The sequence below is a fragment of the Streptomyces sp. NPDC047853 genome (genome assembly GCF_043204535.1).
Taxonomy (GTDB): domain Bacteria; phylum Actinomycetota; class Actinomycetes; order Streptomycetales; family Streptomycetaceae; genus Streptomyces.
Map to the genome: position 1 here is coordinate 596,452 of NZ_JBIDCI010000001.1, position 57,671 is coordinate 654,122.

The window sequence follows — 57,671 nt, forward strand, 5'->3', positions numbered from 1 at the left end:
GGCGGGGCTTGGCCTCGGTGGTTTCCGGTGCCTGCGTCGCCGTCTCGACGGTCTCGGCGGGTTCGGCCGTCTTGCGGGTGCGGCGGCGCGGCTTCGTCTCCGCTGCCTCGACCGTGCCCTCGGCGGTGTCGACGGCGGCTTCCGCCTTCGCGGCGGCCGTCTTGCGGGTGCGCCGGGGCTTGGCCTCGGCCGCTTCCGGCTCCTGCGCGCTCTGGGCCGGGATGCCGGCCGTGGCCCCCGCGGTCTCGGCGGGTTCGGCCGTCTTGCGGGTGCGGCGGCGCGGCTTCGCCTCGGCCGCCTCGACCGTGCCTTCGGCCGTGTCGACGGCGGTCTCCGCCTTGGCCGCGGCCGTCTTGCGGGTGCGGCGCGGCTTCGTCTCCGTCGGCTCGGCAACGGGCTCGGCCATTCCCTCCGCCGTGGCGAGCGTCGTCTCGGCGGGTTCGGCGGCCTTGCGGGTACGACGGCGCGGCTTCTCCGCGGGCGCCTCGGTCACCGGAGCCGCGACGATCACCGGCTCGTCGGCCACCGGCTCGACCACAGGGGTCGTCTCCGGCAGGGCGGCCGGCGCCTCGGCCGACTTACGGGTACGGCGGCGGCGCGAGCCCGACGGGGCGTCCGTGATCTCCGCGGTCTCGGAGGCCTCGACCGCGGTGCCCTCCGCCGACTGCGCGACGGGGACGTCGGTCGTGGCGGCCGACGCCGGCCGGCGGGACGACTCCCCGCCACGCGTACGGCGTCGGCGGCGCAGGGTGCGGGGACCCTGGGCGGCGTCCGTGGCCACGTCGGCGGCGGTGTCCGCACCGCCGGTCACGGCCTCGGGTGCGCTGGTCGTCGCGGAGGTGTCCGCGTCCACCGGCGCTCCACCGCGCATCCGGCGGCGACGACGCGGCGTCGTACCGGACGAAGGCTCGCGCTCGGCGGAACGGGACTCGTCCCGGCCCCCGCGACCACCCCGGTCACCGCGGCCACCACGGTCACTGCGCGAGCGGCCACCGCGGCCACCCGTCTCGCCGAGGTCCTCCACCTCCTCCGCGTCGAGCCCGGCGCGCGTGCGCTCCGAGCGCGGGAGGATGCCCTTGGTGCCCGCGGGGATGCCCAGGTCGGTGTAGAAGTGCGGGGAGGTGGAGTACGTCTCCGGCGGGTCGTTGAAGCCCAGGTCCAGCGCCTTGTTGATCAGCTGCCAGCGCGGGATGTCGTCCCAGTCGACCAGCGTGATCGCCGTACCCTTGGCGCCCGCGCGGCCGGTCCGGCCGATGCGGTGCAGGTACGTCTTCTCCTCCTCCGGCGACTGGTAGTTGATGACGTGCGTCACGCCCTCGACGTCGATGCCGCGGGCGGCGACGTCGGTGCAGACGAGGACGTCCACCTTGCCGTTGCGGAAGGCGCGCAGGGCCTGCTCGCGGGCGCCCTGGCCAAGGTCGCCGTGGACCGCGCCGGAGGCGAAGCCGCGCTGCTTGAGCTGGTCGGCCAGGTCGGCCGCCGTGCGCTTGGTGCGGCAGAAGACCATGACCAGTCCCCGGCCGTCGGCCTGCAGTATGCGCGCCACCATCTCGGGCTTGTCCATGTTGTGCGCGCGGTAGATGAACTGCTTCGTGTTCGCGACCGTCGCGCCCGCGTCGTCGGGCGAGGTGGCGCTGATGTGCGTGGGCTGCGACATGTACCGGCGGGCCAGTCCGATGACCGCGCCCGGCATGGTGGCCGAGAACAGCATGGTCTGACGCCTGACCGGCAGCATGTTGATGATCTTCTCGACGTCGGGCAGGAAGCCCAGGTCGAGCATCTCGTCGGCCTCGTCGAGGACCAGGCACTTGACGTGCTTCAGGCTGAGCTTCTTCTGGCCCGCCAGGTCCAGCAGGCGGCCCGGGGTGCCGACGATCACGTCGACGCCCTTCTTCAGGGCCTCCACCTGCGGCTCGTAGGCCCGGCCGCCGTAGATCGCCAGGACGCGCACGTTGCGGACCTTGCCGGCGGTCAGGAGGTCGTTGGTGACCTGCTGGCACAGCTCGCGCGTCGGGACGACGACGAGGGCCTGCGGGGCCTCGGTCAGGGCTTCGGGGGTGGCGCGGCCCGCCTCGACGTCGGCGGGGACGGTCACGCGCTCGAGGAGCGGGAGGCCGAAGCCCAGCGTCTTGCCGGTGCCGGTCTTGGCCTGGCCGATGACGTCCGTGCCCGACAGGGCCACGGGGAGCGTCATCTCCTGGATGGGGAAGGGGTTGACGATGCCGACGGCCTCGAGGGCTTCGGCGGTCTCGGGAAGGATTCCGAGGGAACGAAACGTCGTAGTCAGGGTGCTGCCTCTTCTGTGTACGTGGTGCGAGGCGAGCGCGCGGGTCGTGCCGGACCGTGTGTCGGGGACGTCGGCTGTCCTGCGGGAAAGCCGTAGGACACGGGACCTCTGTCGACGCTCCAGCGCTCGTACCACTGAGGGTCCCCCTCCGGATTCCGTACACAGCGTGGCGTACGGCAAGGGAGGGCTGTCGGGTCGGAGCCGATCGGGCCACCGACCGGGCATCCTCATGCGTGCGGCCCGACGACGATGTCACGTACCCGTACGTCACATACTCGGCAGGCGCATTACCACCATACCCCGGATTCGCGCACACGCGATGGCCGTTTTGGTCACGTAGTCGTCGTCACACCGACTGACCAGGTACGAGCGGGGGCGGATCGGGATCGGACGGAGGCCGACCGGGGGCCTTCCGGTGGACGGCGGGCGGGTTATTGTGCGCTGCATGACGAGCTCTGACAAGCCTGGCAACGCCGCAGCCGCCTCCGCCGGACACACCGAACCCACCGGTGCCACCGGAGTAGCCGCCCAGGACTGGGCGACGGCCGCCGCCGACCCCCAGTACCGTGCCGCGGTGGTGGACCTGCTCGGCGCCCTCGCCTACGGCGAGCTGGCGGCGTTCGAGCGGCTCGCCGAGGACGCCAAGCTGGCGCCCACGCTGGCGGACAAGGCGGAGCTGGCGAAGATGGCGTCGGCGGAGTTCCACCACTTCGAGCGCCTGCGCGGCCGGCTCGCCGAGATCGGTGAGGAGCCGACCGGGGCGATGGAGCCGTTCGTGGCCGCCTACGACGGTTTCCACAAGCAGACGGCCCCCTCCGACTGGCTGGAGGGACTCGTCAAGGCCTATGTCGGTGACTCCATCGCGAGCGACTTCTACCGCGAGGTCGCGGCCCGCCTCGACTCCGACACCCGTGAGCTGGTGCTGGCCGTGCTCGACGACACCGGGCACGCCGGTTTCGCCGTGGAGAAGGTGCGTGCGGCCATCGACGCGGACCCGCGGGTCGGCGGGCGGCTCGCGCTGTGGGCGCGGCGGCTGATGGGGGAGGCGCTCTCCCAGTCCCAGCGGGTGGTGGCCGACCGGGACGCGCTGTCCACGATGCTCGTGGGCGGGGTCGCGGACGGGTTCGACCTCGCCGAGGTCGGCCGGATGTTCTCCCGGATCACGGAGGCGCACACGAAGCGGATGGCGGCGCTGGGTCTGGCCGCCTGAGCCCGACCGCCGTCAGTGCCGCCGAGGTACGGGCTGGCGCCCGGGCCGCCGGTCGGGCATGCGGTCCGGTCGTCGCTCAGGGCGCCCGGTCCGCCCTCGGTCAGGCGGTCGCCGATCGGCGGCGGAGCCTGCCGGCGGGGCGCAGGAGCAGGGAGAGCGAGGCCGCGGAGATGACGGCCGAGCCCATGAGGACCGGTAGGAGACCACCGGCACCCAGTGCGGTGTGCGTCACGAACGCCCCGAAGAGGGCTCCGGCGATCCCGGTCGGCAGGACCAGGACGCGGGCCGGGAGACGGTGCGGCAGTCGGTGGGCGGCGGCCCATGCCAGGGCAAGGCCGAGAAGTGTGGCGCTGAGCGCTTCCAAGAGCATGTCGGGGTCCCTCCCACGTGGCCGGCCCGCCCGAAACGGTCACAGTCTGGTTACCCCTGACCTGCGGAATGCAACCCTCCCCCTGTGGGTGAACTGTGCTCCGTCCGACATGAGGGAGGGGCCCGGCGGTGAGTCACCGCCGGGCCCCTCCCTTACTGCGTCCGCCCGCTACAGCGCGCCGAAGCCCACCTTGCGCGGGGTCGTCTCGCCGATCTCGACATAGGCGAGACGGTCGGCCGGTACCAGGACCTTGCGGCCGTGTTCGTCCACGAGGCTCAGGAGCTGTGACGTGCCGGCGAGCGCCTCGGCCACCACGCGCTCGACCTCCTCGGCAGTCTGACCGCTCTCCAGAACGATCTCGCGGGGCGCGTGCTGCACGCCGATCTTGACCTCCACGGCTATGTCCCTCCGACGGTCAGTGAAGTGCGCGATCTTCCGCGCCGTACTCCGCACACATTAGCCCGGTGAGGGGACGTACACGCTGCGCCCGAGAACGCCAGGAGCGAACAGCCGGCGGGAACAGAACCGGCGTGAGCCGGCGCCGTCAGTGCTGCTCGCTGCCGTGCAGCGGGAAACCGGCGATGCCGCGCCAGGCCAGCGAGGTCAGCAGCTGCACCGACTGGTCGCGGGGCACACTGCGGTCGCTGTGCAGCCAGGAACGGGCCACCACCTGGGCGAGGCCGCCCAGCCCGGAGGCCAGCAGCATCGACTCGGCGCGCGAGAGACCGGTGTCCTCGGCGATGACGTCGCAGATCGCCTCGGCGCACTCGTTCGTGACCTTGTCGACGCGCTCGCGCACGGCGGGCTCGTTGGTCAGGTCCGACTCGAAGACCAGCCGGAAGGCGCCGCCGTCGTCCTCGACGTACGCGAAGTAGGCGTCCATCGTGGCCCGGACGCGCTGCTTGTTGTCGGTCGTCGAGGCGAGCGCGCTCCGTACGGACTGGATCAGGGACTCGCAGTGCTGGTCCAGCAGGGCGAGGTAGAGGTCGAGCTTGCCCGGGAAGTGCTGGTAGAGCACCGGCTTGCTGACCCCGGCGCGCTCGGCGATGTCGTCCATCGCGGCCGCGTGGTAGCCCTGGGCCACGAAGACTTCCTGTGCGGCGCCCAGCAGCTGGTTGCGTCGGGCTCGGCGGGGAAGGCGTGTGCCCCGCGGGCGTACCGCCTCTGTCTGCTCGATGGCTGTCACGCCGCCTCCCATAGTCGTCCACGTGCGGTGTGCGCCGCCTCGTCATCGTACTTTTCGGTAACCGTGCTGTGCGCGGTGCGAGCGCAGAATTTCACGGACCGGACGGTGGCGATAGCCGCACAACAGGTTTCAAAAGCGTCCAGGCCGGGCAGAGGGCGGCGCTCCTTTCCGCTGGGCAAGCCGCTTCGCCGCCACCTGGCGGCGTCGCGTCTCAGCGGTAGTCGTCCTCGTCGTGGGAGACCACCCGCGCCTGTTCAGCGAGGTCGGCCTCGTTGGCGCGGTCCGGTTCGATGCCGGTCAGCGGGTCGTCGCGCTCCGGGGCGACGTCCGTCCGCTGCTCGGCCGCGTCGGCGTCCGGCGCCTCGACGTCGATCTCCTTCGCGTCCTGCGTCTCGGTGTCGAAGGTCTCGGGGTCGGTGGGGTCGACGGTCATGCTGGGCTCCCTTCCTACGAACGTCCCTGGAGGTTCAGGGGGTCACACGCGGGTGCCCACTTCATGAGCCTAGGAGACACCCGTTCCGGACGCCATGCGTCGTACGGGGTCGCGGGCGGCGGGGTGAGGGTCGAGGGGCGAGGGCTGAAGGGTCGAGGGTCGAGGCCGAGGGGCGAAGGGGAGGGGGAGTGGCGGACGGGTCGGACACGCCGGTCCGACTTGTGACGGCGAACACATGAACCACTGCGTGATCGTCTCGTAACATTGCCGCATGCCTTCGACCGAGCCGCCGTCACTGTCGCCCGCGAACGTGCTGCCGAAGGTCGCGGCCGTCAAGGTCGCGGACGGCGAGCGCCTCCGGTCGGTCCAGCTGCCCGGCGTCACGCTGACGGTGCGTTCGAGACCACCGGCCCGCGAGGGGCTGCCGCCCGCGCTGTACGTGCACGGCCTCGGCGGTTCCTCGCAGAACTGGTCGGCGCTGATGCCGCTGCTGGACGGTGTCGTCGACAGCGAGGCCGTCGACCTCCCGGGCTTCGGCGACTCCCCGCCGCCCGACGACGGGGACTACTCGATCACCGGCCACGCGCGCGCGGTCGTCCGCCTCCTCGACGCGACCGGGCGCGGTCCCGTGCACCTCTTCGGCAACTCCCTCGGCGGCGCCGTCGTCACCCGCGTGGCCGCGGCCCGCCCAGACCTGGTGCGGACGCTGACCCTCGTGTCGCCCGCGCTGCCGGAGCTGCGTGTGCAGCGCAGCGCCGTGCCGACGGGGATGCTGGCGCTGCCCGGGGTGGTGGCGCTGTTCACCCGGCTCACCAGGGAATGGACCGCCGAGCAGCGGGTGCGCGGCGTCACGGCGCTCTGCTACGGGGACCCGGAGCGGGTGTCCCCGGAGGGCTTCCGCAACGCCGTGGAGGAGATGGAGCGGCGGCTGCGGCTGCCGTACTTCTGGGACGCGATGGCGCGTTCCGCGCGCGGGATCGTGAACGCGTACACCCTGGGCGGCCAGCACGGGCTGTGGCGACAGGCCGAGCGGGTTCTCGCGCCCACGCTCCTGGTCTACGGTGGACGCGACCAACTCGTCGGCCACCGCATGGCCCAGCGCGCCGCCCGAGCCTTCCGCGACTCCCGGCTGCTGACCCTGCCGGACGCGGGACACGTGGCGATGATGGAGTATCCGGAGGCCGTGGCCAGGGCGTTCCGCGAACTGCTCGCGGACACCGGGCAACCGGCCACCGGCGAGAGGACCGCCAGGGCCGTGGACGACGAGCCCGCCGACCAGAGCACAGGAGGCTGAGGCGCGACGTGGGACGCCACAGCCGCCGCGGGCCCGCACCCAAGGCCGACGACGCGGACACCACCGCAGCAGCGCGCGAGGGCCGGCCCGGCCTGCTGGGCCGCCGCCGCGCACCCGGCCCCCAGGCCGGGGATCAGTCACCACCGGCATCCGGGGCACCCGGTGTGCCGGCCCGTGGAGCACCGGGCGGGGCCGCCCGGGGCGAGGGCCGCGGTGGCCCTGGTGAGTATCCGGGGCCGGGGCGGTGGCTTCCGGAGGGCATGCCGGGACCGTCGGGGCGACAGTTTCCGGACGGCGCCCCGGGGCGTGGCCGTCCGATGGATTCGAGCGATACGCCGGCGCACGGGATGCCGAGGATGCCGGACGGTACTCCGGCGCACGGGACTCCGGCGCACGGGATTCCGAGGATGCCCGACGGGACTCCGGCGCACGGGATTCCGAGGATGCCCGACGGGACTCCGGCGCGGGGTGTACCGAGGTTCGATGACGGGACTCCGGGGCGTGGTGTGCCGAGGTTCGCCGACGGGACGCCCGGAGGAGGGCTTCCCCGGGTGCCGGACGGTACGCCGGCCCATGGGTTTCCGCGGGTGACGGACGGGACTCCGGCGCACGGTGTGCCGAGGTTCGGTGGTGGCGCCCCGGCGCACGGGGGGCCGAGAGCTGCCGACGGCACGCCCGCGCACGGCGTGCCGCGCGTGCGTGGTGGTCATCCCGAGCAGCGTGAATCCGGCGGCGGATGGGGTGAGCCGGACGTGCGCGGGCGAGCGGGCGCCGGTTACGCCACCCCGGCCGGCCCGCCGCCTCCGGGCGCTGCCGCACGCCCCGGGGCGCCCTTCCCGCGGCAGCGGCAGGGCCCGCCGGGAGGTCCGCGGCAGGAGTACCTGGATGCCTTCGGTGAGCGCGACGACGTCTTCGCGGCCCGGCCCCCGCGCCGTACGCCCGTCCCCGCGCAGCCCTTCGACCCGCGGCCCTCGGACCCGTACTCCACCGTCACCGACTGGAGCGCCGACGACGGGAGCGGCAGCGGAGACGGTGGTGCCGCCTCCGGCTCCGCCTCCGACGCCGACGACGCGGCGCCCACGGGCGACCCCGCGCCGGTCAAGGGCGGCAAGGGCAGGACCTTCACCGGCATCGCCGCGGCGGCGGTCACCACCGTGCTGGCGGTCGTCGTGGCCGGTCAGGTCGCCGACGGGGCGGACGGTGACGACGTGCGATCGCAGGCCTCCACCGACCAGGCCCGTGACGTGCACGACTCCGCCTCGCGGGCGGACGGGCGGCCGACGCCCTCCACTCCGGAGGCCACGGTGCTGCTGACGTACGCACAGAAGATGGGAAAGACGTATCCGCTCGGCGCCACGCTCAAGGGCTCGGGCCGGTTCGACGCGATCCCCGGCATCGCCAAGGGGCCCGGGAAGGGGGAGAAGTACACCTACCGCGTGGACGTCGAGCAGGGGCTCGGCCTGGACGGGGAACTCTTCGCCGAGGCCGTGCACAAGACGCTCAACGACGACCGGAGTTGGGCCCACGACGGCGCCCGCAGCTTCGAGCGGATCCACTCCGGGCAGCCCAACTTCGTGATCACCCTGGCCAGTCCCGGCACCACCGCCGACTGGTGCGCCAAGTCCGGCCTGGACACCACCCAGGACAACGTCTCCTGCGACTCCGCCGCCACCGAGCGCGTGATGATCAACGCCTACCGCTGGGCGCAGGGCGCGGAGCCCTTCGGTGACGCGATCCACGCGTACCGGCAGATGCTGATCAACCACGAGGTCGGCCACCGCATCGGCTTCAACCACGTCAGCTGCGACAAGGACGGCGAGCTGGCCCCCGTCATGCAGCAGCAGACCAAGTTCGTCGATCACGACGGGATCGACTGCCGGCCGAACGCCTGGGCGTACCCCAACAGCTGACGGGACCGGCACGGCCCGCTGCGGCCGATCCGCGGTTGATCGGCGATCGATGGGCGGTTGATCGGCGGTCGACCCGCGGATCACGTACGGCTGCAGAAGCCCGAGCGTCACGCACGGTGACTTCTTGATCCCTTAGCGCGACGGAACGCCGCTCGTGCGGGAAAGTTACGACCGTTCACCCCTTTTGGTGGCGCGATGGACAACCGTCCATCGCGCCACCGCCTTGTCCGCATACGTTCGTCCCGCTGCGAGCCGCCGAGCCAACGGCGGCTCCCCAGACGGGAGATCGGGGGTGCGCGCGTGCGCATCGGACTGCTGACGGAGGGTGGCTATCCGTTTGTGAGCGGTGAGGCCGGACTCTGGTGCGACCGGCTCGTGCACGGGCTCGAGCAGCACGAGTTCGACGTCTACGCGCTCAGCCGCAGTGAGCGGCAGGAGGACGCCGGGTGGGTGCCGCTGCCGCCGCACGTCAGCCGCGTACGCACCGCGTCGTTGTGGGAAGTCGAGGACGACGGACTCGGGTACGGACGGCGCGCGCGCCGGCGCTTCGCCGAGTGCTACGGCGAACTGGCCGCGACGCTCTGCACGACCACCCCCGGAGCGCCGTCCGGGGCTCCCGAAGAGGCGTCCGCCCTTGAGGCGGACCGTTTCGCCAACGCGTTGTACGGGCTGGCCGAACTGGCCCGCGACGAGGGCGGGCTGCCCGGCGCACTGCGTTCGGACACCGCCGTGCGCGCCCTGGAACAAGCCTGTCGTGCGCCCGGCGCCCACCGTTCCGCACGCGAGGCGCGCGTTCCCGATCTGCTCGCCGTCGCCGCGCGCCTCGAACGCGCACTGCGCCCCCTGTCGCTCGACTGGTACGAGGACGACGGCCTCGGCGCGGTCGACCTGTGTCACGCGGCCTCCGGCGGCACGGCCGCCCTGCCGGGCCTGCTCGCCCGGCACTTCGCCGACGTGCCCCTGCTGGTGACCGAGTACGGCGTGCGACTGCGGACGCACTACCTCACGGAACCCGATTCCCCGCCCGCGATACGGTCCCTCCTGGCCGCCTTCCACGGACGACTGGCCGCCGAGGCGTACCGGCGGGCGGCCGTGATCACGCCCGGCAACACGCACGCCCGTCGCTGGCAGGAGCGCTGCGGAGCCGACCGCGCCAAGCTCCGCACGGTCCATCCGGGCATGGACGCGGCCCCCTTCTCCGAGGTGGCTCGGTCGCCGGAGTGCGCCGACCCGCACACCTTGGTCTGGGTAGGCCGCGTCGAGCCCGCCAAGGACCTGGTCTCACTGCTGCACGCCTTCGCGGAGGTCCGCAGAGCCGAACCCGCGGCCCGCCTCAGGATCGTCGGCGCCCCCACCGGCCCCGAAGGCGAGGCCTACCTCGCCCACTGCAAGGGACTGGCCGCGCAGCTCTTCCCCGACGAGGCGGACGGTCCGCACGCCGTCGGCCGCAACCCGGTGACCTTCGAGGAGACCGGCGGGCCCGAACTGCCGTCCCGCGCCGAGGCGTACGCCTCCGGCGCGCTGGTCGTGCTCTCCAGCGTCGTCGAAGGATTCCCGGCCGGACTGGTCGAGGCCATGTTCTGCGGTCGTGCGACGGTCTCCACGGACGCCGGTGCGGTGGTCGAGGCCATCGGCGGCACCGGGCTCGTCGTGCCCCCGCGCAATCCGCGCGCGCTCGCCGAAGCGTGCGTGGCCCTGTTGCGCGACCCGGAGCGCCGGGAGCGTCTGGGCGCCGCGGCGCGCGCCCGCGCACTGGAACTCTTCACCGTCGAGCAGAACATCACGGCATTTCACGGCATTTACCTGGAGATCCTCTCGCGCACGCCGGTACGCCGCGTCGTCCTCGACGACACCGGCGAACCCCTGCCGTTCGCCGCCCCCGCCGAAGCCCACGTCCCCGGTCGCTGGAGCGACCCCACGTCCCGGGTCGTCGCCCGGGGCGGGCCCGGCTGGGCGACGGACGCACCCGTCCGGGCCACGGCCCCGGCCACCGCGACGGAGGGGGCGCGATGAGCGGCCTCGGCGAACTGGACCGCCCCGAGACCCCGGGCAGCCCGGGTGCCTGGGACGCCCGCTCACGGGAGTCCCTGACCGACGGAACGCCGCACACGGGCGGCGTTCCCGCGGGCGGGAGCGAGGGTGGGGGGCCGGGGGCCGTCACGTCCTCACCGGCGGGCGGATCCGCGCGCGACGGCAGGGGCGACACGGCGACCACCGGGCGCGGAGCCCCCGAGAGCGGCGCGGCGATCAGCGGCTGGGGGGCGGCGAACGCCGGCAGCGGGACGCACGTCGCCGGCGGGGCGCTCGCCGACGGTCAGGCGCTCACCGGTGCGGGAGGGGCGGTCGGGGCCGGCGCGGTGGCCGCCGGTGGCAGGCAGGCGCCGTCCGCTGCCCGCCGTGCCACCGCGGACCCCGTGAAGGCGCTGATGCACCGCCACCGCGACCTGTGCGAACGCGCCGTGGACCCGTTGGAGATCGCGGCCGGCCTGGAGGCGCACGGCGTCACCGACCGGACCGCCGCCCGCTTCCGCCACCGGGACGTCTTCTCCCTGGCGGAGGAGATGTACGCACGCGTCCCGCGTGACACCGACCCGGCCCCGCACCCCACGGACCCGCCCACCCCACGGGCGCGTGCCGCCTCGATCGTCCTCGCCCTGCTGCCCGGCGCACTGTGCGCCGCCGCGGTGACCGGGCTGCGCCTCACGCACGGGCGAACGCGCCTGACCGTGGCCGCCCTGGGCGTGCTCGCGGTGGCCCTGGCCGTGCGTGCGGCACTGCGCCGAGGCCCGCTGGCTGCCACCGCGCGCACCGGTGGCACGTGGACCTGCTGGCTCGTCGGCTACGCCCTCCTCGGCGACGGACTGCTCCAGGCCGCTCTCGCCGGTGGCCCGGACGGACTCCCCGACGGCACCGCCGACGGCCCCTGGCCCGTCACCGTCGCCCCCGTCATCGCCCTGACCCTCGCCTGCGCGCCCGCCGCCGTGAGTGCTCGTCTCCTTGCCGTGCGAGCCCGCCGCAGACTCACGGCCAGCCGCGGCCTCGCCGACTTCTCCGCCTCCGTGCGCCCCCTGTTGCTCGGCACGTTCGTCCTGTTCATGGCCGTCCTGACAGCCCTTGCCGCGCTGACCGGCATGGTCCTGGGCGAACCCGCCGCCTACCCCCAGGCGCTCACCCTGGGCGCCCTGCTCCTGCTGGCCCGCCTGCTGACCGTGCACGGTCACGCCTACGCCCCCTCGCTCGTCCTCACCGCCGCGGCCACCGCCGAGGCAACCGCCCTGGCCACGCTCTTCGCCGGCCGCCTCCCCGGCTGCGGCTTCCTGGCCGCCCCCGTGGAGGCCCTGGTCGACCTCTGGGGTCCGGCCGGTGTACCGACGATCGCCTGCGGCGCGGGCGCCCTGGTCCTCCTGGTGCACGCGACCCGTCGTCTGACCAGAGCCTCGGCGCACGCGTCGACGGAGCCGCCACGGTGAGCGAACCCAGCCGGACAGCCCCCACTCGTCCGCACCACCCCTCAGAAGGAGCCCCCAGATGACCACCTCCCGACCCGACGCCTCGGCACCGGGAGCCGCCCGATGAGAGTCCTGCTGATCGGAGCCAACGGCTACATCGGCCGCTTCGTCGCCGACCGTCTGCTCGCCGACCCGGCCGTACAGCTCACCGCTCTCGGCCGCGGCGACGACGCCGACGTCCGTTTCGACCTCGCCACCGGCAGCCCCGGCGCCCTGACCCGTTTCCTCGACGCGGTCCACCCCGGCGTCGTCGTCAACTGCGCCGGAGCCACCCGGGGCGGCGCCCGGGAACTCACCCGGCACAACACCGTCGCCGTCGCCACCGTCTGCGAGGCACTGCGCCGCAGCGGCTGCGGCGCCCGCCTGGTGCAGGTCGGCTGCAGTGCGGAGTACGGTCCCAGCCAGCCCGGCTCCTCCACCGCGGAGGACGCCGTGCCACGCCCCGGCGGCCCCTACGGCGTCAGTAAACTCGCCGCGACCGAACTGGTCCTCGGCTCCGGCCTCGACGCCGTCGTGCTCCGCGTCTTCTCACCCGCGGGCCCCGGCACCCCCGCGGGCTCCCCGCTGGGCCGGCTCGCCGAGGCCATGCGCCGCGCGATGCAGTCCGGCGACGGCGAACTCCGTCTCGGTGGCCTCGGCGCCCAGCGCGACTTCATCGACGTCCGCGACGTCGCCCGCGCCGTCCACGCCGCCTCGCTCTCCGCGGCACAGGGTGTGATCAACATCGGGTCGGGCCGTGCCGTGCGCCTGCGCGACGCCGCCGCCACCCTCGCCCGCGTGGCCGGATACGGCGGCTCCCTGCACGAACTCGACGGGCCGCCCGGAGCACTCCGCCCGACCATCGGGCACCCCCGCACCGAATCGGTCGGCCACCGCGTCGACGCCCTCGGCCACCACCGCGCCGACAGCCTCGGCCACCACCGCCCGGAAGCCCTGGCACACCGCGCAGAGGCCGAGCACGCCGCGCCCGTCACCTACCCCTACCCGGACGGCTGCGGCAGCTGGCAGCAGGCCGATGTGCGCACCGCCCGCGACCGGCTCGGCTGGCGACCGCGGATCGCCCTCGAGGAGTCCCTCGCCGACATCTGGATGGAGGCGGCATGTCGTATCTGACCAGGGCCCCGGCGGGCACCGCGAGCACCGGCCTCTCCACCGGCCTCGGTATCCCGGGCCTCGCCCATCCCCTGCTCGCCGCCGGCGAGTGGGCCGGCCTCACCTGCCCGGGGACGCCCCTGCACTGGGTCGTCCTCGACGTCGCCGACGGACCCGGCGCCCATCCCGACCCGCACTGCCTGGCGGCGGCCGGCCGTCTCCGCAACACCGGCATCCGCGTTCTGGGCCACCTTGACGCCGCCCACGGGACCCGAGGCTTCGGCGAACTGGTCTCCGACGCGCACCGGTACCTCGACTGGTACCGGGTCGACGGCTTCCTCCTCGACCGCTGCCCGTCCGACCGCGCCGACCTCCCCGAGGTCCGCCGCACCGTCAACACCCTGCGGGTGATCCGTGACGACGCCCACATCGTCCTCGGCCACGGCACCCACCCCTGTCCCGGCTACGCCGACACCGCCGACCAACTCGTCACCTTCTCCGGCGCCTGGAGCGACTACCGCTGGTCCCAGGCGGCCGAATGGAGCGCCGACCATCCGCCCGAGCGCTTCGTCCACTTCGTCCACGGAGTCCCGCGCGGGCACCTGGAGGAGGCTCTGCGCATCGCCCGCTGGCAGGGTGCGGCGACGGTCTACTTCACCGACCGCACGGACCGGGGCGGACAGGCCGACCCCTGGGAGGCCATGCCCGGTTACTGGGACGAAATCGTCTCGCGGATCGGGACAGGTGTCTCGGAATGAAAAAGGCCGTGGCAGTGTTGCGGAGAGAACAACCGTAATCACTGACCGACCAACGGAGTCCCCGTGTCGCTGCCACCCCTGGTCGAGCCGGCCCCCGAGCTCACCGTAGACGAGGTCCGCAGGTACTCCCGCCACCTGATCATCCCCGACGTGGGGATGGACGGGCAGAAGCGGCTGAAGAACGCCAAGGTGCTCGCCGTGGGCGCGGGCGGCCTCGGCTCGCCGACCCTGATGTACCTGGCGGCAGCCGGTGTCGGCACGCTGGGCATCGTGGAGTTCGACGAGGTCGACGAGTCGAACCTGCAGCGGCAGGTCATCCACAGCCAGGCCGACATCGGCCGGTCCAAGGCCGAGTCCGCCCGCGACACCATCAAGGGCATCAACCCGTACGTGGACGTGGTCCTTCACCAGGAGCGGCTCGAAGCCGACAACGTGATGGACATCTTCAGCCAGTACGACCTGATCGTCGACGGCACGGACAACTTCGCGACCCGCTACCTGGTCAACGACGCCTGCGTGCTGCTGAACAAGCCCTACGTCTGGGGCTCGATCTACCGCTTCGACGGCCAGGCCTCCGTCTTCTGGTCCGAGCACGGCCCCTGCTACCGGTGCCTCTACCCGGAGCCGCCGCCCCCCGGCATGGTCCCCTCCTGCGCCGAGGGCGGCGTCCTGGGCGTGCTGTGCGCGTCGATCGGCTCCATCCAGACCAACGAGGCCATCAAGCTCCTCGCCGGCATCGGCGAGCCGCTGGTCGGGCGCCTGATGATCTACGACGCCCTGGAGATGCAGTACCGCCAGGTCAAGGTCCGCAAGGACCCCGACTGCGCGGTCTGCGGCGAGAACCCGACCGTCACCGAGCTCATCGACTACGAGGCCTTCTGCGGCGTCGTGTCCGAAGAGGCCCAGGCGGCGGCCGCCGACTCCACGATCACTCCCAAGCAGCTCAAGGAGTGGATCGACGACGGTGAGAACATCGAGCTCATCGACGTCCGCGAGCCGAACGAGTTCGAGATCGTCTCCATCCCCGGCGCCCGGCTGATCCCGAAGAACGAGTTCCTGATGGGCTCGGCCCTGGAGAGCCTCCCGCAGGACAAGAAGATCGTCTTGAACTGCAAGACGGGTGTCCGCAGTGCGGAAGTCCTGGCGGTCCTCAAGTCCGCGGGCTTCTCCGACGCCGTCCACGTCGGCGGCGGCGTGATCGGCTGGGTCAACCAGATCGAGCCGGCGAAGCCCGTCTACTGACCGGATCCCGGTCCCGCTCTCGGAACGGCGGGGGTTTCGCGCACCTCGGGTGCCCGAAGCCCCCGCCGCCGTCATGAGCAGACCTTGCCGTCCTCCGGCACCGTGCCCTTCAGCAGATAGGCGTCCACCGCGGAGTCGACGCAGTCGCTCCCGCTTCCGTACGCGCCGTGTCCCTCGCCCTCCCAGGTGAGCATCACACCGACGTCCTCGCCCAGCTCGTCCGCCATCCTGCGGGCACCCTCGTAGGGCGTGGCCGGGTCGCCCGTGTTGCCGACCACCAGGACCGGAGCCGCACCGGACGCGCTCACCTCCGGGGTCTCGTGCTGCCCGGCCACCGGCCAGTCGTGGCACCAGCCGGCCGTGTCCCAGCCGAGGAAGGCTCCGAACACCGGCGAGACCTCCTCGAGCGCCGGCAACCGCTGCTTCGTCTGGGCCGGGGTCGGCCGCTGCCTGTCGTCCAGACACGATATGACCCGCTGTGAGTGGTTCGTGGTGCCGTAGCGGCCCGAGGGGTCGCGCTCGTTGTATCCGTCGGCGAGGGCCAGCAACTCCGACCCGTCGCCCTCCTCGGCCGCCGCCAGCGCGCTGGTCAGGGTCGGCCAGCCGTCCTTGCTGTAGAGCGGCAGCACGATGCCGGTGAGGGCCAGCGTCTGCGTCAGTTCCCGCCCCGACGACGACGTGGGCAGTGGTTCCGCGTCGAGCCGGTCCAGCAGGCCGGCGATCTTACGAGAGCCCTGCTGCGGGTCCTGGCCGGTGGACTTCAGGTAGTCATCGAGGGCTCGCTGGAAGCCCCTGGTCTGGTTCTCCGCGTGACCCATCGTGTCGGCGCCCGGGTCCACGACAGCGTCGAGTATCACGCGTCCCACGTTCTTCGGGAACAGGTGGGCGTAGACGCCGCCCAGCTCGGTGCCGTAGGAGATGCCGAAGTAATGCATCTTCTCGTCGCCCAGGACGTGCCGCATCAGGTCCATGTCGCGAGCGGTGTCGGTGGTCGAGACGTGGGCCATCAGCTTGCCGGCGGCCTTCTCGCAGCCCTTGCCGAAGTCGGCGGCATCCTTCAGGTACGCCTGTTCCTCGGCGGCGGTGTCCGGCGTGGAGTCGACCGACTCGGCGTCCTCGATCGCCTCGTCGGAGCGGCAGCGGATGCCCTCGCTGGCGGCCACCCCGCGTGGATCCCAGCTCACCAGGTCGTAGCGCTCGTGCAGGGAGGAGACGGTGTCCCCGTAGGACGGCATCGTGGAGACGCCCGAGGCGCCGGGGCCGCCGAAGTTGAAGAGCAGCGAGCCGATGCGCTCGTCGCCGGTGGCCTCGGCACGGATCAGCGCGAGGTCGATCGTGTCGCCGTCCGGATCGGCCCAGTCCAGCGGCGCCTTGAGCGTGGCGCACTGCCAGTCGCCCTCGGGCGCCGGTGCGTCCGCGCCGTCCTTGCAGCGGTCCCAGTCGAGGTTCTGCGAGGCCAGCGCATCGGGCACGCCGGACGGAGCCGCGGCCGGGCGCCGTCCGCCGCTCGTGCTCTCCTCGTCCTTGTCCTTGTCGGACGAGCCGCTGCCGCAGCCCGCCGTCAGCAGTGCGGCGGCGGCCGCCGCGGCCGTCCACCGAACGAGACGTGCCATGTGCTCTCCCCCCTCGCAGGCCGTCCGCGCCGTGCGGCGGATGGCTGTCATGCCATGGTAGGTGGACCGCGCCGCACCTGTCGGAGCCTGTGGATAACGCTCTGACCTGCAAATTCGTGAGGGTGTGGGTGGGGTGCGGGGTCAGGGGCAGACGGTGTCGGCCGCCGGCGCCCTGCCGTCCAGCAGATAGCCGTGCACGGCGTTCTGCACGCACTTGTCCTTGCTGTCGTAGGCCCCGTGGCCCTGGCCCTTGTAGGTCAGCTTCACGCCCACGCCCTTCCCCAGCGCGTCCACCATCTTCCCCGCTCCCTCGTAGGGCGTGGCCGGGTCGCCGGTGTTCCCGATCACCAGGATCGGTGCGGCTCCGGGGGCGCTGACGTCCGGGTGCTCGGCGGCGCCGGCCACCGCCCAGTCGGTGCAGCTGAGCATGGACCAGGCGAGGTAGTCGCCGAACAGCGGGGAGGCCGTGCGGAACTGGGGCAGCTTGCGCTCCACGTACGCCGGGTCGTACCGGGGCTTGTCGTCGGCGCAGTTGATGGCGACGTTGGCCGCGGTGATGTTGCTGTACCGGCCGTTCTCGTTGCGGCCGTTCAACGCGTCGGACAGCACCATGAGGACGCGGCCGTCACCGTCGTAGGCCTGTTGCAGGCCGTCCGTGAGGTACTCCCAGAAGTCCTTGGAGTACAGCGCCTGCGCGATGCCGCTGGTGGCGGCGGTCTGCGTGAGTTCGCGGGGGAAGATGCCCGGGATCGGCTTCCGGTCGAGATCCTTCAGCAGCCGGGCGATGCGGTCCTGGACGTCCTGGGCGTCGGACCCGACGGGGCATTCCTCGACCTGCGACGTGCAGTCCTCGGCGAAGTTCTCCAGCGCCAGCTGGAAGCCCTCGGCCTGTGCCAGCGAGCCCTGTTCCGGGGACTGCACCGGGTCGACGACCGCGTCGAAGACGGCACGCCCCACCTTCCCGGGGAACAGGTGGGCGTAGACGCCACCGAGTTCGGTGCCGTAGGAGATACCGAAGTAGTACAGCTCGTCGTCGCCGAGAACCTGGCGCATCAGGTCCATGTCGCGGGCGGCGTCGGTGGTGGCCACGTGCGGAAGGATGCTCTTGGAGTGCTTCTCGCAGGCCGCGTTGAACTTCTCCGTGTTGTCCAGCAACGCGGTGCGCTCGGCCGCGTCGTCGGGTGTCGCGTCCTGCTGGAAGTACGCGTCGAGCTGCTTGTCGTCCAGGCACTCCACGGGGTCGCTGCGTCCGACCCCGCGAGGGTCGAAGCTGACCAGGTCGTACCGGGTGCGCAGCGTCGCGTAGTCCTGGCCGAAGGCGGGCAGGGTGGTGACACCCGATCCGCCCGGGCCGCCGAAGTTGAAGACGAGCGAGCCGATCCGCCGGTCCGCCGCACCGCTGGTCCGGGCGCGGATCAGCGCCAGGCCGATGGTGTCCCCCTCGGGGTCGTCCCAGTCGAGCGGCGCCTTCATGGTGGCGCACTGCCACGCGTCGCCGTCCGGCAGGGGGGAGGGGGCGGTGCCGCCGCCCTCGGCCTCGGACGGCGCCGGGCAGTCCTTCCAGTCGAGCTTCTGCGCGGTCAGGTCCTCGTCGCCGCTCGCATCGCCCCCGGAGGCGTCGCTGCAGCCCGTCAGCAGGGCGGACAGCACTACGGCGGTGGCGGTCAGACCGGCGGCGCGCGACCGGGAGGCGTTCGGCATGCCTCCATCGTGCGGTCGGGTGCGCCCGCGTGCTCGGGGCAGGAGCCGTACGAGGTACCCGGGCCGCTCGGACGGCGTCCGCCACCAGGGCGTTACAGCGCCTCTTTCCGCGTCAGGTGGTTGAAGACCAGCCAGCCGGGCAGGACCGGCAGCCACAGCGTGAGCAGCCGGTAGAGGAGCACCGCGGGTGCGGCGACCTCCTTGGGCAGACCGACGGCGATCAGACCGACCGTCAGGGTCGCCTCCACCGCCCCCACGCCGCCGGGCGTCGGCGCCGCCGACCCCAGCGCGTTGCCGGCGAGGAAGACGACCGCGACGCTCGCCAGGCTGATCGACGTCGTTTCGTCCCCGAAGGCCCGGATCGAGGCGTCCAGGCACATCACGAAGCAGGCGGTGAGCAGCAGCATGCCGCCGATTCCGGTGATCAGCTTCTGCGGGCGCTGCAGCACGTCCAGCATGCGCGGCACGACGCCGGCGAAGAGCGACCGTACGCGCGTGACGACGAATTTCCGCAGGAACGGCACCGAGGTCACCACGAGCACGAGCACCGCGACGGTCAGCAGACCCGCGATCACCGTCCGGGACGGCGACAGCGACGGCGTCTTCTCGGTGCCGGTCAGATAGCCGAAGGCCAGCAGCATCAGGATGTGACAGCCGAGCCCGAACAGCTGGGACGCGCCGACACTCGCCACGGCGAGCCCCGGACGGACACCGGCGCGCTGGAGGAAACGGGTGTTCAGGGCGACGCCGCCGACCGCGGCCGGGGCGACGATCTTCACGAACGACCCGGCGACCTGGGCGGCGACCGTCCGCATGAACGGGACCCGCTCCGGTACGAAGCCCAGCAGTGCCATGGCCGCCGCCACGTAGCTCGCCGCCGAGAACAGTACGGCCGCGGCGACCCACCCCCACTCGGCGTTCGAGATCAGCGGACCGAACTCGATGTGGGTGAGCTGCGTCAGCAGGAAGTAGGCGCCGATGGCCCCGGCGATGAAGCTGATCAGGGTGCGTGGACGCACCCGTTCCAGACGGGCCGGCTCGACGGGGGCCTGCGGCCTGATCCGCAGCACCGCGTGCCGGATCAGGGTGAGCAGGTCCTCCTCGCGCGCCTCCTCCAGCGCCTCGTCCACGGCCCGCTTCTCCGCACGCTGCTCGGCGCGAGCGGCCTTCTTCTCGCTCTTCTCCGCCTTGTCCGTCCCCCCGGCCTTGTCGAGGTGGACCGGCGCGGGCGCCGTGTCGTCGCCTGCGGCGGCCTCCGCGCGGGCCAGCTTGGCCTGCCGGGACGATTCCAGGACCGCCTCCCGCTCGCGCTGGGCCCGCTCCCGGGCCAGTCGGCGCAAAGTCGCGCGCGTGGAGCGGCTGAGGGCGATGGGCTGGAGCATCGGCAGGCAGTCGGCCACGGCGTCGGGACCGAGCACCGCCACCGCGGAGGCGACCGCGCGTTCGGCGCCCACCCGCAGGCCGAGCGTGACGAGGAGCTGGGAGACGTCCATGCGCAGCAGCAGGTCCCCGGCGGCGATCTCGCCGATGCGCAGGTCGGTGAGGATCACCGTGCCGGAACGATCCACCAGGATGGCGTCACCCACCAGCCTGCGGTGCGCGATGCGCCGGGACTGAAGGGCCCGCACCTGTTCCCAGGTGCCGCGCAGCAGGTCGTCGGTGATCTCCTCGTCCGCCAGGGAGTCGAGGCTGCGCCCCCCGGTGTGCTCGTACACGAGCATCACGGCGTCGGGTCCCAGCTCGGACGTCGCGATCAGCTTGGGTGCGTGGGCGCCGGCCGCGATCGCCGCGTAGGCGAGCAGCGCCTCCTGCTCCAGGGCCTGGCGCAGCGACGGCAGGCTGCTGCGGGTCGCGAAGCCGCGGAGCGTGAGGTTCCGCCACGCGCGGTAGAAGAAGCCCTGCGCCTGCTGCTCCCGGTCGACCACCGTGACGTCCAGCGGTCGGCCGTCCTCCAGGGTGACGAAGTAGCGGCGGCCGCGGTCCCCGGTCTCCGCGGTGTCCGACGGCGCCTCCTCGCGCGCGGCGGTCACCGGGCGGAAGCCGACGTGCCGCAGGCCCGCCATCAGCGTGCGCCCGGTCGGGCGGACGTTGGGGGAGCCGACGGCGTACAGCGTTCCGTAGGCCACGGTCCAGCCGATGAGGACCGTCAGGATGATCGAGAACGGAGTCGTGTAGCCGGTGACGAGCATGGAGAACGCGTCGAGGAGCAGCACGATCCACAGCACCGCGCGCCAGCGGGGTCTGCGGGACATGCCGACGGCCGTCATGTACGCGATGACCGGCGCCAGATAGCCGTGCACCGGGTCCGTCAGCGCGTGGATGTCGCCGGGCGACGGCTGGGTGAGCGCCTCCTGGATGGAGCCCGGGGCGGCCTTGGCGACCCAGAGGTCGGTGGCGAGCGTCACTCCGTGCGCGAGGACGGCCGCGAGGACGCCGTCGGCGATCCGCAGCCCGTCCCGTTTGATGAGCCGCTCGATCGCGAAGGCGACCGGCACCAGGAGGATCGCGATGCTGGAGGCCAGTCCGGCGATCTTGATCAGCAGATCGGGTGCCTGCCCCGTGCCCTTGTTGATGTCCTGTTCGAGGCCCGACGTGGTGCCGTGCGCGAAGGCGGCGACGGCCAGCAGTACGGCGACGGCGAGCACGCCCACCAGGAGCCGCATCAGGTCGGACGGGCGGTGCACGCGCGCGGGGAGCAGCGGTTCGTCGCCCTCCACCTCGTCGATGTGCGCCACGTCGTCGGGGTCGGCGGCCGTCGCCGTGCCGCCCGTGGCCGATCTGCGGCCCGACTTCTCGCCGCTTCGGTCCCCGGTGTCCGGGCGCGACGAAGAGTCAGAGGTGCCCTCGGCGTCCTCGGGCTGCACACCCTGCTGCTTCATCGCCTCTTCATGCTCCCGTATCACTGGTCACCGCCCGCACGATGGTGGCATGTCGCGTCGGTCTCGGCAGGCATCAGGGTGCCTGTGCGGGCCGCACAGTCTGCCCGACGCGCCGCTTCCGGGCGAGGGACGCGCACCGTCGCGGGCACGCGGCGTTGTCGGTGGGGTGGGGCAGGATGGGACGGATGAGTGAGCAGAACCTTTCGGACGATGTCGTCCCGGAGTACGCGGACACGCTGCCCGAGTACGCCGAGCGTGTCCTCGAGGTGACCGAACTGATCCCGCCGGGCCGCGTCCTGACGTACGGAGACGTCGCCGAGTACCTGGAGGACGGGGGACCGCGACAGGTCGGGCGGGTGATGTCCCTGTACGGGGGAGGGGTGCCGTGGTGGCGTGTCGTCCGCGCGGACGGGGTCCTGCTCGCGGGCCACGAACTGGAGGCGCTCGCCCGCTACCGGGAGGAGGGCACTCCCCTGAAGGGGGCGAGCAGAGCCGCGGAGGGTCACCTGCCGCGCCTCGACCTGAAGCGGGCGCGGTGGGACGGCGGCGAACGCGCGCAGGGTCACACCTGACAGCTTCCGCCATCGGGCGGACGGATGTGTGACCGGTGATCCATGTGAGGGAAATGGGGCCCTTCGGGCACACGCGGTGCATGACGTACGTTCGTGGGGCGGGGGACGCAGGCGCCGTGAGTGACCCGAGGGAAGAAGAGGAAGCTCTCCTTCCGTCTCGGCCGTCGGCGTAGCGTCAGCCGCACGCGTCCCCCTCATCCCGGGGCCACCGCCGCACCCGCGGCGCGGACGGCCCACCAGCACACCCACCAGGACCGGCGAACCACGTGAGCTCCTCTTCCTCCACCGGACACCCGTCGCACCCCCAGGTGCGACGGGGGAGCCGTGGCGCTTACCGACTGGTGCGTACCCCGCCGGCGCGCACGGACCCCCCTCGTCTGGACGCCGCACAGCGCGCCGTGGTTGACCACACGCGCGGACCACTGCTCGTCCTCGCCGGCCCGGGCACCGGCAAGACCACCACGCTGGTCGAGTCCGTGGCGGAGCGGATCGCCCGCGGCGGCGACCCCGAGCGGATCCTGGTCCTGACCTTCAGCCGCAAGGCGGCCGTCGAGCTGCGGGACCGGATGGCGCTCCGCATGGGCGCGGCGCGTGCCCCGCGGGCGACGACCTTCCACTCCTTCGGCTACGCCCTGGTCCGCGCCCACCAGGACAGCGAGCTGTTCGTGGAGCCGCTGCGGCTGCTCTCCGGCCCCGAGCAGGACGTGACGGTACGGGAGCTGCTCGCCGGCCAGGCCGACCTGGAGCGGCTCGGCCTGGCCCATGTGCGCTGGCCGGACGAACTGCGCGCCTGCCTGACCACCCGTGGCTTCGCCGACGAGGTCCGGGCGGTCCTCGCGCGCAGCCGCGAACTGGGGCTCGGCCCGGACGCGCTCGCGGCCTTCGCCCGGCGCATCGGCCGCCCGGACTGGCGGGCCGCCGCCGTCTTCCTCGCCGAGTACCTGGACGTGCTCGATCTGCAGGGCGTGCTCGACTACGCGGAACTCGTCCACCGCGCGGTGCTCCTCGCCCGGCGCCCCGAGGTCGCCGCGCACCTGGCCGCCCAGTACGACGCGGTGTACGTCGACGAGTACCAGGACACCGACCCCGCCCAGGTCAGGCTCCTGCACGCGCTGGCGGGCGACGGGCGCACCCTCGTCGCCTTCGGCGACCCGGACCAGTCGATCTACGCCTTCCGGGGCGCGGACGTGAACGGCATCCTGGAGTTCCCGAGCGCCTTCCCGCGGGCGGACGGCCGGCCGGCGCCGGTCGAGGTGCTGCGGACCTCGCGCCGGTCCGGTGGCGCCCTGCTGGCCGCCACCCGGCTGCTGACCCAGCGCATGCCACTGACCCGCCTCCCCGCCGACAAGGTGCGCGCCCACCGCGACCTGGCTCCGGTGCGGGACGGGGGCCGCGTCGAGGCGTACACCTACCCGACGGCCGGCACCGAACTGGACAACATCGCCGACATCCTGCGCCGGGCCCACCTGGAGGACGGCGTGCCGTGGGGCGAGATGGCCGTCCTCGTGCGCGCCGGTTCGCGCACGATACCGGCCGTCCGCCGGGCCCTCACCGCGGCCGGCGTCCCCCTGGACATCGACGGCGACGACCTCCCCCTGCGCCACGAGCCGGCGGTGGCGCCCTTGCTGACGGCTCTGCGGGCCGTGGCTCAGGCGGAGGCGGGGGAGCACTCCGGGGCGGGAGCCGGTGACGCGGCCGGGGCCGGGGAACCCGCGGCCGAGGAGGGGCCTGCGACGGAGGCCGGGACCGCTCGTGAGGGCGCGGACCCCCGGAAGGAGACCGCATCCGAGGCGGGCGTCGACGCATCGGCCACGGGCGCGGAGGGCAGGGGCGCGGAGGTCACGAACGCGGAGAGCACGCGTGCGGAGGCCATGGACGCGGAGGGCACGCGCGCGGAGGCCACGGACGCGGAGGCCGAGGGTGCCCCCCGCCCGGAGGAGCCGTGCTGGCTTGCCACCGAGACCGCCCTCACCCTGCTCACCTCCCCCCTCGCCGGCATGGACGCCGCCGACCTGCGCCGCCTCGGCCGCGCCCTGCGCGAGGAGGAGCGTGCCGCCGGCAACCCGTTGCCGCCACCCTCCGACCGGCTGCTCGCGCAGGCACTGGCCGAACCCGAACGACTGGCCGTGCACGACCCCGCGTACGCGCGCGGCGCCCAGCGCCTGGGCGGCCTGCTCCGCAAGGCCCGCGAGCGTCTGGCGGGCGGCGGCAGCGCCGAAGAGGCGCTGTGGGACCTGTGGGACGGCACCCCGTGGCCCACCCGCCTGGAACGCTCCGCCCGGCGCGGCGGCGCGGCCGGCCGGAACGCCGACCGCGACCTCGACGCCGTCTGCGCGCTCTTCGCGACGGCTGCCCGCGCGGAAGAGCGCATCGGCGGCCGGGGTGCCCTGAACTTCCTGGAGGAGATCGACGCCGAGGACATCGCCGCGGACACCCTCACGCGGCGTGCCGTACGCCCCGACGCCGTCCGCCTGATGACCGCGCACCGCTCGAAGGGGCTGGAGTGGCGGCTGGTGGTCGTCGCGGGCGTCCAGGAGGGCCTGTGGCCGGACCTGCGCCGCCGAGGCTCCCTCCTCGAGGCCGACCGCATCGGCCGCGACGGACTCGCCGAACCGCTCACGCCCGGCGCGCTGCTCGCCGAGGAACGCCGCCTGTTCTACGTGGCAGCCACCCGCGCGCGCGAACGGCTCGTGGTGACCGCCGTGAAGGCACCGGCCGACGACGGCGACCAGCCGTCCCGGTTCCTGACCGAACTCGGCGTCCAACCCGCCGACGTGACGGGCCGCCCCCGCCGGCCCCTCGCGGTCGCGGCACTCGTCGCCGAGCTGCGCGCCACCACCGTGGACCCCCGCGTCTCCGCACCGCTGAGGGAGGCCGCCGCCCGCCGGCTGGCCCGGCTGGCCGCCCTCACCGACGAGGACGGCCGCCCCTTGGTGCCGTCCGCCCACCCCTACCGCTGGTGGGGCATGTGGGACCCGACCGAGAGCAAGGTGCCGCTGCGCGACCGCGACCAGCCCGTCACGCTCTCCGGCAGCGCCCTCGACCAGCTGGCCAACACCTGCGCCCTGCAGTGGTTCCTCGGCCGCGAGGTCAAGGCGGACGCGCCGGCGACCGCCGCCCAGGGCTTCGGCAACGTGGTGCACGTCCTCGCCGACGAGGTGGCCTCGGGGCAGACTCCGGCCGACCTCGCCGTCCTCATGGAACGTCTGGACTCCGTGTGGAACGCGCTCGCCTTCGACGCGCCGTGGAAGTCGGCGCAGGAGAAGGCCAACGCGCGCGTGGCGCTCGAACGCTTCCTGAAGTGGCACGTCATGGACCGCTCCGGACGCACGCCGGTGGCCAGCGAGCACGACTTCGACGTGACCCTGGAGGCGGGCGACTACGAGGTGCGCATCCGCGGCCAGATGGACCGGGTCGAGGCCGACGGGGACGGCCGCGCCTACGTCGTCGACTTCAAGACCGGGAAGCAGGCGCCGACCTCCGCGGAGGTGGCCCGCCACCCCCAGCTGGCCGTCTACCAGCTGGCCGTTCGTGAGGGGGCCGTCGACGAGGTGTTCGACGGCACCCGCCCGGCACCGGGCGGCGCCGAACTGGTCCAGCTCCGCCAGGGCGCGCCCGTACGGGACGGTGGCGAGGCCCTCCCCAAGGTGCAGGCGCAGGAATCGCTGGAGGGGCCGGCGGGTGAGTGGGTGGGGGACCTCCTGGCCACCGCCGCCGGCAAGGTCCTCGACGAACGGTTCACCCCCACCGCGGGCCAGCACTGCACCCACTGCGCCTTCCGCGCGTCCTGCAGCGCACGGCCCGAGGGACGGCACGTCGTGGAGTGAGCCGGCGGGGTGGCGGCCCTGTGCGCAGGTTCCTGCGCGTCTTGAGCATCCCCGCGCGAGCCCTGCGTGCGCATTCCGCGCGAGCCCGGGTACGAACTCCGCGTACGAACTCCGCGTGCCAGCTCCCGGGCAACGGGACGGCAGGACGGCAGGACGGGCCAAGCCTGAGCGGACCGGTGTGATGAGCGGCACCACAGGTGCTGACCTGCGCATCTCGCCTCCCGCGCGGCGATCCGGCACCCGCTGTCAGTGGCCGCCGCTAGCCTCTCTGACGTGTCCGCCCATCTCACGGATCCCGAACAGCTCAAGGAGCTCCTCGGCATCCCCTTCACCCCGGAGCAGACGGCCTGCATCATCGCGCCGCCCGCCCCGCAGGTGATCGTGGCCGGCGCCGGGTCCGGGAAGACGACGGTGATGGCGGCGCGCGTGGTGTGGCTGGTCGGCACCGGTCAGGTCGCCCCGGAACAGGTCCTCGGCCTCACCTTCACCAACAAGGCCGCCGGTGAACTCGCCGAACGCGTGCGCAAGGCGCTGATCAAGGCCGGCGTCACCGACCCGGACGTGATCGACCCGGACAACCCGCCGGGCGAACCGGTGATCTCCACGTACCACGCCTTCGCGGGCCGTCTCCTGGCCGACCACGGTCTGCGCCTAGGGCTGGAACCGACCTCCCGGCTGCTCGCCGACGCCACGCGCTACCAGCTCGCCGCGCGGGTGCTGCGCGAGGCCCCCGGTCCCTATCCGTCCCTCACCCGCTCCTTCGCCGACCTGGTCAGCGACCTCCTCGCCCTCGACGCGGAACTCGCCGAGCACCTCGTACGCCCGGAGGAACTGCGCACCTGGGACGCCGGCCTCCTGGAGTCCCTGCGGAGCGTCAAGCTCAGCAACGCCGACCTGCGCAAGGTTCCCGAGGCCGCCGCCGCCCGCCGGGAGCTGGCCGAGCTGGTGATCCGCTACCGGGCCGCAAAACGCGAACGGGACCTGCTCGACTTCGGCGACCAGATCGCCCTGTCCGCTCAGCTCGCCGGGCTCCCGGAAGTGGGCCGCGTCCTGCGCGACGAGTTCCGTGTCGTCCTGCTCGACGAGTACCAGGACACCTCGGTGGCCCAGCGCGTCCTCCTGGCGGGCCTGTTCGGCGCCGGCACCGGCCACCCCGTCACCGCCGTGGGCGACCCCTGCCAGGCGATCTACGGCTGGCGCGGCGCCTCCGTCGCCAACCTCGACGACTTCCCCGAGCACTTCGCCCACGACGACGGCCGCCCCGCGACCCGCCAGGCGCTCAGCCAGAACCGCCGCAGCGGCGGCCGTCTCCTCGATCTCGCCAACGACCTCGCCGAGCCCCTGCGCGCCATGCACGCGGGCGTCGAGGCCCTGCGCCCCGCCCCCGGCGTCGAGCGTGACGGGACGGTCCGCTGCGCCCTGCTGCGCACCCACGCCGAGGAGATCGACTGGATCGCCGACTCCGTCGCCCACCTCGTGCGCACCGGCAAGGCGCCCGCCGAGATCGCCGTCCTGTGCCGTACGGCGACCGACTTCGCCGCGATCCAGGGGGCGCTGGTCGCCCGCGACGTCCCCGTGGAGGTCGTGGGCCTCTCCGGCCTGCTGCACCTGCCCGAGGTGGCCGACCTGGTCGCCGTCTGCGAAGTGCTCCAGGACCCCGGCGCCAACGCCTCCCTGGTCCGCCTGCTCACCGGGCCCCGCTGGCGGATCGGCCCCCGGGACCTCGCCCTCCTCGGACGACGGGCCCGGCTACTCGTCGCGCACGCGCACGTGGAGGACGGCGACGACCCCGACCGGCGGCTCGCCGCGGCCGTCGAGGGGGTCGACCCGTCCGAGGTGGTATCGCTCGCGGACGCCCTGGACACCTTCCTGGAGACGCCCCTGGACGGCACCGGGGACGACGACGGGCTGCCCTTCTCGTCCGACGCGCGGGTGCGGTTCGCGCGGCTGGCCACCGAGCTGCGCGACCTGCGCCGGGCGCTGTCCGACCCCCTCATGGACGTGCTGCACCGCGTCCTCGCCGTCACCGGCCTGGAGGTCGAGCTGTCGGCGTCCCCGCACGCCCTGGCCGCCCGCCGCCGCGAGACCCTGTCGAACTTCCTGGACGTCGCCGCCTCCTTCGCCGCGAGCGACGGCGAGGCCTCCCTGCTCGCCTTCCTCGGCTTCCTGCGTACCGCCGCCCAGTACGAGAAGGGCCTCGACAACGCCCTGCCGGGTGGCGAGAACACCGTCAAGGTGCTCACCGCGCACAAGTCGAAGGGCCTGGAGTGGGACGTCGTCGCCGTGCCCGGTCTGGTCACCGGCACCTTCCCCAGTGGCCAGGGCCGTGAGAAGTGGACCGCCCAGGGCAAGGTGCTGCCGCACGGTCTGCGAGGCGACGCCGACACGCTGCCCGACGTGCCCTCCTGGGACTCGCGCGGCCTGAAGGCCTTCCACGAGGCCATGAAGGAGCACCAGCACACCGAGGAGCTCCGACTCGGTTACGTCACCTTCACCCGCCCCCGGTCCCTGCTGCTGGGTTCCGGCCACTGGTGGGGACCCAGCCAGAAGAAGCCCCGGGGACCCTCCGACTTCCTCATGGCCCTGTACGAACACTGCGCCGCCGGACACGGTGAGATCGAGGCCTGGGCCGACGAACCGGCCGAGGACGAGGAGAACCCGGCACTGCACCGGGCGACCGCCGACCAGGCCTGGCCGCTGCCCCTGGACGACGCTGCCCTCGCCCGCCGCCGGGCCGCCGCCGAAACGGTCCTCGCCCACCTGGACGCCCTCACCTCCCAGGACGGCGCCCCCGCGGTCACGCACGACCCCGACGCCTACGACGACCCGGACTGGCCGCCACCCCCCGCCGACGACGAAGCACTCCAGCAGGCGGAGGAAGAGGAACCGTTCGGGGTCGAAGACCCCACGGACTGGGACTCCTGGACCAGGGACCGCCCTGCCACCCCACCGGCCGCCCCTGCCACCCCACTGGACGGCCCCGCCACAGCGCCCGGGGGCCCTGCCACGCCCCCTGGCGGCCCAGCCACGCCGCCGGAAGACCCCGCTACGCCCCCGGCCGGCCCCGTCACCGCGCCGGACGGCCACACCCCACCGCCGCCCGCCCGCCCCACCGTCCCCCACCAGGCGCCCCCTCCGGGCGAGGAGGCAGCCCGCACCGGCCGGCTCCGCGGCCACCCCCGGGAGCCGGAGCCCTCCGCCCCCTCCCGCCTCACGCCGGAGGAGGCCCGGACCGTCGCCTCCTGGGACCGCGACCTCGACGCGCTCACCGGTGAGCTCCTGCGCGCCCGCGAGAGCGTCACCGAGGTGCGCCTCCCGGCGTCCCTGACCGCCACCCAGCTGATGGACCTGGCCGCCGACCCGGACGGCTTCGCGCAGGAGCTGGCCCGCCCGATGCCGCGCCCGCCCCAGCCGGCCGCCCGCCGCGGCACCCGCTTCCACGCCTGGGTCGAGGCCCGCTTCGAACCGCTGACGCTGCCCTTCCTGGAGCCCGGGGAACTGCCCGGCAGCGAGGCCGAAGTCGCCGACGAGCACGACCTGGAGTTCCTCAAGGACGCCTTCGAACGCACCGAGTACGCCCGCCGGACCCCCTACCGCGTCGAGGCCCCGTTCCAGCTCACCCTCGCCGGCCGTGTCGTCCGAGGCCGCATGGACGCCGTCTACAAGGAGGGCGACGGGGCGACGGCGACGTACGAGATCGTCGACTGGAAGACCAGCCGTGCCGGTACCGCGGACCCGCTCCAGCTCGCGCTGTACCGCCTCGCCTGGGCCGAGCAGCAGCGCGTACCGCTGGATTCGGTGACGGCCGCCTTCCTGTTCGTACGCACGGGCGAGGTCGTCCGGCCCGCCGGCCTCCCGGACCGCGCCGCGCTGGAGAACCTGCTGCTGGCCGACCCGGTCGGTGACGAACCGCACGGTCAGGGTGTCCGTGCGGGCCGATAGGCTCGTGAGCATGAGCGAGACCCCGGACAGCGCTGTCCGTACGTACATCGAGCACCACCGCGTCGCCTTCCTCGACGACCTCGTCGAGTGGCTGCGCATCCCGTCCGTGTCGGCACAGCCCGCGCACACGCCCGATGTACACCGCAGCGCCGACTGGCTCGCCGCCAAGCTCAAGGAGACAGGCTTCCCGACCGCCGAGGTGTGGCCGACCCCGGGCGCCCCCGCCGTGTTCGCCGAGTGGCCCTCCGGTGACCCGCAGGCACCGACGATCCTCGTCTACGGCCACCACGACGTGCAGCCCGCCGCCCGCGAGGACGGCTGGCACAGCGAGCCCTTCGAACCCCTCGTCAGGGACGGCCGCCTCTACGCGCGCGGGGCGTCGGACGACAAGGGCCAGGTGTTCTTCCACACACTGGGCGTCCGCGCACACCTCGCCGCGACCGGCCGCACCGCCCCGGCGGTGAACCTGAAGCTGCTGATCGAGGGCGAGGAGGAGTCCGGATCCCCGCACTTCCGCGCCCTGGTCGAGGAGCGCGCCGAGCGGCTCACCGCCGACGCGGTGATCGTCTCGGACACCGGCATGTGGTCCGAGGACACCCCCACCGTCTGCACCGGCATGCGCGGCCTCGCCGAGTGCGAGATCCGGCTGCACGGCCCCGACCAGGACGTCCACTCCGGCTCCTTCGGCGGCGCCGTCCCCAACCCGGCCACCGCCGTCGCCCGCCTCGTCGCAGCCCTGCACGACGAGCACGGGCGCGTGGCCGTCCCGGGCTTCTACGACGGCGTCGTCGCCCTCACCGAACGCGAACGCGCCCTCTTCGCCGAGCTGCCCTTCGACGAGCGGCAGTGGCTCCACACGGCCAAGTCGTACGCCGCCCACGGCGAGGCCGGGCACACCACCCTGGAGCGCATCTGGGCCCGCCCCACCGCCGAGGTCAACGGCATCGGCGGCGGCTACCAGGGCCCGGGCAGCAAAACGATCATCCCGTCGTCCGCCATGGTGAAGCTCTCCTTCCGGCTGGTCGCGGGTCAGGACCCCGACCAGGTGGAGAAGGCCGTCCGCGCCTGGATCGCCGAGCAGGTGCCGCCCGGCGTCCGCTGCGAGATCGACTTCGGATCGGCCACCCGCCCGTGCCTGACCCCGCTGGACCACCCGGCGCTGCGGTCCGTGGTCCGCGCCATGGGCCGGGCCTTCGGGAAGCCGGTCCGCTTCACCCGCGAGGGCGGCTCCGGACCGGCCGCCGACCTCCAGGACGTCCTCGGCGCACCCGTGCTCTTCCTGGGCATCTCCGTGCCGTCCGACGGCTGGCACGCCCCGAACGAGAAGGTCGAGCTCGACCTGCTCCTCAAGGGCGTCGAGGCCTCCGCCCACCTGTGGGGCGACCTGGCGGAGCACTGGCGCCACGCGCCCTGAGCACCCCGCCCGGTCCGCGTCCGGACCGGTGTCGCGGGCGCGGCACACTGATAAGGCCGCCCGCACCACCGAGCCCTCCCGGACCCGGTCGCCGCCCCTCGTACGAACCGCTGAACCGCCTGCCGAACCGAACCGCTCACCGGGGGAGTTGGAAGCACCCGTGACCACCTGGACCGACCACACAGCCGACCGTCCCATCTCGCTCACCGCCCCGAGCGGCGTCGACCGCGCCGCCCACCACCGCCTCGACGAGGCCTGGCTCGCGGCGGCGTGGAGCCATCCTTCGACGCGCTGCTTCGTGGTCTCCGGCGGTCAGGCCCTCATCGACGAGACGCCCGACGGGCGGACCGAACTCGTCATGACCCCCTCCTTCGAAGCCCCGCTCACCGAGGCGCACCGGTACTTCCTGGGCACCGACGAGGAGGGTGTCAGCTACTTCGCCCTGCAGAAGGACTCCCTGCCCGGCCGCATGGACCAGTCCGCCCGCGCGGCGGGCCTGCGCGAGGCCGGGCTGCTCCTGTCGCCCCGGGACGCCGGTCTCATGGTCCACGCGGTGGCCCTGGAGAACTGGCAGCGCCTGCACCGGTTCTGTTCCCGCTGCGGGGAACGGACCGTCATCGCCGCCGCCGGCCACATCCGGCGCTGCCCCGCCTGCGGCGCCGAGCACTACCCGCGTACCGACCCCGCCGTGATCATGGCGGTCACGGACGGCGAGGACCGCATCCTGCTGGGCCGCCAGGTGCACTGGCCCGAGGGCCGCTTCTCGACGCTCGCCGGTTTCGTGGAGCCGGGCGAGTCCATCGAGCAGTCGGTGCGCCGCGAGGTGTACGAGGAGGTCGGCGTCGCCGTCGGCCCCGTCGAGTACGTCGCCAGCCAGCCCTGGCCCTTCCCGTCCAGCCTGATGCTCGGCTTCATGGCCCACGCCACCTCGACCGAGATCAACGTCGACGGCGACGAGATCCACGAGGCCCGCTGGTTCTCCCGCGACGAGCTGGGCGCCGCCTTCGAGACCGGCGAGGTGCTCCCGCCCTACGGCATCTCGATCGCGGCCCGCCTGATCGAACTCTGGTACGGCAAGCCGCTGCCCACGCGCGGCGCTTTCTGACGCAGAACGTCGTAGAGGGGCCCTCCCCGACCGGGGAGGGCCCCTCTACGACGTCACGCCGCTGCCGGCGAAGCGCTCACGCGCCGATCTTCTGCTTCACCTGCGCCAGCGACGGATTCGTGAGCGTCGAGCCGTCCGGGAAGAGCACGGTGGGCACCGTCTGGTTCCCGCCGTTCGCCTTCTCCACGAAAGCGGCCGAATCCGGATCCTGCTCGATGTTGATCTCCTCGTACGCGATGCCCTCGCGGTCCATCTGACTCTTCAGCCGACGGCAGTAGCCGCACCACGTGGTGCTGTACATCGTCACAGTGCCCGGCATGTGTTTCGCGCTCCTTCGGCGGCTCGGAAATGAGGTCGCACGGAGGGAACGTCCGCGGCGGCGCCACCATTCCCGGCACGTGACGCCCGTCGCACCGGTACGACAATCGGTGCGTGCCTGTGGACAACCGGCTCACCTGTCTCCCGCGACCTGGCAGCATGGCGGTGTGACAGCAGCAACGCACTCCACCCTTTTCCCGCAGGTACCGGACTCGGCCGACGCGGTGCTCGAAGGGCTCGACCCCGAGCAGCGCGAGGTGGCGACCGCCCTGCGCGGTCCGGTGTGCGTGCTGGCGGGCGCCGGGACCGGCAAGACCCGGGCGATCACCCACCGCATCGCCTACGGAGTGCGCGCCGGGATCCTCCAGCCGTCCAGCGTGCTCGCCGTCACCTTCACCAACCGCGCCGCCGGGGAGATGCGCGGCCGACTGCGCCAGCTCGGTGCCGCGGGAGTGCAGGCCCGCACCTTCCACTCGGCGGCGCTGCGCCAGCTCCAGTACTTCTGGCCGAAAGCGATCGGCGGCTCACTGCCCAGGCTCGTCGACCGCAAGATCCAGCTCGTCGCCGACGCGGCCGCCGCCTGCCGCATCCGTCTCGAACGGAGCGAGCTGCGCGACGTCACCGCCGAGATCGAGTGGTCCAAGGTGACCCAGACCGTCCCCGCCGACTACGCCCTCGCGGCGGCCAAGGCCGGCCGCGAGGCACCCCGCGACCCCGCCGAGATCGCCCAGCTCTACGCCGCCTACGAGGACCTCAAGCGCGCGCGGTCCGTCATCGACTTCGAGGACGTGCTGCTGCTCACGGTGGCCGTCCTCCAGGACCGACGGGACGTCGCCGAGCAGGTCCGCGCCCAGTACCAGCACTTCGTGGTCGACGAGTACCAGGACGTCAGTCCCCTCCAGCAGCGACTGCTGGAGTTGTGGCTCGGGGACCGTGACGACCTGTGCGTGGTCGGTGACGCCAGTCAGACGATCTACTCGTTCACAGGAGCAACCCCCGACCATCTGCTCGACTTCCGGAGCCGTCACCCCGGCGCCACCGTCGTCAAGCTGGTCCGCGACTACCGCTCCACCCCGCAGGTCGTCCACCTCGCCAACGGCCTGCTCGCCCAGGCCAGCGGCCGAGCCGCCGACCACCGGCTGGAACTGGTCTCCCAGCGGCCCGCGGGTCCCGAGCCGGTCTACACCGAGTACGCCGACGAGCCGGCCGAGGCCGAGGGTGCGGCCCGCCGTATCCGGGAGCTTGTCGACGCGGGTGTTCCGGCTGCCGAGATCGCGGTGCTGTTCCGCACCAACAGCCAGTCCGAGACCTATGAACAGGCTCTCGCCGACGCCGGAGTCCCGTACCAGCTGCGGGGCGCCGAGCGCTTCTTCGACCGTCCGGAGGTGCGCAAGGCCCACAGTTCCCTGCGGGCCGCCGCGCGCTTCGGCGGCAACGACTCGCTCCTCGACGACGTCGTGGACCTGCCCTCGCAGGTGCGTGCGGTGCTGTCCGGTGAGGGGTGGACCACCCAGCCCCCGGCCGGGTCGGGCGCGGTCCGGGAGCGGTGGGAGTCGCTGGCCGCCCTCGTGGGTCTCGCCCAGGACTTCGCCGCCGCCCGAGCGGGTGCCACGCTGAGCGACCTCGTCAGGGAACTCGACGAGCGGGCCGGGGCCCAGCACGCTCCCACGGTGCAGGGCGTCACGCTGGCCTCCCTGCACTCGGCCAAGGGGCTCGAATGGGACGTCGTCTTCCTGGTGGGCGTCACCGAGGGCATGATGCCGATCGCCTACGCAAAGACCGACGAGCAGATCGAGGAGGAGCGCCGCCTCCTCTATGTCGGCGTCACCCGCGCGCGTGAACGGCTGCACCTCTCCTGGGCACTGGCGCGCTCGCCCGGTGGCCGGGCGAGCCGCCGGCCCAGCCGTTTCCTGAAAGGGCTGCGCCCCGGTTCGGGTGCGGCGGCCGGGCGCACGGCCGCGGGCGGCTCCGGAGGCGTGGAACGCGGTGTCGGAAGGAGCGGTGCCGTGGCCGCGGCCGTCCCGAGACGGACCCAGCGGACCCCGGCCCGCTGCCGGGTCTGCGGGCGCACCCTCACCGACGCGGGCGAGATGAAGCTGATGCGCTGCGAGGACTGTCCGTCCGACATGGACGAGGGCGTCTACGAGCGGCTGCGCGAGTGGCGCGCGGTCCAGGCGGGACGCACCGGGCAGCCCGCGTTCTGCGTCTTCACCGACAAGACGCTGATGGCGATCGCCGAGTCCGTCCCCGAGGACGAGCGGGAGCTGGCCCGGATCCCGGGAGTCGGGGCGCGCAAGCTCAACCGCTACGGAGCCGATGTCCTGGCCATCTGCGCAGGCCAGGACGGGGTGGGCCGGGAAGACGACGACTGATGCGAACTCGTCGAAAAAATAGTTTGCGCATGCCCCGGGAATCCCCATAGGTTCTTGGTCACGGGAGCAGCGGCCTTCCCGGAGGCCCTGAAACCGTGTTGTACTTGCATATCCGCGGACTGGTTCACCCCAGTCCCCCCGAGACGCCGAGAGGAGGCGAGTCCAGTGATCAGCATCAACATCAGCTCCGTCGTCAGCTCCACCGCCAAACTGACCGATCGCTCGGCCGTCTCCCTGTGCACGCTCGGCGCCTCGAACCCGGGCACCGGTCTGTCCGGCGTGCGCGCCGTGCGTCCGGCCTCCACCTCCGTTGTCGCCGCGGACCTTCCCGTCCGTGAGCGCAATGAGCGACCGACCAAGGCACTGGAAGCAGCAGTAGCGGCACAGGCGCCTGCCTATGCCTTTACCGCGACCGGTGCCGGATTCCGGAAGCAGACGACGCAGCACCACCTGATGTGGGCCTTCCGTGGGCCAGAACCCTGGAGTGATCCAGCCTGATCTCGATCAGGCCGGCGCCTTCAGGGCCGCGGAACCCCACCCGGGATCCGCGGCCCTTCTGTTTGTCCCCGAACGGGGGCGACAGCACGAAGGAGCCTCGGGACAAGAAAAGAACCCGGTACCAAGCCGCCAACCGGCCGACCGGCCGGAACGACCAGACGAGGAAGACCACCCGTGCAACTCGAAGCGCACGCCCCGTCCGTACCGCCTTCCGACACGATCCCCAAGCCCGTCCCCACGGAGGACCCCACCTTGACCCCGCTCACCGCGCTCACCGCGCTCGACGACGCCATCGAGAACCTGGGCGTACCCGTCCCGTGCCGCTCCTACGACCCGGAGGTCTTCTTCGCCGAGTCGCCGGCCGACGTGGAGTACGCCAAGTCCCTCTGCCGCACCTGCCCGCTGGTCGAGGCCTGCCTCGCCGGTGCCAAGGAGCGGCGTGAGCCGTGGGGCGTCTGGGGTGGCGAGCTGTTCGTCCAGGGTGTCGTCGTAGCCCGGAAGCGGCCCCGTGGCCGCCCGCGCAAGAACCCGGTCACGGCATGAACACCGCAGGAACGATCGACCGTCCCCTCACGCACGACCCCAAGAAGCAGGCCCCGATGAAGCCGTCCACCCACGACATCGCAGGCACCACGCCTGAAGACTTCACCACCACCGACGCGAAGGACTCGCGTCAGAACAGGACCCGAGAGATGCAACTCATCCCAGAAGCCCTGGCTCGTGCGCATATGCACGACCGCCTGCAGCAGGCCGAGCAGGAACGCCGGGCGCTGCGCCTGGCGACCGCTCGCCGGATGCAGCGCCGGGCCGAGCGCGCCTCGATGCGCGCCCGGCGCGCCCTCGCCATGGCGGTCATGCAGTAGCCGAACACCCGAAGCGGTGGCCTCCCGGCCCGGGAGGCGAGCTCTTCCCCGTGGGGCCGGTCCGTCCGAACGGACCGGCCCCACGGGGCGTTCAGCGGTGGAGGCTCACGCCTCCGCCGCCGTCCCGTCCACCTCGTACGCATCCCCCGCTGCCTCGTCCTCGTCCTCGGGTAGGAACCCGACGAGCCACTCCTCCAGCTCGTCGCGCAGCCGCACCGTCGCCCCCAGCTGGCACAGCACCCCGATGGTGCTCAAGGTCACCCGGTGGATCAGGAGGTAGGCGGGCGGCAGATTGAGCTGCTTGGCCAACTGGTACGCCGGGGAGCGAGGGTCGCCGATCCGGGCCGCCTGGCTCCGCATCCAGCCACGGGTGAACGTGAACTCGTCGACGCGTGCCGGTTCGATGATCGGCAGAAGGTAGTCGAGGACGGCGTCGGGCTCCAGCTCTATGGACTCTTTGACGAAGCCCTCCGCGCAGAGCATCTCGTAGACCGCGTCGGCCTCTCCGTCCAAGGTCATGCGCAGGGCCGAGCCGATGGGTTCGGGCAGACCGCCCGGGAGGCGGTCGACCGTGCCGAAGTCCAGGACGCCGAGGTGCCAGTCGTCCTCGCCGTCCGGTCCGCCGGGCAGCAGCCGGAAGTTTCCGGGGTGCGGGTCGGCGTGCAGCAGCCCGGTGCGGGCCGGCCCCGAGAAGAGGAAGTGGGCCAGGAGCTGACCGGCCCGGTCGCGCTGCTCCGGCGTACCGCCCGCGATGATCTCGGACAGCGGGATGCCGTCCATCCACTCGGTGACCAGTATCTGCTCGCACTGGTGGACGACGTCCGGGACCACGATGTCCGGGTCGTCCGCGAACTCCTCGGCGTGCGTCCGTTGGGCCTGCGCCTCCAGGTCGTAGTCCAGTTCTTCCGAGACCCGGTCCTTGAGCTCCGTGATGAGCGGCTTGATGTCCATGCCGGGGACCAACGGGCCCAGCAGGCGGGCGAAACGGCTGAGCTGGTTCAGATCGGAGAGCAGAGCCTCGCCGGCGCCCGGGTACTGCACCTTGACCGCCACCTCGCGGCCGTCGTGCCACACCGCCCGGTGCACCTGACCGATCGAGGCGGCCGCGGCCGGCTTGTCCTCGAACTCCAGGAACAGGTCGGGCCAGTCCTCGCCGAGCCGCTCCGCCAGCACGCCGTGCACCGTGCGCGTCGGCATCGGCGGTGCCGCTTCCTGCAGCTTGGTCAGCGCCGCCCGGTAGGGGCCGGCGACCTCCTCGGGCAGTGCCGACTCGAAGACGGACAGGGCCTGCCCGAACTTCATCGCCCCGCCCTTCAGCTCGCCCAGCACCTTGAACAGCTGCTCCGCGGTGCGTTGCTGCAACTGCTGGCCGACGATCTCCGCGGACTCGCCCACGATGCGCTTGCCGAGCCCCCAGGTGGCCCGCCCGGCGAAGCCGAGCGGGAGCGCGGCGAGCTTGGCGGTCCGGGTGACCGCCTTGCGCGGAAGATCAGACATGCGCCCTCCAAGTCACAGCCGGCCGCGCCGGTACTGCCTTACGGCGTACTCCCGCTGACGGCCCTTGCCCAGCCATTGTCGCGCGCCGCTCCCCGTAGTCGGAGGTGTGTTCCTGCCCACCTTTTCCGGCGGCACCGCACGGACACGCGGGGTGAGCCCGGACCGGGTGCGTGTGCCACCGCAGGCCGGGCAGCGAGACCTCCCATCGCGCGCCGGCGCTCGAGGGGGTCCGGCCGTCCAGGAAGGCGAGCGCGTGGGCCGCGGCCAGCCCGGCGACCGTCGTGGCGAGGGTGAGGTCGCAGGCACGCACCCGCGGCCGGGTGCCGGAGCGCCACTGGGCGACCAGGCGGGGCCAGACCGGGTCCCGGTCGGCGCGCTCCGCGTGCAGGCAGCCCGCACAACCGGTCTCGCCCGGCAGGACGAGGGGGCCGACGACGCCGGTCCCCTCCACGACCCCGGCGTACAGATGGGGCGTACCCGAGGCCATCAGGGACTCCGCGGCGGCGGGGTCGGGGGCGTGCACCGCGACATCGTCGCGCGGGGCGACGACCACCAGGGAGAATCCCGAAGCGGCCTCCCCGGCCGGGGGCGTGGAACCGCTGCGCGGTGGTCGGCCGGGGGCGGCGCGGCGGACGACACGGCGGGCGGTCTCGTCCCGGCGGTCGCCGACGGACTCGGCGGGGAGCCCGCCGGGGGCGACGTCTTCCGGCTCGACACATCCGCCGTCGAGTACCTCGACCCCGCCGACACCGGCACCCGACAACAGGGCGGACAGCACCGCGCCCACCCGCCCCGCGCCCATGACCCGCACCCGGTGGGACCGCCGGGCCGCGAGGTGCCTGATCGCGTCACCCGGTTCGGAGGTGGTCAGGGACAGGGAGGCCAGATCGGGACGGAGCCGGTCGAGGACCTCCTTCTGCTCCCGCAGGGCGTCGGCGTCCGGTCCGCCGCCCCGGGAGTCGTCGAGCAGCCCGGCCTCGGCCAGCCGGTCCAGCACCCGGTCGACGTGCCCGTCCGGCAGGTCCATGCGGCGCCCCTCCTCGCGCAGGAGCTTCGGCCCGCGGGTGCCGTTGAGCAGTTCGAGGAAGCTGCCCGTCGCGGTGTCCACGGGGCCGAGCGTCAGCGCGTGCGCCGGCGCCATCCCGAACTGCACGGTGTTCAGGTCGCGCCAGCCGCGCCTGAGCGCGGGCTTCACCATCGGATGCATGCCTGGTCCCCCGTAGGTCTTCGCAGGTGGTCGAGCGACACCGTCGGCCCGGCCGCGGTCGGACGCGTACCGGTTTGTCGGATCAGTCGTGAATCTGTCGGCGAGTGCCAGCATGCCCGGATCCGTGATCGGCCGTCGAAAGTTGTCCACAGGCGGTGGGTATTCGTCGTACGAATCAGTCGTCCACCTCACAGGAGAGGCAGCGGATCGGCGCCGAACCCTCCCGGAGCCGGGACTTCCCCGTGTGCAGCGGGTAACGTCGTGGCGTGTCCGCCGACCCACTGCACCGCGCCGGGGCGTCCCAGCGCACACCGACGAATCCGCCGCCGAACGGCTCGGGGACGAGCGCGATCGAAGTCCGCAGGAGCACCCGGCGACGCCGGACGGTCTCCGCGTACCGCGAGGGCGACCGCACCGTCGTGCTGATCCCCGCCCGCATGTCCGAGGCGGAGGAGCGGCGCTGGGTGAGCGTCATGCTGGACAAGCTGGCCGCCCAGGAGAGCAAACGCGTCCTCGGCGACGCCGAGCTGGCCGAGCGCGCGGAGCGACTGTCGGGCCAGTACTTCGAGGGGCGGGCCCGGCCCGCCTCGGTACGGTGGGTGACCAACCAGAACACGCGCTGGGGCTCGTGCACGCCGTCCGAGGGAAGCATCCGGCTGTCGCACCGCCTGCAGGGCATGCCCGAGTACGTGGTCGACTACGTCCTCCTCCACGAGCTGGCGCATCTGCTCGTCCCCGGGCACGGGCCCCGTTTCTGGCGGCTGCTGGAGGCGTATCCGCGGACCGAAAGGGCCCGGGGCTATCTCGAGGGTGTGGTCGCCGCCGACCGTCTGCCGCACGTGCCCGGCGCCCGCAACGAATAGCGCACCTCCAGAGGCGCCCCGTCAGGTGTCCGACACGGCCCGGCACGGGTTCTGTACCGGGTCTGTACCGACACCTTCCGGTGTCCGGGACAGCCGTTAGCCTGGCGCGACGCACTTACTTTCGGATGGGGGACGGTCGTAACGCATGGCCAGGGAATTCCAACGCGGCCACAAGGCCAGGATCAGTGACCTCACCGCGGGCACGGATCTGTACGTAGGCGTGCAGATCTCCGGCCCCGGGCTGAGCTTCGACATCAGCTGCTTCGGTCTGGACGCCGAGGAGCGGCTGTCGGACGACCGGTTCTTCGTGTTCTTCAACCAGCCGAAGACCCCCGAGGAATCCATCCAGCTCCTGGGCGCCCAAGCGGGCGACACGGAGTCGTTCCGGGTCACCCTCGACCGGATCCCGCCGCAGATCCGGAAGCTCTCCTTCACGGCGACGATCGACGGCGCCGGGCAGATGTCCCAGGTGTCCTCCGGATACATCCGGATCGTCGCGGGCGGTGAGGAGGTGGCCCGGTACCCGTTCAGCGGCTCGGAGTTCTCCACCGAGCGTGCCGTGATGCTGGGCGACTTCTACATGAAGGACGTCTGGCGCTTCGCCGCCGTCGGACAGGGTTTCGACGGCGGGCTCGACGCGCTGCTGAGGAACTTCGGCGGCGAGGTGGCCGAGGAGGAGGCACCCGCGCCGCAGCAGCCGCAGGCCGGCGCGGTGCCGGGGTTCGCCCCGCCCGCCCAGGCCGCGGCGCCCCCGGCCTTCGGTGCTCCCGCCGCACCCGCCCCCGCGGCGGCCCCGCCTCCTCCCGCACCGCAGCCCGCCCCGCAGGGCTTCGCCCCACCGCCGGGCGCCACTCCGCCCCCGGCCCCCGCGCCCGGCCCGGGCGTGCACGCCGCGCAGACCATCGTCGCCCCCATGAACACCCCGCCGGGCGGCTCCCCGGTGCCGCCCCCGCCCCCGCCGCCGGGTTACGGCCAGCCGGGTCCGCCCGGTCAGCAGCAGCCGTACGGTCAGGTCCCCGGCCAGACCGCCCCGCCGCCCCCCGGGTACGGCCAGCCGCACACCCCGCAGGCCCCGCCCCCGCCGCCCGGGTACGGCCAGCCCGGCCAGCCGACCCCACCTCCCGGCTACGCCCAGCAGGCCCCCTACGGAACCCCCCACGGCGCGCCACAAGGTGCCCCGCAGGGAATCCCGCAGGGCGCACCGCACGGCGCCGGTGTGACGGCCGCGCTGCAGCAGTTCCGTGAGACGGCGACCGGGCAGCGCTGGACCCAGCAGAACAAGAAGCTCGTCCGCGTCGACCTCGGCGCCGAAGGCCAGCCCGTGCTGGCCCGGCAGGGCAGCATGGTGCTCTACCAGGGGAAGGTCGACTTCAGCTACAAGGGCGCCGGATTCGCCGGCCGGGTCGTGGGCAACGCCACCGGCCAGGAGATGCAGCTGATGCGCTGCACCGGCAAGGGACAGGTCTTCCTCGCCGACAACTCCGCGATGCTGCACCCCCTCGAGCTCCAGGGCGACGCCATCTGCGTCTCCGCGGAGAACGTCCTCGCCTTCGACGAGAGCCTCCAGTACGAGGTCCGCCGCATCGAGGGGCACGGCATCCCCGGAGGCGCGCTCTTCACGATGCAGTTCCAGGGGACCGGCACCATCGTCGTCAAGACGCACGGCGTGCCCGTGGTGCTGCCGGTCACGCCCACCACCTTCGCCGACTGCAACGCGGTCGTCGCCTGGTCCGCCGCAGCCCAGGTGGTCGTCTCCAGCCAGGTGCGGATGCGCCGCAACTCCTACGCGGGCGACACGGGCGAGAGCGTCAACCTGCAGTTCCGGGCGGCGCCCGGCAACTTCGTCGTCGTCCAGCCGTACGAGATCTGAGGGAGAGCCCGACATGAACCAGCCGCTCGCGGGCTACGCTCCCGCACCGGTCACCGCCCGCATGGAGAACCACGGCAACCACATGCTGAAGGTCGCCATGCAGACCGGACACGACCTCCTCGCGCGCGTGGGCTCGATGGTCGCCTACGAGGGCTTCGTCCAGTACGAGCCCAACCCGCCCGCCGTCCGCCAGATCGCCCGCGACTGGGCCACCGGTGAGGGCGCGCCCCTGATGAAGTGCTCCGGCGACGGCCTGCTCTACCTCGCCGACTACGGCGCGAACGTCGTCGTCATCAACCTCAACGGCGACGGGATCTCCGTCAACGCCACCAACCTGCTCGCCTTCGACGCGCACCTGACGTGGGGCGTCGAGCGGGTCAAGGGGCTGGCGAAGTTCGCCGGCCAGGGCCTGTGGAACACCAAGATCTCGGGCCAGGGCTGGGTGGCGCTCACCTCCCGGGGCAAGCCGATCGTCGTCGACTGCGGTGGTGGCGAGGACGAGACGTACGTCGACCCGGACGCGCTCGTCGCCTGGTCCCCGAACCTCAAGGTGAAGGGCAAGCGCAGTTTCAAGGCGCAGTCGCTGATCGGCCGCGGCAGTGGCGAGGCCTACCAGATGGCCTTCTCCGGTCAGGGGATCGTCGTCGTCCAGCCCAGCGAGGACAGCACCGACCGCCTCCGGGCACGGGGCTGAGGGGGAGCGAGAACACCATGCAGAGCCCGCTTTTCGCCTACAACGACCAGCAGACCCAGGAAGCCTGGAGCCTGCAGAACAAGCACATGCTCCGCGTCGCCCTCCAGGGCCACGACGACGTACTCGCCCGCAAGGGCACGATGGTCGCCTACCAGGGCCTCGTCGAGTTCGACGCCGAGTACCAGAGCGGCAACCAGTCACGCGCGCGTGCGCACACGGGGGAGGGCCTGGACCTGATGCGCTGCCACGGGCAGGGCACGGTCTTCTTCGCCAACCTCGCCCAGCACATCCACGTGATGGACGTCGACCAGGACGGTCTCACCGTCGACAGCAGCTACGTACTGGCCATGGACTCGTCCCTGCACCACGAGGTGATCGCGGTCGACAGCCTGTACGGCATCTCCGGCTCGGGGAAGTACCAGCTCAACATCACCGGCCGGGGCAGGGTCGCCCTGATGACCTCGGGTGCCCCGCTGCTCATGCAGGTGACGCCCGACAAGTTCGTCAACTGCGACGCCGACGCGATCGTCGCCTGGTCCACCGGCCTGCGTGTGCAGATGCAGGCCCAGACACACTCGTCCGGGGTGTGGCGGCGCCGGGGCAACACCGGCGAGGGCTGGGAGCTGAGCTTCATGGGCAGCGGCTTCGCGCTCGTCCAGCCCAGCGAGCTGCTGCCGCCGCAGAACGCGCAGCTCGGCTCGGGCCTGTCCGCGCAGTACGGCATGGGCCAGCAGGGTGCCCGCGGTCAGAACCAGGGCAACGTCTGGAGCTGAGCGCACAGCCGGCCGACGGCCCGGTGAGGGGTGATCGCACACGCGGTCACCCCTCACACGTCAGAGCCGCGCCCGGGTCGCCTCCAGCAGGCGTACGACCGACTCGTCGGCCACGTCCGCGACCTCGGCGTACGGGAACCAGCGCAGATCGAGGGACTCGTCACTGATCGCCTCCACGGCCCCGTCCGCGGCCACCGCCGCATACTGGACGTCCAGATGCCAGGCGCAGGGTGTGTGGTGCCGGTCGAGCCGGACCGGACCTCCGGGGAGCAGGGTCAGCCCGGCGATGCCGGACTCCTCGGTGCCCTCACGCAGGGCCGCCTGCGCCAGGGTCCGGTCGACGGGCTCGCAGTGACCGCCCATCTGCAGCCACATGCGCAACTTCTTGTGCAGGGTCAGCAGCACCCGTCCGCGCGACGGGTCGATCACCAGGGCGCTCGCCGTGATGTGCCCGTCCCCGCAGGCCTTCCACAGACCGTCGGGGTGCGTGGCGAGGTGGTCCAGGTAGACCTGCCGCAGTGCGTCCTGGCCCTCGTACCCCTTGAGGACCAGGACCGCGTCGTCGTGAAGGCTCACTCGGCGTCGTCGCTCCGGCCGTCGGCCCCGGTCCCGCCGTGATCCTTGTCGTCCTGCCCGTTCCCGTCCTGCCCGTTCCCGTCCTTCTTCTTCAGGTCGGGCTTGCCGGCCGCCTCGCCGAGCATCTTGTCCAGCTCGGAGAAGTCGAGCTGCTCACGGTGGACGAAGCCGTCCGGGTCGTCCAGGTCGGTCGCGGTCGGCAGCATGTCCGGGTGGGCCCACAGGCCGTCCCGGCCGTCGACACCGCGCGCGTCCGTCAGCGACGCCCACAGACGGGAGGCGTCCCGCAGCCGGCGCGGGCGCAGCTCCAGACCGATCAGCGTGGCGAACGTCTGCTCCGCCGGACCGCCCGAGGCGCGACGGCGGCGCAGCGTCTCGCGCAGCGCGTCGGCGGAGGACAGGCGCGGCTTGGCGGCGGCGTGCACCACGGCGTCCACCCAGCCCTCGACCAGGGCGAGCGCCGTCTCCAGCCGGGCCAGCGCCGCCTTCTGCTCCGGCGTGTCCTCCGGCTGGAACATGCCCTGCTGAAGTGCTTCCTGCAGCTGCTCGGGGTTCTGCGGGTCGAACTGGCCGACCACGTCCTCCAGCTTGGCCGTGTCCACCTTGATCCCACGGGCATAGCCGTCGACCGCGCCGAACAGGTGCGAGCGCAGCCACGGCACATGGGCGAAGAGGCGCTGGTGGGCGGCCTCGCGCAGGGCGAGATACAGCCGCACCTCCTCCTGCGGCACGCCGAGGTCCTTGCCGAACGCCTCGATGTTCACCGGCAGCAGGGCGGCCTTCCCGGCCGGGCCGAGCGGCAGGCCCACGTCGGTCGAGCCGACGACCTCGCCGGCCAGAACGCCGACGGCCTGACCGATCTGGGTGCCGAACATGGCGCCGCCCATGGACCGCATCATGCCGATCAGCGGGCCGGCCATGGCCTGCATCTCCTCCGGCAGCACATCGCCCATGGCGGTGCCGACGCGCTCGGCGACCGGATCGACCAGCTCCCGCCAGGCGGGCAGGGTCGCCTCGACCCACTCCGCGCGGCTCCAGGCCACCGCGGTGCCCGCACCCGACGGCAGCGCCGTCGCGTCGTCCAGCCACAGGTCGGCCAGGCGCACGGCCTCCTGGACGGCATTGCGCTCGGCGGGGCCCACGCTGGCGTCCTTGGTGCCGTCCGGCGTGCCCTGGGAGACCGTCTGGCGGGCGATCTGCTTGGCCATGTCCCAGTTCACCGGGCCGCCCTCGTAGGAGAGCATCTGGCCGAGCTGCTGGAACGCGGCGCCCAGATCGGTGGGGTTCATGGAACCGAACATGGCAGCGAACGGGTTGTCCGCACCGGGGCCGCCAAAGCCTCCGGCTCCGGGCATCCCGAATCCGAACGGGTTGGCCGGTCCCTGACCACCGCCGCCCTGCTGGTCCTTCTTCTTGCCCTCGTCGCCGTCGTCCGGCTCCTCCGGCGGAAGGCCGAATCCGAATGGGGTGTCACTCACGGGGTTCCTCGGCTGGTAGGGCCGCCGGTTCTTTCCGGCGGCACGGCTGCCCGACTTTCACACCCAGCGTAGACACCTGGGGCGGTTCGGGCCTCGGTGCTTCGCCGACTGGCGGCCTGCGGCAGGATGGATGCCACCTGGTACGTACGCGTCGAGCGCGCCCGTACTGAAGACAACCGCTGGAGACGCCCGGTGAGTTCCCCAGATCCGCAGGTTCGCGCAGCGCGAAACCAGTCAACCAGTTCCACCCGCCCCGGCGCGCGGGGACCCGTGGTCGCGGTCACCGGTGCCGCCTCCGGGGTCGGGGCGCTGCTCACCGAGCGGCTCGCCGCGTCCGACGAGGTCAGACAGGTCGTGGCCATCGACGAACGGCGGGGGGAGTGCGCGGCGGCGCAGTGGCAGATCCTGGACGTGCGGGACCCCGCCATCGCCGAGAAGCTGCGCGGCGCGGACGTGGTGGTGCACCTGGCGCTCGACCTCGATCTGGAGACGGACGCGGCCGCCCGGACGGCCTACAACGTCCGGGGGACACAGACGGTGCTGACCGCGGCCGCGGCGGCCGGCGTGCATCGGGTCGTGCTGTGCACCTCCGCGATGGTCTACGGAGCCCTCCCGGACAACGAGCTGCCGCTGTCCGAGGACGCCGAACTGCGCGCCACGGCCGAGGCGACGGGTGTCGGGGACCTGCTGGAGATCGAGCGTCTCGCGCGGCGCGCCCCGCGGGCGCACCCCGGGCTGAACGTGACCGTCGTCCGCCCGGCGGTCCTGGTCGGAGGCGTAGACACCGCGCTGACCAGGTACTTCGAGTCGCCTCGGCTGCTGGTCGTGGCCGGGTCGCGGCCGGCCTGGCAGTTCTGCCACGTGGACGATCTGTGCAGCGCCCTGGAGTACGCCGTCCTGGAGAAGGCCGAGGGGGAACTGGCCGTCGGGTGCGACGGATGGCTGGAGCAGGAGGAGGTCGAGGAGCTCAGCGGGGTCCGGCGGATGGAGCTGCCCTCGGCGGTCGCGCTCGGCGCGGCGGCCCGGCTGCACCGGATCGGGCTGACACCCTCACCGGCCGGTGACCTGGCGTACACGATGTACCCCTGGGTGGTGAGCGGCAGCCGGCTGCACGACGCCGGATGGCGGCCGAAGTACACCAACGAGGAGGTCCTCGCCGAGCTGCTCGAGGAGGTCTCCGGGCGGCACACCGTCGCCGGGCGGCGCCTCGGCCGCAAGGACGCGACGGCGGCGGGCGCCGCGGGAGCCACGGTGGCGCTGCTGGGTGCGGCGGCGGTGGTACGACGGGCGCGGAAGGCGCGACGCCGCATCTGAGCGGGTACCGCCCGGCCCGCCAGGGACCGGTCCCCTGTAGAAGGCTCCAAAGCGGTACGCGCGCGTGCCGGGTGATGACGCTATTCCGCGCCGTCCGCGCCGTGGGGCACGATGGACGCATGGCAACCACGAGCGACCACCCGGGCGAGCTGGCCGCCCCGGACCCCGTCAAGCTGATCGGCATCCGGGAGACCCCCCTCTCCGTGGACGAGGTCTTCCGGGCCGTCGGTGACGACGCGGCCGGCGGCACCGCCCTGTTCGTGGGGACGGTGCGCAACCACGACGGGGGCACCGACGTCGACCGCCTCGGGTACTCCTGCCACCCCAGCGCCGAGGCCGAGATGCGGCGGATCGCCGAGAAGGTCGTCGCGAAGCACCCCGTACGGGCGCTCGCCGCCGTCCACCGGGTGGGGGACCTGGAGGTGGGCGACCTCGCCGTCGTCGTCGCCGTGTCCTGCCCGCACCGGGGGGAGGCCTTCGACGCATGCCGGCAGCTGATCGACGACCTGAAGCACGAGGTGCCCATCTGGAAGCACCAGACGTTCTCCGACGGGACCGAGGAGTGGGTGGGCGCCTGCTGACGGCACCACCGTCACCTGCGTACCTCCGGTTGCGTAACCGCACCCCCGGCGTGAGCGTTGTCACTGCGGATGGTTAATCTGCTGATCAGTCAGTCGCGGAGCTCATGGGGTTGGGAGGTCGGCATGGCAGCGCTCGCCTGGTTGCTGATTCCGCTGTTCGCCGCCGTCGGCGCGGGTCTGTGGGGCAGCTGGGCCAACCGGACCCGCAAGGCACGGGGCGACGGTCCCGAACTGGACGGGTACGCCCGGTTCCGCGAGGCCATGGAGCGGGCCCGTACGGGCGCCTGACCTGGCACCGCCCTGACGGTGTTCCGACAGCCGCGTCCCGTACTGTCGTGCCATGCCACGCCGCACCGCGACGATGCTCGCCTCCACCCTGATGCTGATCGCGCTCCTGTGCGCGGGTGTGTTCATCCCCGTGCCGTACTCGGAGATGTCCCCGGGGCCGACGGTGAACACCCTGGGCGATCACGACGGCGAGCCGGTGCTGCAGATCTCCGGACACAAGACCTACGAGGCCGACGGCCACCTGAACATGACCACCGTCCGGGTCACCAGCGCCGAGTACAAGATGAACCTCGTGGAAGCGGTCTACGGCTGGCTGGCGCACGACAACCGCGTGGTGCCGCACGACACCCTCTACCCGGAGGGCAAGACGGAGGAAGAGGCCACCCAGGAGAACGCCGAGGAGTTCAGCCAGTCCCAGGAGAGCGCCAAGGTCGCCGCCCTGAAGGCGCTCGACATCCCGGTGAAGTCCTGGGTGGTCGTCTCCACGGTGGTCAAGGACTCCCCGGCCGAGGGCAGGCTGCACGCCGGCGACGTGATCAAGGCCGTGGACGGGAAGACCGTCGGGAAGCCCGGCGACGTCGCCGACCTGGTGACCGAGCACAAGCCCGGACAGGACGTCGTCTTCACCATCGTGCCCGCCGCGGAGCAGGCGGCCGCGGAGAAGGAGAAGCGGGCACCCACGAAGACCGAGAAGGTCACGGTCACCACCGAGACCTCCGACGACGCGGGCGAGAAGCGCGCCGTCGTCGGCATCTCCGCGGGAACCGACCACACGTTCCCGTTCTCCATCGACATCAAGCTGGCCGACGTCGGCGGCCCGAGCGCCGGCCTGATGTTCGCCCTCGGCATCTACGACAAGCTCACGCCGGGCGACCTCACCGGCGGCACGTTCGTCGCCGGCACCGGCACGATCGACGACAACGGCAAGGTCGGCCCGATCGGCGGCATCGGGATGAAGACCATCGGCGCGCGCGCCAAGGGGGCCAAGTACTTCCTGACGCCCGCCGACAACTGCGCGGCCGCCGCCGAGGACATCCCCGACGGGCTCACCCTCGTGAAGGTGGACACCATCGACGACGCCCTCGGCGCGCTCGGGGACATCCGCTCGGGGAAGACGGCCGACCTGCCGAAGTGCGCGGAGGGCTGACGGGCCCCGACTGGTCGCCGGTCCCGTCGGGGCCGGCCCCCGCTACTCCTCGAAGGTCGCCGTCAGAGCCTGGGCCAGACCCGGCACCAGGTCGGAGCCCGTGAGGACCTCCGTGGCCGTGTCCTTCTCCCGCAGCCGCAGGGCCGAGTCGCGGCTGCCGTCGCGCAGGACCGCGACCGTCATGCGGACCTCCTGGCGGTCCGGGTGCTCCGCCACCCACTGCGCCAGCTTCGTCTCGTTCAGCCCCTGGGGGACCTGGGCCTCGGCGGAGGGCGGCAGCATCAGGCGCTCCACGGCGAGGGCGCAGCCGACCACGGCGTCGGGCCAGGCGATGGTGCCCAGGAACTCGTCGAGCGGCTGGTCCGTTGGAATCTCGTCCTGCTCGATCGGGGTCAGGCCGGAGCTCTCCGGCTCGGCCTGCAGACCGAGTCGGTCCGCGAGCGAGGGCTGGTCCGCCGTCAGGCGGGCGGTGTCGACAAGTGCAAAGAGGCGTGCGGGCTGGTCCCAGCCGAGGCCGGAGACGTACTCGTCGATCTCGAGTACGGCCCGGGTGAGGGGGCTCGCTGCCATGGGGGTGTTGGACATGGTCACAATCCTGCCTCGTTACTGGCCCGAATCGGGAACCGAGTAAACGATGAGTAAGTTGCATATGTGTGGGCCCACGATCACGGGGGCGCACGGGGGGCCCGCGAACCCGAGGGCCTGACGGATCAACAGCGAACTTCGAGGTGCGCACCTTGGCTTTCCAGATGCCGGACCGCGGCGGAGGCCCCCCGACGGGGCCGCGGATCAGAGTGGGCCGCCCGTCCCGGCGTGTCCGAACCCTGCTGATGACACTCGGTGTCCTGGCCGTGCTCGGCATGGCCTTCATCATGTTCGCGGGCTTCTGGACGGACTGGCTCTGGTACCGGTCGGTCCACTACTCGTCGGTGTTCACGACGACCCTGTGGACCAAGATCGGGCTGTTCTTCGTGTTCGGCCTGCTGATGGCACTGGCCGTCGGGTTCAACATCTGGCTGGCCCACCGGCTGCGGCCGCCGCTGAGCGCCATGTCGATGGAGCAGCAGAACCTCGACCGGTATCGGATGGGCATCGCCCCGTACAAGAAGTGGCTGCTCTTCGGCATCACCGCCCTGGTCGGCCTGATCGCCGGCGCCTCGGCGTCCGGTCAGTGGCGGACCTGGCTGATGTGGGTCAACGGCGTGTCCTTCGGGCAGAAGGACCCCCAGTTCAAGCTGGACGTCGCCTTCTACGCCTTCGACCTGCCCTGGTACCGGTTCCTGCTCGGCTTCGGCTTCGCCGCCGTGATCATCTCCGTGATCGCGGCCGCGCTCACCCACTACCTGTACGGCGGGCTGCGCGTCACCAGCCCCGGCGCGCGCGCCACGGCCGCGGCCACCGGGCACCTCTCGGTGCTCCTCGGCATCTTCGTCGCCCTCAAGGCCGTCGCCTACTGGCTCGACCGGTACGGGCTGGCGGTGAAGTCCAGCGACTTCAAGGCGACCGACAACTGGACCGGCCTGCGGTACGTCGACGCCAACGCCTACCTGCCGGCCAAGACGATCCTGTTCTGCATCGCGGTCATCTGCGCGCTGCTGTTCTTCGCCACCATCTGGCGGCGCACCTGGCAGCTGCCGGTGATCGGCTTCGGCCTCATGGTGCTCTCCGCGATCCTCATCGGCGGTCTGTACCCGGCGCTCGTCCAGAAGTTCCAGGTCCAGCCGAACGAGCAGGCCAAGGAAGCGCCGTACGTCGAGAAGAACCTGACGGCGACACGCGACGCCTACGGCATCGAGGGCACCCAGGTCGCCGAGTACCCGGGCAGGAGCGAGACCAAGGACAAGACCAAGCTCCGGGACGACGCGGACGCCGCGGCCTCCGTGCGGATCATGGACCCGAACATCGTCTCGCCCACGTTCCAGCAGCTCCAGCAGATGCGTAACTACTACGCGTTCCCGACCAACCTGGACGTCGACCGCTACGCCAAGGACGGCAAGGACCAGGACACGGTCATCGGTCTGCGCGAGCTGAACCTCGCCGGAATCCCGAAGAAGAACTGGATCAACAACCACTTCCGCTACACCCACGGCTACGGCGTCGTCGCGGCCAAGGGCACCGAGGTCGACCCCGAGGGCCGTCCGGTGTTCACCGAGTCCGACCTGCCGTCCGAGGGCGACCTCGGCACCTACGAGCAGCGGGTGTACTACGGCGAGAAGACCACCACGTACTCGATCGTCGGCGGTCCCCAGAAGGAGATCGACTACTCCGACGACACCGGCGAGAAGACGTTCAGCTACAAGGGCGACGGCGGCGTCGACCTCTCCAACCCGATCAACCGGGCGGCGTACGCGGCCGCGTTCAGCGAGCCGCAGATCCTGTACTCCGGCGCGATCGGCGAGGGCTCGAAGATCCTCTACAACCGCACGCCCAAGGAGCGCGTCGAGGCGGTCGCCCCGTGGCTGACCATCGACGGCGACGCCTACCCGGCGGTGGTGGACGGCCGTATCCAGTGGATCGTCGATGCCTACACGACGACGAACGGCTATCCGTACGCGTCCCGTACGACGCTGGGCGACACCACGGCGGACTCGCTGACCGCGAACAACAACTCGCGTGCGGTGGTGGCCCAGCAGAACCAGGTCAACTACATCCGCAACTCCGTGAAGGCGACCGTCGACGCGTACAGCGGCGACGTCAAGCTCTACCAGTGGGACACCAAGGACCCGGTTCTCAAGACCTGGATGAAGGCGTTCCCGGACACGGTGAAGGACAAGAGCGAGATCTCGGGCGCGCTGATGGCGCACCTGCGCTATCCGCAGGACCTGTTCAAGGTCCAGCGCGAGCTGCTCACGCGCTACCACGTGAAGGACGCCAACACGTTCCTCAGCGGCAGCGAGGTGTGGCAGGTGCCGGACGACCCGACCAACAAGTCGGGCGACGCGGTACCGCCGTACTACCTGAGCATGAAGATGCCCGACCAGCAGCAGCAGGCGTTCTCGCTCACGACGACCTTCACACCCAACGGACGTGACAACCTCAGCGCGTTCATGGCGGTCGACGCCGAAGCGGGGACGGAGGGCTACGGCAAGATCAGAATCCTGAAACTGCCGACCAGCACGACCGTCGACGGACCCAAACAGGTCCAGAGCCAGTTCAACTCCGAACAGGACATCGCCGAGTCCATCAGGCTGCTGAGAGGCGGCGACTCGGAGGTCGAGTACGGCAACCTGCTGACGGTGCCGCTCGACGGCGGACTGCTCTACGTGGAACCGGTCTACGTCCGCGGTGGCGACCTCAAGTACCCGCTGCTGCGCAAGGTGCTGGTGAGCTACGGGGGCAACACCGCCTTCGAGAACACCCTCGACGAGGCCCTCAACAAGGTCTTCGGAGCGCAGGCCGCCGAGACCGATCCACCGGCGGACGAGGGCGAGGACACGACCGAGCCACCACCGACGTCCACCAACCCGACGGTCCGGGAAGCGCTGAGCGACGCGCAGGAGGCCTTCGACGCCGGGCAGACGGCCCTGGAGCAGAAGGACCTCGCCGCGTACGCCGAGGCGCAGAAGGACCTGGAGGAGGCGCTGCGGCGGGCCGAGGACGCACAGGCCAAGGCCGACGAGAGCGGCGGCGGCAAGAACGGGGACAAGGGCGAGGGCGGCAAGGCCAGTCCCAGCTCCTCACCGAGCGGTGACGCCGGCGGGGGCTCGGACAGCGGCTGACGGCGCTGCCCCGAGTCGACTCCGTGCCCCGCACGGGCCGGTCGTTCGACCTGGTCAGAGCCCACCCCGCGCCGTGATACGGTGGTGAACACAACGGCGCGGGGTGGAGCAGCTCGGTAGCTCGCTGGGCTCATAACCCAGAGGTCGCAGGTTCAAATCCTGTCCCCGCTACTGAAGTCGAGCGCTACGTGCGAGCGACCACGAAGGCCCGGATTCCACAAGGAATCCGGGCCTTCGTGATGTGCGAACGCATGTGCCGACGGGGGCGACGGCCGCGCCGCCAAGGGGAGTTGGGCCCATCTGTGTTTGACTTGTCTCCCTGTGGGCATGTCGACAAAACGCTGAAGTGACCTCACTGGCTGCGGTATACCGGATGTACCCAGGTTGCAGGTGGTGCGACGATGGACGTTATGGGGGACATGGCAAATCTGTTCGGCACAGGGCGTTTTGCCCAGCCGTCAGGTCAGGAGGAGACCGCGGACGAGGCTCAGGAAGTCGCCGACGAGGCCGCCGAGGAAGTGCGCCGGCGGATCGCCGCCGATGCCGGTGACGTCGAGGCGATGAGTGTCCTCGGCGCGATGCTGCTGCGCCGCGGCGACTTCGACGGCGCCGAGACCCACCTGCGCGCCGCCACCGCGGCCGGCGACCGAGCCGCCGCCAACAACCTGGGCGTCCTGCTGCACCAGCGCGGATACGCGGACGAGGCCGCCGGCTGGTGGCGGATCGCCGCCGTCGCCGGGTCCGCCGCGGCCGCGCACGCCCTGGGGCGGCACTTCCGCGAGCGCGGGGACGAGCCCGCCGCCGAGTACTGGCTGTGCCAGTCCGCCGAACAGGGACACGTGCTGGGCGCCTACGCGCTCGCGGACCTGTTGGAGCACCGCGGCGACGAGGCCGGTTCCGAGCGGTGGATGCGGGCCGCGGCCGAACGCGGGCACCGGGAGGCCGCCTACCGGCTGGCCCGGTCGCTGGACCGTGCCGCCCGGCCGGACCGGGACCCCGAGGACGGGCCGGCGGTCCCGGCGTCCGAGGAGGCCGAGCAGTGGTACCGGCAGGCCGCCGCACGCGGTCACCGGCGAGCCGCCCTGCACCTCGGGACGATCCTGGAGAAGCGCGGCGAGCTGAAGGAGGCCGGGCGCTGGTACCTGACGTCCGCCAAGGACGGCGAGGCCCGCGCGGCCTGCGCGCTCGGCTTCCTGCTCCGGGACGCCGGGGACGTCGAGAGCGCCGCCGTGTGGTGGCTGCGGGCCGCCCAGGACGGCGACGGCAACGCCGCCAACGCCCTGGGCGCGCTGCACGCCGAGCGCGGCGAGACACAGACCGCCGAGCGCTGGTACCGCGCGGCGATGGACGCCGGGGACGACAACGGGGCGTACAACCTCGGGTTGCTCTGCGCCGAACAGGGGCGCACCACGCAGGCCGAGCAGTGGTACCGCCGGGCGGCCTATGCCGGACACCGGGAGGCCTCCAACGCGCTGGCGATCCTGCTGCTGCGCGGCGGGGACGAGACCGGCGCCGAGCCGTGGTTCTCCAAGGCCGCCGAGGCGGGCAGTGTGGACGCCGCATTCAACCTCGGCATCCTGCACGCGGGACGGGACGAGGAGCGGGCGGCGCTGAGCTGGTACGAGCGGGCCGCGGCCGCCGGGCACACGGAGGCGGCCCTGCAGGTCGGGATGGCGCGCCTGCGTGCCGGGGACGAACGCGACGCCGAGCGGTTCCTGCGGTGCGCGGCCGGGGGCGGCAGCGCGGAGGCCGCCTACCGCCTGGCGACGGTGCTCGACGCCCGCCGGCCGCCCGCGCCCGCCCACGAGCTGGGCGAGCCGGCGCACGAGAAGTCCGAGTGCGAGGAGTGGTACGAGCGGGCGGCCTCCCAGGGGCACCGCCGCGCCCAGGTGCGGGTCGGCATGCTGGCCGCGGCCCGGGGCGACGTGGTGGAGGCGGCACGGTGGTACCGGGAGGCGGCCGAGGCCGGGTCCCGCAACGGCGCGTTCAACCTCGGGCTGCTGCTGGCGCGGGAGGGGAGCGAGCCCGAGGCCGTCGTGTGGTGGCGCCGCGCGGCCGACGCGGGGCACGGGCGGGCGGCGCTGCGGCTGGCGCTGGTCTGCGCGCGGCGGGGCGAGCTGGCCGAGGGGCAGCGGTGGGCCGACCGGGCCGTCTCGCTGGGACCTCGGGAGGTGGCGGAACGGGCGGCCCGGCTGCGGGACGCGCTGCGGCAGGAGCTGTCGGCCTGACGCCGGGCGCCTCCGCGCAGCCCGGCGGGGCGGGGCGCGGCCGGGGCGGAAGCGATTTGCTTCCGGTCGAGGGGTTGACGTAGTGTTCACTTCATCGACGCGGGGTGGAGCAGCTCGGTAGCTCGCTGGGCTCATAACCCAGAGGTCGCAGGTTCAAATCCTGTCCCCGCTACTGAAGGCCGAGGGCCGGAATCCGAAAGGGTTCCGGCCCTCGGTGTGTTGGGCGGCAGTGAGCGCCGTAGGCAGCGGTCGCGACGCGAGTGAGCCCCGGCAACCAGAGGCTGCCGGGGCTCACTCGTACGGGGAAGGGGTCTAGGCCGCCGCGCAGTTCGGACAGGTGCCGCGGTAGGTCACCTCGACGTCCGAGACGGTGAAGCCGAAGCGCTCCGAGTCGGGGAGGTCGGCCATCGGGTTGCCGGTCGGGTGGACGTCGCGGATCGCCCCGCACTGGGCGCAGACCAGGTGGTGGTGCGGCCGGTGCGCGTTGGGGTCGTACCGCTTCGCGCGCTTGTCCGTCGCGACCTCGAGCACCTCGCCGAGCGAGACCAGTTCACCCAGGGTGTTGTAGACGGTCGCCCGGGAGATCTCGGGGAGCTTGTCCACGGCTCGGGCGTGCACCTCGTCGGCCGTCAGATGGACGTGTTCGCCCTCGAGGACCTCGGCCACCACACGCCGCTGCGCGGTCATGCGCCATCCGCGCCCGCGCAGTCGTTCCAGTAGGTCACTCATGGAGGCCAGCCTAACAGCTAGGGGGACCAGGTCCCGAACGTGTGTGACTTTGGAGCCTTACTTGACTTAGACAATGTCCATTGTAGGATCGAGACCGGCATTAGCCAAGGGACAGGTTTTGCAGGATTGGCGCAGGAGGCGTACGTGACTCAGGGACCGCTCACTACGGAGGCCGGTGCTCCGGTAGCCGACAACCAGAACAGCGAGACCGCGGGTGCCGGTGGCCCCGTGCTCGTCCAGGACCAGCTCCTTCTCGAGAAGCTGGCCCACTTCAACCGTGAGCGCATCCCGGAGCGTGTCGTGCACGCCCGCGGCGCCGGCGCCTACGGCACCTTCACGGTCACCGCCGATGTCACCCGGTACACGCGTGCCGCGTTCCTCTCCGAGGTCGGCAAGGAGACGGAGACCTTCCTCCGCTTCTCGACCGTGGCCGGCAACCTGGGTGCGGCGGACGCCGTCCGCGACCCGCGTGGCTTCGCGCTGAAGTTCTACACCGAAGAGGGCAACTACGACCTCGTCGGCAACAACACCCCGGTGTTCTTCATCAAGGACGCCATCAAGTTCCCCGACTTCATCCACACCCAGAAGCGCGACCCGTACACGGGCAGCCAGGAGGCGGACAACGTCTGGGACTTCTGGAGCCTGTCGCCCGAGTCGACGCACCAGGTGACCTGGCTGCACGGCGACCGCGGCATCCCCGCCTCGTACCGGCACATGGACGGCTTCGGTTCGCACACCTACCAGTGGAACAACGAGGCCGGCGAGGCCTTCTGGGTGAAGTACCACTTCAAGACGGACCAGGGCATCAAGAACCTGACCGCCGAGGAGGCCGCCAAGCTCGCCGGTGAGGACCCCGACTCCCACCAGCGCGACCTGCGCGAGGCCATCGAGCGCGGCGACTTCCCGTCCTGGACGGTCGGCGTGCAGATCATGCCGGTGGCCGAGGCGGCGACCTACCGCTTCAACCCGTTCGACCTGACCAAGGTGTGGCCGCACGCGGACTACCCGATCGTCTGGTTCGGCAAGCTGGAGCTCAACCGCAACCCGCAGAACATCTTCGCCGAGGTCGAGCAGTCGATCTTCTCCCCGGCGCACTTCGTGCCCGGCATCGGCCCGTCCCCGGACAAGATGCTCCAGGGCCGCCTCTTCGCGTACGGCGACGCCCACCGCTACCGCGTCGGCATCAACGCCGACCACCTGCCGGTGAACCGCCCGCACGCCACCGAGGCCCGCACCCACGCGCGTGACGGTTTCCTGTACGACGGTCGGCACGGCGGCGCGAAGAACTACGAGCCGAACAGCTTCGGCGGCCCGTTCCAGACGGACCGGGCGCTGTGGCAGCCGGTGGCCCTCACCGGTGTCACGGGCAACACCGAGGCTCCCGTGCACGCCGAGGACAACGACTTCGTCCAGGCGGGCAACCTCTACCGCCTGATGACGGAGGAGGAGCGGGAGCGCCTGGTCGCCAACCTGGCGGGCGGCATCTCCCAGGTCTCGCGCGAGGACATCGTCGAGCGCGCGATCAACAACTTCCGTCAGGCCGACGGAGACTTCGGCAAGCGGCTGGAGGCCGCGGTCCAGGCCCTGCGCGGCTGACGTCCAGCACTGGACCGCTTGTCGTAGCGGCGGGCCGGATCCCCGGGAACGGGGGTCCGGCCCGTTCGTCGTCGCGCGGTCCGCTCAGGCCGTCACCGCCGGTTCCTCGTGCCGCGGTCGGGCCGGCGCCCAGCAGCGGATGATGTCGCGGACCGAGACGATGCCCGCGGGCTCGCCGCGGTCGAGGACGATGAGGTGGCGGAAGCCGCCGTGCACCATCGCCCGGGCCGCCTCCTCCAGCGTCCAGGACGGCGTGGCGAACACGACGTCGGTGGTGGTGTGGGCGTGCGCCCGTTCGGTGTCCGGGTCCTGGCCCAGGCCCACGGAGACGAGGACGTCGCGTTCGGTCAGGATGCCGATGCCGCCGGCGTCGGGGTCGTGCACCACGGCCGCGCCGACGCGGCGGGCGGACATCAGTGCGGCGGCCTGGCGGAGGGTGTGGGCGGGGCCGATGGTGAGGACGACCGTGCTCATGGCTTGGCGGACGAGCATGGGTGGAGCCACCTCCTGCCGGTGATCCATGAGTTGGTTCATGGATTCACAACTTCACAAGTGGGGGACTCTCAGAGTGGCAGGTAAAGCACAGGTCAACAAGAGGGCGCGGAGCGTGCGGAGCGGGGCGCTCGAGGCGCGCCCGAGGCGCCCTCAGTAGCGCTGGTTGAGGTAGCCGAGCAGCTCGTCGTGGAGTCGGCCGTTGGACGCCGCCGCGTTGCCGC

The 57,671-nt window shown here is 72.3% G+C and carries 45 protein-coding genes and 2 tRNA genes (1 of these 47 running past the window's edge); 30 read left to right on the forward strand and 17 right to left on the reverse strand.

Annotated elements, in window-relative coordinates; translation table 11 throughout:
• Positions 1-2,194 (reverse strand): DEAD/DEAH box helicase (locus tag ACGF5T_RS02810; RefSeq protein ID WP_392886645.1); only part of this gene is annotated, 2,194 nt, incomplete at its 3' end.
• 538 nt (positions 2,195-2,732) lie between these two features.
• On the opposite strand from ACGF5T_RS02810, the gene ACGF5T_RS02815 reads away from it, so the two are divergent.
• Complete coding sequence (locus tag ACGF5T_RS02815) at positions 2,733-3,497, forward strand: ferritin-like domain-containing protein (RefSeq protein ID WP_356604326.1); 765 nt, start codon at positions 2,733-2,735, stop codon at positions 3,495-3,497.
• Positions 3,498-3,597: 100 nt separating this feature from the next.
• Here the strand turns inward: ACGF5T_RS02815 and ACGF5T_RS02820 are convergent, their stop codons facing one another.
• The 4 genes from ACGF5T_RS02820 to ACGF5T_RS02835 all read right to left on the reverse strand — a co-directional run bounded on the left by ACGF5T_RS02820 (position 3,598) and on the right by ACGF5T_RS02835 (position 5,486).
• Entirely contained in the window at positions 3,598-3,867 is a 270-nt protein-coding gene (locus ACGF5T_RS02820) for a hypothetical protein (protein WP_356604328.1), read from the reverse strand.
• Between the two features lie 168 nt (positions 3,868-4,035).
• Positions 4,036-4,263, reverse strand: coding sequence for a DUF3107 domain-containing protein (locus ACGF5T_RS02825; protein ID WP_356604330.1), 228 nt, complete (start codon positions 4,261-4,263; stop codon positions 4,036-4,038).
• A gap of 148 nt (positions 4,264-4,411) precedes the next feature.
• Positions 4,412-5,053, reverse strand: a complete 642-nt coding sequence (locus tag ACGF5T_RS02830) for a TetR/AcrR family transcriptional regulator (RefSeq protein WP_053142796.1) — start codon at positions 5,051-5,053, stop codon at positions 4,412-4,414.
• A gap of 211 nt (positions 5,054-5,264) precedes the next feature.
• Positions 5,265-5,486, reverse strand: coding sequence for a hypothetical protein (locus ACGF5T_RS02835; RefSeq protein WP_361019772.1), 222 nt, complete (start codon positions 5,484-5,486; stop codon positions 5,265-5,267).
• 271 nt (positions 5,487-5,757) lie between these two features.
• Here ACGF5T_RS02835 and ACGF5T_RS02840 point away from each other — a divergent pair, with 271 nt between their 5' ends.
• From ACGF5T_RS02840 to moeZ, 7 genes are all read left to right on the forward strand, one after another.
• Entirely contained in the window at positions 5,758-6,780 is a 1,023-nt protein-coding gene (locus ACGF5T_RS02840) for an alpha/beta hydrolase (RefSeq protein WP_356604334.1), read from the forward strand.
• Positions 6,781-6,788: 8 nt separating this feature from the next.
• Positions 6,789-8,690, forward strand: coding sequence for a DUF3152 domain-containing protein (locus ACGF5T_RS02845; RefSeq protein ID WP_392886650.1), 1,902 nt, complete (start codon positions 6,789-6,791; stop codon positions 8,688-8,690).
• 300 nt (positions 8,691-8,990) lie between these two features.
• Positions 8,991-10,703 (forward strand): DUF3492 domain-containing protein, encoded by a 1,713-nt coding sequence (locus tag ACGF5T_RS02850; RefSeq protein WP_366766098.1) that lies wholly within the window; start codon positions 8,991-8,993, stop codon positions 10,701-10,703.
• Positions 10,700-12,160 (forward strand): hypothetical protein, encoded by a 1,461-nt coding sequence (locus ACGF5T_RS02855; RefSeq protein ID WP_366766099.1) that lies wholly within the window; start codon positions 10,700-10,702, stop codon positions 12,158-12,160. Before ACGF5T_RS02850 ends, ACGF5T_RS02855 begins: the two co-directional genes overlap by 4 nt.
• Before the next feature lie 102 nt (positions 12,161-12,262).
• Complete coding sequence (locus ACGF5T_RS02860; protein WP_356604342.1) at positions 12,263-13,312, forward strand: NAD-dependent epimerase/dehydratase family protein; 1,050 nt, start codon at positions 12,263-12,265, stop codon at positions 13,310-13,312.
• Positions 13,300-14,049 (forward strand): spherulation-specific family 4 protein, encoded by a 750-nt coding sequence (locus ACGF5T_RS02865; RefSeq protein WP_366766100.1) that lies wholly within the window; start codon positions 13,300-13,302, stop codon positions 14,047-14,049. The genes ACGF5T_RS02860 and ACGF5T_RS02865 overlap by 13 nt, the downstream gene beginning before the upstream one ends.
• Before the next feature lie 63 nt (positions 14,050-14,112).
• Positions 14,113-15,291, forward strand: a complete 1,179-nt coding sequence (gene moeZ, locus ACGF5T_RS02870; RefSeq protein WP_055417970.1) for an adenylyltransferase/sulfurtransferase MoeZ — start codon at positions 14,113-14,115, stop codon at positions 15,289-15,291.
• A gap of 71 nt (positions 15,292-15,362) precedes the next feature.
• Here moeZ and ACGF5T_RS02875 read toward each other — a convergent pair whose 3' ends face one another.
• The 3 genes from ACGF5T_RS02875 to ACGF5T_RS02885 form a co-directional block, all read right to left on the reverse strand.
• The gene (locus tag ACGF5T_RS02875; protein WP_366766101.1) at positions 15,363-16,904 is read right to left on the reverse strand and encodes an alpha/beta hydrolase; all 1,542 of its coding nucleotides are present in this window, start codon (positions 16,902-16,904) and stop codon (positions 15,363-15,365) included.
• Between the two features lie 141 nt (positions 16,905-17,045).
• Positions 17,046-18,605, reverse strand: a complete 1,560-nt coding sequence (locus ACGF5T_RS02880; RefSeq protein WP_366766102.1) for an alpha/beta fold hydrolase — start codon at positions 18,603-18,605, stop codon at positions 17,046-17,048.
• Positions 18,606-18,697: 92 nt separating this feature from the next.
• On the reverse strand, positions 18,698-21,484 hold the full coding sequence (locus ACGF5T_RS02885) for a lysylphosphatidylglycerol synthase transmembrane domain-containing protein (RefSeq protein WP_366766103.1): 2,787 nt from the start codon (positions 21,482-21,484) through the stop codon (positions 18,698-18,700).
• A gap of 185 nt (positions 21,485-21,669) precedes the next feature.
• Between ACGF5T_RS02885 and ACGF5T_RS02890 the strand changes: the two genes are divergently transcribed.
• The 5 genes from ACGF5T_RS02890 to nudC all read left to right on the forward strand — a co-directional run bounded on the left by ACGF5T_RS02890 (position 21,670) and on the right by nudC (position 32,344).
• Positions 21,670-22,056, forward strand: a complete 387-nt coding sequence (locus tag ACGF5T_RS02890) for an MGMT family protein (RefSeq protein WP_356604352.1) — start codon at positions 21,670-21,672, stop codon at positions 22,054-22,056.
• 266 nt (positions 22,057-22,322) lie between these two features.
• A complete protein-coding gene (locus ACGF5T_RS02895) occupies positions 22,323-25,883 on the forward strand; it encodes an ATP-dependent DNA helicase (protein WP_366766104.1) in 3,561 nt (1,186 codons plus the stop codon).
• Between the two features lie 273 nt (positions 25,884-26,156).
• Complete coding sequence (locus ACGF5T_RS02900; RefSeq protein ID WP_366766105.1) at positions 26,157-29,825, forward strand: ATP-dependent DNA helicase; 3,669 nt, start codon at positions 26,157-26,159, stop codon at positions 29,823-29,825.
• A gap of 10 nt (positions 29,826-29,835) precedes the next feature.
• Positions 29,836-31,239, forward strand: a complete 1,404-nt coding sequence (locus tag ACGF5T_RS02905; protein WP_366766106.1) for a dipeptidase — start codon at positions 29,836-29,838, stop codon at positions 31,237-31,239.
• 160 nt (positions 31,240-31,399) lie between these two features.
• A complete protein-coding gene (nudC, locus tag ACGF5T_RS02910; RefSeq protein ID WP_356604360.1) occupies positions 31,400-32,344 on the forward strand; it encodes an NAD(+) diphosphatase in 945 nt (314 codons plus the stop codon).
• A 76-nt stretch (positions 32,345-32,420) separates the two neighbouring features.
• On the opposite strand, the gene ACGF5T_RS02915 is transcribed toward nudC, so the two are convergent.
• On the reverse strand, positions 32,421-32,663 hold the full coding sequence (locus ACGF5T_RS02915; protein WP_356604362.1) for a mycoredoxin: 243 nt from the start codon (positions 32,661-32,663) through the stop codon (positions 32,421-32,423).
• A 166-nt stretch (positions 32,664-32,829) separates the two neighbouring features.
• On the opposite strand from ACGF5T_RS02915, the gene ACGF5T_RS02920 reads away from it, so the two are divergent.
• From ACGF5T_RS02920 to ACGF5T_RS02935, 4 genes are all read left to right on the forward strand, one after another.
• Positions 32,830-35,034, forward strand: coding sequence for an ATP-dependent DNA helicase UvrD2 (locus ACGF5T_RS02920; RefSeq protein ID WP_366766107.1), 2,205 nt, complete (start codon positions 32,830-32,832; stop codon positions 35,032-35,034).
• Positions 35,035-35,199: 165 nt separating this feature from the next.
• A complete protein-coding gene (locus ACGF5T_RS02925; protein ID WP_366766108.1) occupies positions 35,200-35,532 on the forward strand; it encodes a hypothetical protein in 333 nt (110 codons plus the stop codon).
• A 174-nt stretch (positions 35,533-35,706) separates the two neighbouring features.
• On the forward strand, positions 35,707-36,075 hold the full coding sequence (locus ACGF5T_RS02930) for a WhiB family transcriptional regulator (protein WP_356604368.1): 369 nt from the start codon (positions 35,707-35,709) through the stop codon (positions 36,073-36,075).
• The gene (locus ACGF5T_RS02935) at positions 36,072-36,395 is read left to right on the forward strand and encodes a hypothetical protein (RefSeq protein WP_361017212.1); all 324 of its coding nucleotides are present in this window, start codon (positions 36,072-36,074) and stop codon (positions 36,393-36,395) included. Before ACGF5T_RS02930 ends, ACGF5T_RS02935 begins: the two co-directional genes overlap by 4 nt.
• 105 nt (positions 36,396-36,500) lie before the next feature.
• Here the strand turns inward: ACGF5T_RS02935 and ACGF5T_RS02940 are convergent, their stop codons facing one another.
• Together ACGF5T_RS02940 and ACGF5T_RS02945 are read right to left on the reverse strand one after the other, a co-directional pair.
• On the reverse strand, positions 36,501-37,892 hold the full coding sequence (locus ACGF5T_RS02940) for an AarF/ABC1/UbiB kinase family protein (RefSeq protein ID WP_366766109.1): 1,392 nt from the start codon (positions 37,890-37,892) through the stop codon (positions 36,501-36,503).
• Positions 37,885-39,099, reverse strand: coding sequence for a TOMM precursor leader peptide-binding protein (locus ACGF5T_RS02945; RefSeq protein ID WP_366766110.1), 1,215 nt, complete (start codon positions 39,097-39,099; stop codon positions 37,885-37,887). The genes ACGF5T_RS02940 and ACGF5T_RS02945 overlap by 8 nt, the downstream gene beginning before the upstream one ends.
• A 266-nt stretch (positions 39,100-39,365) precedes the next feature.
• On the opposite strand from ACGF5T_RS02945, the gene ACGF5T_RS02950 reads away from it, so the two are divergent.
• The 4 genes from ACGF5T_RS02950 (at position 39,366) to ACGF5T_RS02965 (ending at position 43,299) form a co-directional block, all read left to right on the forward strand.
• Positions 39,366-39,962, forward strand: coding sequence for a M48 family metallopeptidase (locus ACGF5T_RS02950; protein WP_356604375.1), 597 nt, complete (start codon positions 39,366-39,368; stop codon positions 39,960-39,962).
• A gap of 145 nt (positions 39,963-40,107) precedes the next feature.
• Positions 40,108-41,832, forward strand: a complete 1,725-nt coding sequence (locus ACGF5T_RS02955) for a TerD family protein (protein WP_366766111.1) — start codon at positions 40,108-40,110, stop codon at positions 41,830-41,832.
• A gap of 13 nt (positions 41,833-41,845) precedes the next feature.
• Positions 41,846-42,526, forward strand: coding sequence for an AIM24 family protein (locus ACGF5T_RS02960; protein ID WP_356604378.1), 681 nt, complete (start codon positions 41,846-41,848; stop codon positions 42,524-42,526).
• A gap of 17 nt (positions 42,527-42,543) precedes the next feature.
• Positions 42,544-43,299, forward strand: a complete 756-nt coding sequence (locus ACGF5T_RS02965; protein ID WP_356604380.1) for an AIM24 family protein — start codon at positions 42,544-42,546, stop codon at positions 43,297-43,299.
• A gap of 60 nt (positions 43,300-43,359) precedes the next feature.
• Here ACGF5T_RS02965 and ACGF5T_RS02970 read toward each other — a convergent pair whose 3' ends face one another.
• Both ACGF5T_RS02970 and ACGF5T_RS02975 read right to left on the reverse strand, forming a co-directional pair.
• Positions 43,360-43,875, reverse strand: coding sequence for an NUDIX hydrolase (locus ACGF5T_RS02970; protein ID WP_356604382.1), 516 nt, complete (start codon positions 43,873-43,875; stop codon positions 43,360-43,362).
• Complete coding sequence (locus ACGF5T_RS02975) at positions 43,872-45,353, reverse strand: zinc-dependent metalloprotease (RefSeq protein WP_366766113.1); 1,482 nt, start codon at positions 45,351-45,353, stop codon at positions 43,872-43,874. The genes ACGF5T_RS02970 and ACGF5T_RS02975 overlap by 4 nt, the downstream gene beginning before the upstream one ends.
• 192 nt (positions 45,354-45,545) lie before the next feature.
• Between ACGF5T_RS02975 and ACGF5T_RS02980 the strand changes: the two genes are divergently transcribed.
• The 4 genes from ACGF5T_RS02980 to ACGF5T_RS02995 all read left to right on the forward strand — a co-directional run bounded on the left by ACGF5T_RS02980 (position 45,546) and on the right by ACGF5T_RS02995 (position 48,683).
• Entirely contained in the window at positions 45,546-46,667 is a 1,122-nt protein-coding gene (locus ACGF5T_RS02980; protein ID WP_366766114.1) for an SDR family oxidoreductase, read from the forward strand.
• A 119-nt stretch (positions 46,668-46,786) separates the two neighbouring features.
• A complete protein-coding gene (locus ACGF5T_RS02985; protein ID WP_356604388.1) occupies positions 46,787-47,248 on the forward strand; it encodes a molybdenum cofactor biosynthesis protein MoaE in 462 nt (153 codons plus the stop codon).
• Between the two features lie 123 nt (positions 47,249-47,371).
• A complete protein-coding gene (locus ACGF5T_RS02990) occupies positions 47,372-47,536 on the forward strand; it encodes a hypothetical protein (RefSeq protein ID WP_356604389.1) in 165 nt (54 codons plus the stop codon).
• A 52-nt stretch (positions 47,537-47,588) separates the two neighbouring features.
• On the forward strand, positions 47,589-48,683 hold the full coding sequence (locus ACGF5T_RS02995; protein ID WP_366766115.1) for a PDZ domain-containing protein: 1,095 nt from the start codon (positions 47,589-47,591) through the stop codon (positions 48,681-48,683).
• Between the two features lie 42 nt (positions 48,684-48,725).
• On the opposite strand, the gene ACGF5T_RS03000 is transcribed toward ACGF5T_RS02995, so the two are convergent.
• Positions 48,726-49,268 (reverse strand): PPA1309 family protein, encoded by a 543-nt coding sequence (locus ACGF5T_RS03000; protein WP_356604393.1) that lies wholly within the window; start codon positions 49,266-49,268, stop codon positions 48,726-48,728.
• A gap of 164 nt (positions 49,269-49,432) precedes the next feature.
• Between ACGF5T_RS03000 and ACGF5T_RS03005 the strand changes: the two genes are divergently transcribed.
• From ACGF5T_RS03005 to ACGF5T_RS03020, 4 genes are all read left to right on the forward strand, one after another.
• The gene (locus tag ACGF5T_RS03005; protein ID WP_356604732.1) at positions 49,433-52,402 is read left to right on the forward strand and encodes a UPF0182 family protein; all 2,970 of its coding nucleotides are present in this window, start codon (positions 49,433-49,435) and stop codon (positions 52,400-52,402) included.
• A gap of 97 nt (positions 52,403-52,499) precedes the next feature.
• Positions 52,500-52,573, forward strand: a tRNA-Met gene (locus ACGF5T_RS03010).
• Between the two features lie 239 nt (positions 52,574-52,812).
• The gene (locus ACGF5T_RS03015) at positions 52,813-54,630 is read left to right on the forward strand and encodes a tetratricopeptide repeat protein (RefSeq protein WP_356604395.1); all 1,818 of its coding nucleotides are present in this window, start codon (positions 52,813-52,815) and stop codon (positions 54,628-54,630) included.
• 98 nt (positions 54,631-54,728) lie between these two features.
• Positions 54,729-54,802, forward strand: a tRNA-Met gene (locus ACGF5T_RS03020).
• A 140-nt stretch (positions 54,803-54,942) separates the two neighbouring features.
• Here the strand turns inward: ACGF5T_RS03020 and ACGF5T_RS03025 are convergent.
• Positions 54,943-55,359: a Fur family transcriptional regulator gene (locus tag ACGF5T_RS03025; RefSeq protein ID WP_053136827.1), complete on the reverse strand. Its 417-nt coding sequence runs from the start codon at positions 55,357-55,359 to the stop codon at positions 54,943-54,945.
• Positions 55,360-55,503: 144 nt separating this feature from the next.
• On the opposite strand from ACGF5T_RS03025, the gene ACGF5T_RS03030 reads away from it, so the two are divergent.
• Entirely contained in the window at positions 55,504-56,955 is a 1,452-nt protein-coding gene (locus ACGF5T_RS03030; RefSeq protein ID WP_356604397.1) for a catalase, read from the forward strand.
• Positions 56,956-57,039: 84 nt separating this feature from the next.
• On the opposite strand, the gene ACGF5T_RS03035 is transcribed toward ACGF5T_RS03030, so the two are convergent.
• Entirely contained in the window at positions 57,040-57,447 is a 408-nt protein-coding gene (locus tag ACGF5T_RS03035; protein ID WP_356604399.1) for a CBS domain-containing protein, read from the reverse strand.
• Between the two features lie 153 nt (positions 57,448-57,600).
• Positions 57,601-57,671, reverse strand: partial view of a histidinol-phosphatase gene (gene hisN / locus ACGF5T_RS03040; RefSeq protein WP_356604401.1) — the 3' end only. It continues 730 nt past the right edge of the window; only the last 71 of its 801 coding nucleotides appear in the window; its start codon lies off the right edge, out of view — the gene reads right to left on this strand; its stop codon occupies positions 57,601-57,603.

Excerpts from the sequence above, each read along its gene's own strand:
- ACGF5T_RS03005 (WP_356604732.1), top strand. The coding sequence starts at position 49,433 with ATGCCGGACCGCGGCGGAGGCCCCCCGACGGGGCCGCGGATCAGAGTG.
- ACGF5T_RS03025 (WP_053136827.1), bottom strand. The coding sequence starts at position 55,359 with ATGAGTGACCTACTGGAACGACTGCGCGGGCGCGGATGGCGCATGACC.
- ACGF5T_RS02905 (WP_366766106.1), top strand. The coding sequence starts at position 29,836 with ATGAGCGAGACCCCGGACAGCGCTGTCCGTACGTACATCGAGCACCAC.
- ACGF5T_RS02865 (WP_366766100.1), top strand. The coding sequence starts at position 13,300 with ATGTCGTATCTGACCAGGGCCCCGGCGGGCACCGCGAGCACCGGCCTC.
- ACGF5T_RS02915 (WP_356604362.1), bottom strand. The coding sequence starts at position 32,663 with ATGCCGGGCACTGTGACGATGTACAGCACCACGTGGTGCGGCTACTGC.
- ACGF5T_RS02840 (WP_356604334.1), top strand. The coding sequence starts at position 5,758 with ATGCCTTCGACCGAGCCGCCGTCACTGTCGCCCGCGAACGTGCTGCCG.
- ACGF5T_RS03000 (WP_356604393.1), bottom strand. The coding sequence starts at position 49,268 with ATGTCCAACACCCCCATGGCAGCGAGCCCCCTCACCCGGGCCGTACTC.
- ACGF5T_RS02995 (WP_366766115.1), top strand. The coding sequence starts at position 47,589 with ATGCCACGCCGCACCGCGACGATGCTCGCCTCCACCCTGATGCTGATC.
- ACGF5T_RS02965 (WP_356604380.1), top strand. The coding sequence starts at position 42,544 with ATGCAGAGCCCGCTTTTCGCCTACAACGACCAGCAGACCCAGGAAGCC.
- ACGF5T_RS02835 (WP_361019772.1), bottom strand. The coding sequence starts at position 5,486 with ATGACCGTCGACCCCACCGACCCCGAGACCTTCGACACCGAGACGCAG.
- ACGF5T_RS02960 (WP_356604378.1), top strand. The coding sequence starts at position 41,846 with ATGAACCAGCCGCTCGCGGGCTACGCTCCCGCACCGGTCACCGCCCGC.
- ACGF5T_RS02990 (WP_356604389.1), top strand. The coding sequence starts at position 47,372 with ATGGCAGCGCTCGCCTGGTTGCTGATTCCGCTGTTCGCCGCCGTCGGC.
- ACGF5T_RS02860 (WP_356604342.1), top strand. The coding sequence starts at position 12,263 with ATGAGAGTCCTGCTGATCGGAGCCAACGGCTACATCGGCCGCTTCGTC.
- ACGF5T_RS02820 (WP_356604328.1), bottom strand. The coding sequence starts at position 3,867 with ATGCTCTTGGAAGCGCTCAGCGCCACACTTCTCGGCCTTGCCCTGGCA.
- ACGF5T_RS02815 (WP_356604326.1), top strand. The coding sequence starts at position 2,733 with ATGACGAGCTCTGACAAGCCTGGCAACGCCGCAGCCGCCTCCGCCGGA.
- ACGF5T_RS02940 (WP_366766109.1), bottom strand. The coding sequence starts at position 37,892 with ATGTCTGATCTTCCGCGCAAGGCGGTCACCCGGACCGCCAAGCTCGCC.
- ACGF5T_RS02935 (WP_361017212.1), top strand. The coding sequence starts at position 36,072 with ATGAACACCGCAGGAACGATCGACCGTCCCCTCACGCACGACCCCAAG.
- ACGF5T_RS02945 (WP_366766110.1), bottom strand. The coding sequence starts at position 39,099 with ATGCATCCGATGGTGAAGCCCGCGCTCAGGCGCGGCTGGCGCGACCTG.
- ACGF5T_RS03015 (WP_356604395.1), top strand. The coding sequence starts at position 52,813 with ATGGGGGACATGGCAAATCTGTTCGGCACAGGGCGTTTTGCCCAGCCG.
- ACGF5T_RS02875 (WP_366766101.1), bottom strand. The coding sequence starts at position 16,904 with ATGGCACGTCTCGTTCGGTGGACGGCCGCGGCGGCCGCCGCCGCACTG.
- ACGF5T_RS03035 (WP_356604399.1), bottom strand. The coding sequence starts at position 57,447 with ATGCTCGTCCGCCAAGCCATGAGCACGGTCGTCCTCACCATCGGCCCC.
- ACGF5T_RS02955 (WP_366766111.1), top strand. The coding sequence starts at position 40,108 with ATGGCCAGGGAATTCCAACGCGGCCACAAGGCCAGGATCAGTGACCTC.
- ACGF5T_RS02890 (WP_356604352.1), top strand. The coding sequence starts at position 21,670 with ATGAGTGAGCAGAACCTTTCGGACGATGTCGTCCCGGAGTACGCGGAC.
- ACGF5T_RS02855 (WP_366766099.1), top strand. The coding sequence starts at position 10,700 with ATGAGCGGCCTCGGCGAACTGGACCGCCCCGAGACCCCGGGCAGCCCG.
- ACGF5T_RS02885 (WP_366766103.1), bottom strand. The coding sequence starts at position 21,484 with ATGAAGCAGCAGGGTGTGCAGCCCGAGGACGCCGAGGGCACCTCTGAC.
- ACGF5T_RS02985 (WP_356604388.1), top strand. The coding sequence starts at position 46,787 with ATGGCAACCACGAGCGACCACCCGGGCGAGCTGGCCGCCCCGGACCCC.
- ACGF5T_RS02880 (WP_366766102.1), bottom strand. The coding sequence starts at position 18,605 with ATGCCGAACGCCTCCCGGTCGCGCGCCGCCGGTCTGACCGCCACCGCC.